Annotated in this window: 39 protein-coding genes and 1 rRNA gene (1 of these 40 running past the window's edge); 18 read left to right on the forward strand and 22 right to left on the reverse strand. The window is 72.9% G+C overall.

Annotation, left to right across the window (positions count from 1 at the left end; all coding sequences use genetic code 11):
* Positions 1-73: ribosomal RNA gene (gene rrf / locus E5082_RS33790) — 5S ribosomal RNA — on the forward strand; the annotation flags it as partial.
* 93 nt (positions 74-166) lie between these two features.
* Here the strand turns inward: rrf and E5082_RS25235 are convergent.
* The 5 genes from E5082_RS25235 to E5082_RS25255 are packed head-to-tail and all read right to left on the reverse strand — an operon-like array spanning position 167 to position 5,747.
* Positions 167-1,477, reverse strand: coding sequence for a DUF58 domain-containing protein (locus tag E5082_RS25235; RefSeq protein ID WP_135793565.1), 1,311 nt, complete (start codon positions 1,475-1,477; stop codon positions 167-169).
* On the reverse strand, positions 1,477-2,469 hold the full coding sequence (locus E5082_RS25240) for an AAA family ATPase (RefSeq protein ID WP_167514137.1): 993 nt from the start codon (positions 2,467-2,469) through the stop codon (positions 1,477-1,479). Before E5082_RS25240 ends, E5082_RS25235 begins: the two co-directional genes overlap by 1 nt.
* Positions 2,466-3,641: a DUF4350 domain-containing protein gene (locus tag E5082_RS25245; RefSeq protein WP_135793566.1), complete on the reverse strand. Its 1,176-nt coding sequence runs from the start codon at positions 3,639-3,641 to the stop codon at positions 2,466-2,468. Before E5082_RS25245 ends, E5082_RS25240 begins: the two co-directional genes overlap by 4 nt.
* Entirely contained in the window at positions 3,641-4,369 is a 729-nt protein-coding gene (locus E5082_RS25250; protein WP_373310106.1) for a DUF4129 domain-containing protein, read from the reverse strand. The genes E5082_RS25245 and E5082_RS25250 overlap by 1 nt, the downstream gene beginning before the upstream one ends.
* 4 nt (positions 4,370-4,373) lie before the next feature.
* A complete protein-coding gene (locus E5082_RS25255) occupies positions 4,374-5,747 on the reverse strand; it encodes a DUF7847 domain-containing protein (protein ID WP_135793567.1) in 1,374 nt (457 codons plus the stop codon).
* Positions 5,748-5,887: 140 nt separating this feature from the next.
* On the opposite strand from E5082_RS25255, the gene mtnA reads away from it, so the two are divergent.
* The 7 genes from mtnA to E5082_RS25290 all read left to right on the forward strand — a co-directional run bounded on the left by mtnA (position 5,888) and on the right by E5082_RS25290 (position 14,772).
* A complete protein-coding gene (gene mtnA, locus E5082_RS25260) occupies positions 5,888-7,030 on the forward strand; it encodes an S-methyl-5-thioribose-1-phosphate isomerase (protein WP_135793568.1) in 1,143 nt (380 codons plus the stop codon).
* A 150-nt stretch (positions 7,031-7,180) separates the two neighbouring features.
* Positions 7,181-7,870, forward strand: a complete 690-nt coding sequence (gene mtrA, locus E5082_RS25265; RefSeq protein ID WP_190045392.1) for a two-component system response regulator MtrA — start codon at positions 7,181-7,183, stop codon at positions 7,868-7,870.
* Position 7,871: 1 nt separating this feature from the next.
* Positions 7,872-9,950 carry an MtrAB system histidine kinase MtrB gene (mtrB, locus tag E5082_RS25270; protein WP_190045391.1) on the forward strand — a complete coding sequence of 693 codons (2,079 nt, stop codon included), beginning with the start codon at positions 7,872-7,874 and terminating at the stop codon, positions 9,948-9,950.
* Positions 9,940-11,817, forward strand: a complete 1,878-nt coding sequence (locus E5082_RS25275; RefSeq protein WP_135793569.1) for an LpqB family beta-propeller domain-containing protein — start codon at positions 9,940-9,942, stop codon at positions 11,815-11,817. Before mtrB ends, E5082_RS25275 begins: the two co-directional genes overlap by 11 nt.
* A 134-nt stretch (positions 11,818-11,951) precedes the next feature.
* A complete protein-coding gene (locus E5082_RS25280; protein ID WP_135793570.1) occupies positions 11,952-12,803 on the forward strand; it encodes a ComF family protein in 852 nt (283 codons plus the stop codon).
* Between the two features lie 325 nt (positions 12,804-13,128).
* Complete coding sequence (gene hpf / locus E5082_RS25285; RefSeq protein WP_373310110.1) at positions 13,129-13,821, forward strand: ribosome hibernation-promoting factor, HPF/YfiA family; 693 nt, start codon at positions 13,129-13,131, stop codon at positions 13,819-13,821.
* 204 nt (positions 13,822-14,025) lie between these two features.
* Complete coding sequence (locus E5082_RS25290; protein WP_135793572.1) at positions 14,026-14,772, forward strand: response regulator; 747 nt, start codon at positions 14,026-14,028, stop codon at positions 14,770-14,772.
* Here the strand turns inward: E5082_RS25290 and E5082_RS25295 are convergent.
* A complete protein-coding gene (locus tag E5082_RS25295) occupies positions 14,769-15,959 on the reverse strand; it encodes a winged helix-turn-helix domain-containing protein (protein ID WP_135793573.1) in 1,191 nt (396 codons plus the stop codon). The genes E5082_RS25290 and E5082_RS25295 overlap by 4 nt on opposite strands.
* Positions 15,956-16,594 (reverse strand): GNAT family N-acetyltransferase, encoded by a 639-nt coding sequence (locus tag E5082_RS25300; RefSeq protein ID WP_135793574.1) that lies wholly within the window; start codon positions 16,592-16,594, stop codon positions 15,956-15,958. Before E5082_RS25300 ends, E5082_RS25295 begins: the two co-directional genes overlap by 4 nt.
* A 253-nt stretch (positions 16,595-16,847) precedes the next feature.
* Between E5082_RS25300 and secA the strand changes: the two genes are divergently transcribed.
* Positions 16,848-19,691: a preprotein translocase subunit SecA gene (gene secA, locus E5082_RS25305; RefSeq protein WP_086691560.1), complete on the forward strand. Its 2,844-nt coding sequence runs from the start codon at positions 16,848-16,850 to the stop codon at positions 19,689-19,691.
* Between the two features lie 122 nt (positions 19,692-19,813).
* On the opposite strand, the gene E5082_RS25310 is transcribed toward secA, so the two are convergent.
* Positions 19,814-20,260, reverse strand: coding sequence for an Rv3235 family protein (locus E5082_RS25310; RefSeq protein WP_135793575.1), 447 nt, complete (start codon positions 20,258-20,260; stop codon positions 19,814-19,816).
* Between the two features lie 290 nt (positions 20,261-20,550).
* On the opposite strand from E5082_RS25310, the gene E5082_RS25315 reads away from it, so the two are divergent.
* The 4 genes from E5082_RS25315 (at position 20,551) to E5082_RS25330 (ending at position 28,809) form a co-directional block, all read left to right on the forward strand.
* On the forward strand, positions 20,551-21,045 hold the full coding sequence (locus E5082_RS25315; protein WP_135793576.1) for a DUF6912 family protein: 495 nt from the start codon (positions 20,551-20,553) through the stop codon (positions 21,043-21,045).
* A gap of 66 nt (positions 21,046-21,111) precedes the next feature.
* Complete coding sequence (locus E5082_RS25320; RefSeq protein WP_135793577.1) at positions 21,112-21,780, forward strand: HAD family hydrolase; 669 nt, start codon at positions 21,112-21,114, stop codon at positions 21,778-21,780.
* A 481-nt stretch (positions 21,781-22,261) separates the two neighbouring features.
* Complete coding sequence (locus E5082_RS25325) at positions 22,262-27,205, forward strand: NAD-glutamate dehydrogenase (RefSeq protein ID WP_135793578.1); 4,944 nt, start codon at positions 22,262-22,264, stop codon at positions 27,203-27,205.
* Between the two features lie 206 nt (positions 27,206-27,411).
* Positions 27,412-28,809, forward strand: coding sequence for a hypothetical protein (locus E5082_RS25330; RefSeq protein ID WP_135793775.1), 1,398 nt, complete (start codon positions 27,412-27,414; stop codon positions 28,807-28,809).
* 7 nt (positions 28,810-28,816) lie between these two features.
* On the opposite strand, the gene E5082_RS25335 is transcribed toward E5082_RS25330, so the two are convergent.
* From E5082_RS25335 to E5082_RS25350, 4 genes are all read right to left on the reverse strand, one after another.
* Complete coding sequence (locus tag E5082_RS25335; protein WP_135793579.1) at positions 28,817-30,475, reverse strand: glycosyltransferase family 2 protein; 1,659 nt, start codon at positions 30,473-30,475, stop codon at positions 28,817-28,819.
* On the reverse strand, positions 30,472-32,670 hold the full coding sequence (locus tag E5082_RS25340) for a CDP-glycerol glycerophosphotransferase family protein (protein WP_135793580.1): 2,199 nt from the start codon (positions 32,668-32,670) through the stop codon (positions 30,472-30,474). Before E5082_RS25340 ends, E5082_RS25335 begins: the two co-directional genes overlap by 4 nt.
* Positions 32,671-32,774: 104 nt before the next feature.
* Positions 32,775-33,605 (reverse strand): ABC transporter ATP-binding protein, encoded by an 831-nt coding sequence (locus tag E5082_RS25345; RefSeq protein ID WP_190045389.1) that lies wholly within the window; start codon positions 33,603-33,605, stop codon positions 32,775-32,777.
* Positions 33,598-34,506 carry an ABC transporter permease gene (locus E5082_RS25350; RefSeq protein WP_135793581.1) on the reverse strand — a complete coding sequence of 303 codons (909 nt, stop codon included), beginning with the start codon at positions 34,504-34,506 and terminating at the stop codon, positions 33,598-33,600. The genes E5082_RS25345 and E5082_RS25350 overlap by 8 nt, the downstream gene beginning before the upstream one ends.
* A 178-nt stretch (positions 34,507-34,684) precedes the next feature.
* Between E5082_RS25350 and E5082_RS25355 the strand changes: the two genes are divergently transcribed.
* A complete protein-coding gene (locus tag E5082_RS25355) occupies positions 34,685-35,308 on the forward strand; it encodes a TetR/AcrR family transcriptional regulator (protein ID WP_135793582.1) in 624 nt (207 codons plus the stop codon).
* Here the strand turns inward: E5082_RS25355 and E5082_RS25360 are convergent.
* Positions 35,305-36,906, reverse strand: a complete 1,602-nt coding sequence (locus tag E5082_RS25360) for a glycosyltransferase family 2 protein (RefSeq protein ID WP_373310105.1) — start codon at positions 36,904-36,906, stop codon at positions 35,305-35,307. The two genes, E5082_RS25355 and E5082_RS25360, sit on opposite strands and share 4 nt — an antisense overlap.
* Positions 36,907-36,922: 16 nt before the next feature.
* The gene (locus E5082_RS25365) at positions 36,923-38,188 is read right to left on the reverse strand and encodes a glycosyltransferase 87 family protein (protein ID WP_135793584.1); all 1,266 of its coding nucleotides are present in this window, start codon (positions 38,186-38,188) and stop codon (positions 36,923-36,925) included.
* Between the two features lie 220 nt (positions 38,189-38,408).
* Here E5082_RS25365 and E5082_RS25370 point away from each other — a divergent pair, with 220 nt between their 5' ends.
* Positions 38,409-39,911 (forward strand): glycosyltransferase family 39 protein, encoded by a 1,503-nt coding sequence (locus E5082_RS25370; RefSeq protein ID WP_135793585.1) that lies wholly within the window; start codon positions 38,409-38,411, stop codon positions 39,909-39,911.
* Here the strand turns inward: E5082_RS25370 and E5082_RS25375 are convergent.
* Complete coding sequence (locus tag E5082_RS25375; protein ID WP_135793586.1) at positions 39,853-40,365, reverse strand: MarR family winged helix-turn-helix transcriptional regulator; 513 nt, start codon at positions 40,363-40,365, stop codon at positions 39,853-39,855. The genes E5082_RS25370 and E5082_RS25375 overlap by 59 nt on opposite strands.
* Positions 40,366-40,494: 129 nt before the next feature.
* Between E5082_RS25375 and E5082_RS25380 the strand changes: the two genes are divergently transcribed.
* On the forward strand, positions 40,495-40,908 hold the full coding sequence (locus tag E5082_RS25380) for an organic hydroperoxide resistance protein (protein WP_135793587.1): 414 nt from the start codon (positions 40,495-40,497) through the stop codon (positions 40,906-40,908).
* A 9-nt stretch (positions 40,909-40,917) separates the two neighbouring features.
* On the opposite strand, the gene E5082_RS25385 is transcribed toward E5082_RS25380, so the two are convergent.
* The 7 genes from E5082_RS25385 to E5082_RS25415 all read right to left on the reverse strand — a co-directional run bounded on the left by E5082_RS25385 (position 40,918) and on the right by E5082_RS25415 (position 54,803).
* Positions 40,918-43,134, reverse strand: coding sequence for a bifunctional glycosyltransferase/CDP-glycerol:glycerophosphate glycerophosphotransferase (locus E5082_RS25385; protein WP_135793588.1), 2,217 nt, complete (start codon positions 43,132-43,134; stop codon positions 40,918-40,920).
* A 6-nt stretch (positions 43,135-43,140) separates the two neighbouring features.
* Entirely contained in the window at positions 43,141-45,342 is a 2,202-nt protein-coding gene (locus E5082_RS25390) for a bifunctional glycosyltransferase/CDP-glycerol:glycerophosphate glycerophosphotransferase (RefSeq protein WP_135793589.1), read from the reverse strand.
* A 125-nt stretch (positions 45,343-45,467) separates the two neighbouring features.
* On the reverse strand, positions 45,468-47,672 hold the full coding sequence (locus E5082_RS25395; RefSeq protein WP_135793590.1) for a bifunctional glycosyltransferase/CDP-glycerol:glycerophosphate glycerophosphotransferase: 2,205 nt from the start codon (positions 47,670-47,672) through the stop codon (positions 45,468-45,470).
* A 140-nt stretch (positions 47,673-47,812) separates the two neighbouring features.
* Positions 47,813-48,730 (reverse strand): carbohydrate ABC transporter permease, encoded by a 918-nt coding sequence (locus E5082_RS25400; RefSeq protein ID WP_086689957.1) that lies wholly within the window; start codon positions 48,728-48,730, stop codon positions 47,813-47,815.
* A complete protein-coding gene (locus E5082_RS25405; RefSeq protein ID WP_190045387.1) occupies positions 48,727-50,070 on the reverse strand; it encodes a carbohydrate ABC transporter permease in 1,344 nt (447 codons plus the stop codon). Before E5082_RS25405 ends, E5082_RS25400 begins: the two co-directional genes overlap by 4 nt.
* Before the next feature lie 7 nt (positions 50,071-50,077).
* On the reverse strand, positions 50,078-51,451 hold the full coding sequence (locus E5082_RS25410) for an ABC transporter substrate-binding protein (RefSeq protein ID WP_135793592.1): 1,374 nt from the start codon (positions 51,449-51,451) through the stop codon (positions 50,078-50,080).
* 175 nt (positions 51,452-51,626) lie between these two features.
* Positions 51,627-54,803, reverse strand: a complete 3,177-nt coding sequence (locus E5082_RS25415; protein ID WP_135793593.1) for an FtsK/SpoIIIE domain-containing protein — start codon at positions 54,801-54,803, stop codon at positions 51,627-51,629.
* Between the two features lie 364 nt (positions 54,804-55,167).
* Here E5082_RS25415 and E5082_RS25420 point away from each other — a divergent pair, with 364 nt between their 5' ends.
* Both E5082_RS25420 and E5082_RS25425 read left to right on the forward strand, forming a co-directional pair.
* The gene (locus tag E5082_RS25420) at positions 55,168-56,856 is read left to right on the forward strand and encodes a serine/threonine-protein kinase (RefSeq protein WP_135793594.1); all 1,689 of its coding nucleotides are present in this window, start codon (positions 55,168-55,170) and stop codon (positions 56,854-56,856) included.
* Between the two features lie 132 nt (positions 56,857-56,988).
* On the forward strand, positions 56,989-57,671 hold the 5' portion of the coding sequence (locus E5082_RS25425) for a serine/threonine-protein kinase (RefSeq protein WP_135793595.1). 538 nt of this gene lie beyond the right edge of the window; only the first 683 of its 1,221 coding nucleotides appear in the window; its start codon is at positions 56,989-56,991; the stop codon falls past the right edge of the window.

Consider the following 57,671-nt stretch of genomic DNA (forward strand, 5'->3'; position numbering starts at 1 on the left):
CCCGGAAGCTAAGCCTCACAGCGCCGATGGTACTGCAGGGGGGACCCTGTGGGAGAGTAGGACGCCGCCGAACTAATTTTATGGGAAACCCCCGCACCTTTGGTGCGGGGGTTTTCTGCGTTCAGGGCCCGTTTCCCTTCCGAAGAGGGAGGGGCGTGAATATGCCTTAAAGGCGGCCTGCCGCCTTCAGTGCCAAATACGCGTCAGCCAGCGTGGGAGCCAGTTCCTCCGGCGTCGCGTCCACCACTGTCACCCCATGGCGACGAAGCTGTTCGGCAGTGCGCTGCCGTTCGTGCTGAGCCTGTGTGGCGGCCGCAGCCTGATACACCGCGTCGATATCTCCTCTGCCTTGTGCCATGCGGGCGATGTGAGGGTCGGCCACAGAGGCCACGAGGACCGTATGGCGTTGGGTGAGCTGGGGGAGCACCGGTAGCAGACCCTCCTCTACGGGGGCCGCGTCGAGCGACGTCAGCAGGACGATCAGCGAGCGGCGCGGTGCCGTACGCAAGGCGGCTGCCGTGAGGCCGCGGGCGTCCGTCTCGACCAGCTCCGGCTCCAGGGTGGCCATCGCTGTGACGAGGGATGGCAGGAGCTGGCCGGCGGACTTGCCCTGGACCAGGGCGCGGACCTGGCGGTCGTAGGCGAGCAGGTCCACGCGGTCGCCGGCGCGGGAGGCGAGGGCAGCCAGGAGGAGGGCCGAGTCCATGGCGGCGTCCAAGCGGGGCACATCATCCACCCGGCCGGCCGAAGTGCGGCCGGTGTCGAGGACGAGGAGGATGCGCCGGTCGCGCTCCGGACGCCAGGTTCGTACGGCGACGGCGGACTGGCGGGCGGTGGCGCGCCAGTCGATGGAGCGGGTGTCGTCGCCGGGGACGTACTCCCGGAGGCTGTCGAACTCGGTGCCCTCACCGCGTGTCAGAACGCTTGTCCTACCGTCTAGTTCACGCAATCGAGCGAGTTTTGACGGGAGATGCTTTCGGCTGGCGAAAGGGGGCAAAACCCGTAGTGACCAGGGCACTCGGTGGGTGCCCTGACGGAAGAACAGGCCGAGGGGCCCATAGGAGCGGATCGTGATGCGGTCTGCTTGGCGGTCGCCACGGCGGGTGGGGCTCAACCGGCTTGTCACACGGCGTTGTTCGCCGGCCGGGATGTCCAGGCGGTGCCGGGAGCCTTCGACCTCGGTGCCCGGTTCCCAACTGCTGGGTGGCCAGGCGTCCCGTAGCCGTCCCCGCAGCGGGCGGCGGGACGGGTTGGTGACGGTCAGAGTGATGTCGGCGATTTCGCCGAGACGAGTGGAGGTGTCGCCGGAGCGGGTGAGGACAAGGCGTCGTACGGGCGCCGCGAGCGCGAAGTCACAGGCGCAGGTCAGGGCCAGGGAGCCGTTGACCGCGAGGATGCCCGTCCAGCTGGGCTCCAGCAGGGCGACGGGGAGGGAGCCGAGGGCCGCGACGAGGGCGGCGCGTCCGGTGAGCGGCATCAGCGGGGTACCGGGACCTGGGCGAGGACCGAGTTGATGACCGAGTCCGCGGTCACGCCCTCCATCTCAGCCTCCGGGCGCAGTTGGACCCGGTGCCGAAGTGCGGGCAGGGCCAGGGCCTTCACGTCGTCGGGGGTGACGTAGTCACGGCCCGTCAGCCAGGCCCAGGCGCGGGCGGCTGCGAGCAGTGCGGTGGCGCCTCGGGGGGAGACACCCAGGGTGAGTGAGGGGGACTGACGGGTGGCGCGGCAGATGTCCACGACGTAGGCCGTGATCTCGGCGGAGACCGTCGTCTCGGCCACGGCTGCGCGGGCGGCTTCGAGGTCGGCCGGGCCGGCGACGGGACGTACGCCTGCTGCGTACAGGTCGCGAGGGTCGAAGCCCGACGCGTGGCGGGTGAGGACGTCGATCTCGTCCTCGCGGGAGGGCAGCGGGATCGTCAGCTTCAGCAGGAAGCGGTCCAGTTGGGCTTCGGGGAGGGGATAGGTGCCCTCGTACTCGACCGGGTTCTGGGTGGCCGCGACCAGGAAGGGTTCGGGGAGGGGGCGCGGAGTGCCGTCGACGGTGACCTGTCGTTCCTCCATGGCCTCGAGGAGGGAGGACTGGGTCTTGGGCGGGGTGCGGTTGATTTCGTCCGCGAGGAGGAGGTTGGTGAAGACGGGGCCGGGCTGGAAGGAGAACTCCGCGGTGCGGGTGTCGTAGACGAGGGAGCCGGTGACATCGCTCGGCATCAGGTCGGGCGTGAACTGGACCCGTTTCGTGTCGAGTTCGAGTGCCGATGCCAGGGCGCGGACCAGGAGGGTCTTGGCGACACCGGGGACGCCTTCGAGGAGGACGTGGCCTCGGCACAGCAGGGCGACGACGAGTCCGGTGACGGCGGGGTCCTGGCCGACCACGGCTTTGGCGATCTCGGTGCGAAGGGTCTCCAGTGAGGCACGGGCGGCGGCCGCGTCCTCGGAGTTCCCGGCGCTGTCAGTGGTCGGGGCCATCATGAACGGCGTACCTCTCTTTCGAGGGCGTCGAGTCGGTCGGTGAGTGCGATGAGGGCCGCGTCGTCGCGGGGCGGCGCTCCGAAGAGGAGTGAGTGCAGGGCCTGTTCGGCGCTGTCGGGGAGACGCGCGGACATAGCGGGGAGCAGGGCTTCCGGGGTGTGGGCCTGGGCGGCGGGGACGCCGACGAGCGGGGCCAGGCGGGTGCGGGCCGTGGAGCGCAGGGCGGCGGAGGCACGGTCGCGGGCGTCCGCCTTGCGGTAGAGACGGGCGCGGCCCTCGGTCGTCTCGGAGGCGCGGATGACGACGGGCAGCCTCTCGGGGACGAGCGGGCCGAAGCGGCGGCCGCGGCAGAAGGCGGCGAGAAACGCTGCGACGAACAGTTGCAGGGTGCCCCAGAGCCAGCCCGAGGGGAGCAGGTCGAAGAGGCTTTTGCGGCCGGTGTCGGCGGCGGAGGAGTCGGCGAGCGAGGGGAGGTACCAGACCAGATGAGGGCGGGAGCCGAGGAGTTGCAGGGCGAGCGAGGCGTTGCCCTGCTTGTCGAGACGGTTGTTGAGGAGGATGTCGGGCGCGCCCAGGAGGACGGTGTCGCCGGTGCCCGAGGTCGCCGGGAGGCGGAGGAGGGTGGCGCGTCGCTCGCTGGGGTAGCAGGCGTCGGCGTCGTCGGCGGTGGTGCGGTAGCGGATGCCGCCGGTCTCGGCGCTGCCCGCCCGGCGGGCCTCGGGGAGGGTGCAGTCGGGGTCGAGTGTGGTCTCGAGCGTGGTGACAGGGCTCGCGGTGACGCCGGGGGCGAGGCGGCCGACGGACCAGTCGCCGGGGGCGACGAGCACGGTGCGGCCGCCGGAGGATGCCGTGGCCTTGGCCAGCCGGGTCTGTTGGTGGTGGGTCAGCAGGTCGGGTACGGCTACCAGGAGAGTGGTGTCCGGGCCGACGGCCTCGCGTGCCGCGTCGAGGGTGGTCACCACGCGGGTGGTGACCCCTCGGTCGGCGAGGAGTTCGGCTACGGCCCGGCTGCCGCTGGGGTCGGCCGAGCGGGGGTCGAGGTCGCCGTGCTGGGTCTGGGAGCGGATGACGGCGATGGCGACGGCACCGGCCAGCAGCAGGACGACGGCGAGGGCGATCCCCCGGTGGCGGGTCCAGATATGACGGGCGGTGAGGGCGGACGAGGTGGTCATCAGGTCTTCCCGTCGGGGGAGGCGCTGGTCACCAGTGTGGGGCGGGCGCGTTCGACGTCGCTGTCGAGTTGGGCGACACGTTGGTACGTCTGCTGGTCGGCGGTGCGGCCGCCGTATGTGACGTCGTCGAAGTGGCGGGCGGCGGCGTGGAGTGCGCCCGCGTGGGCAGGGAGGGTGCGGCCGGCCTCGGCGGCGGCTTCGTCGGCGGTGCGGCCGGGGCGGACGTCGAGCAGGGCGCGTTCCTCCAGGGCTCGGACGATGGCTCGCATGCGTTCCTGGACCGCCTGGTTCCAGTGGCCCTGGGCGGCGTGCGCGTCGGCGGCGGCTCGGTGTTCGGCGGCGGTGCGCGGGCGTTCGTCGAACAGCGGGGCGGCCGCGACGGAGCTGCGGCGCGGGGTGCCCAGCCGCCACCACAGGGCGGCCAGTACGGCGATGACGCACAGGACCACGACGAGGAGGCCGAGCGAGCCGCCCGGTGTCGCCGAGGCGGCCTTGGCGAGGAGCTTGCCGAGCCACGCCCAGAACGCGTTCAGGGCGCGCTGGAACAGGCTGGGGTCGTTCTCGTGGTACATCCGCTTGGCCAGCTCGCGGCGGGCCGCCTCACGGGCGGGGTCGCGCGGGACGGTCACGGGCGGTTCGTCGCCGGACATGCGCGACGCGAAGGTGGTGAGGCGGGCGGCGCCGGACATGGCCGACGCCGCCGTGAGAACTCCCCCCGTCATGCTCACCGCATCAGCTCCCCGGCACCGGGCCGGGCGTGGCGCCGGGGGTGTGGCCCTGGACGCCGGCGGCGCGGGCCAGTTCGAGGTCGAGGGCCTCGCGGCGGATGCGCTGGTCGATGTAGAGGAGCACGGTGACCCCGGCCTTGACCGGCATGGTGAGCGTGGCGCCGATGACCGAGCCGATGCCGGTGATGAGCAGGAACGACCAGCTGGCCGGCTGGGCGCCGGTGCCCATCAGGGCGGTCATCTTCTCCCCGTTGACGGCGAACGCGATGACGGTGAAGGGGATCACCGCGATCCACGAGACCATGTTGGCGATGAGCCCGGCGAGGAACTGCACGCCGAGGACGCGCCACCAGGAGCCCTGGACCAGCTTGGCCGACCGGCTCAGCGACTTCCACACGCCCTGTCGCTCCAGCATCAGAGCGGGCGAGGCGAGGGAGAAGCGGACGGTCAGCCAGATCACGACGACGACGGCCGCCAGGATGCCCAGGACGAGCAGGACGACGGCAGGTGCGTCGAAGCCCGCGACGAGCCCCACGACGAGGCCGGGCAGCGCGCCGGCGACCAGGATGCCGCCGGTGATGAGGGCCAGCAGCATGAGGAGGCCGAGCAGCTTGAGGAGCTGGCCGCGGGACTCGCGCCACGCCTCGCCGATGCTGATCGGCTTGCCGAGGACGGCGCGGCTGGTCACCGTCGTCAGCAGCGCGGTGGCCACGATGGTGCCAACTACGGAGACCACGCCGACGAGCAGCGCACCGGCCGTGATCGAGCCGAGGGAGCGCAGTGCCTCGGCGGGGGTGACGTCGGGGTCGCTGAGTGTGCTGGTCGTGTCCTTCAGAAGGACGCCCTGGAGCAGGAGCGCGCAGAGCTCGGTGAGGACCGCCACCGTCAGGGAGATGCCGAGGACGGTGCGCCAGTAGGCGCGCATGGTGGAGATGGCGCCGTCGAGTATCTCGCCGATGCTGAGCGGGCGCAGCGGGATGACACCGGGCTTCGCGGCGGGCGGGGGACCGCCCCATCCGTTGCCCCAGGCCGGGGGTCCGCCCCATCCGGCGGGCGGCTGGCCGCCCCAGCCCGCGCCCGGTGGCGGCGGGGGTGCCTGGCCGGGGGCGGGCGCGCCGGTGGGCGCCGACCACTGTCCGGGCGGCGGCTGACCCTCGGCCCACTTGGCCTCCGAGGCCTTGGCCTCCGGGGCTTCCGGACCCTTCGCGTCCGAGGTCTTCGCGTCCGGGCTCTGCGGAGCCTCGCCCGGCTGCGCCGCCGGTTCGACGGGCGCGGGCTTGTCGGTGGGCGTGGGCTCGGCGGCGCCGGGCGCGCCGGTCTGCCGTTCCTCGGACGACGGGTCGGGTCCGGGCGAAGCCCAGCCCGGCGTGTCACTCATCGAAGCTCCTTCACGATGCCCGTCCGCGGTCGCGGCGGCAGGTTGGCAGCCATCGTGCCATGGCCAGCTCACGGTGTGACCTGGTGCGGTGGGCCCCGTACTCCATCAATTCTCCGCCGGATACGGGGCAGACTCACCGCATGGCTGATCAGCAGGCGCGACCCGGTGAGGACAAGCGGCCGAGCGAGATACCGGTCATCCGATGGGAGGAACCACCCGAGGGACCCGTACTGATCCTTCTCGACCAGACGAGGCTTCCGTCCGAGGAGGTCGAGCTGGTGTGCACGGACGCGTCCGCGCTGATGGAGGCGATCCGCGCGCTCGCGGTGCGCGGTGCGCCGGTGCTGGGCATCGCGGGCGCGTACGGCGTCGCGCTGGCCGCCGCGCGCGGCTTCGACGTGGACGAGGCCGCGGAGGCGCTGGAAAGTGCCCGGCCGACGGCGGTGAACCTGTCCGTAGGCGTGCGCCGGGCTTTGGCCGCGTACCGGGACGCGCTGACCACGACCGGAGACCCGACGGCGGCGGCGACGGCGGCGCTCGCGGCGGCGCAGGCGCTGCACCGGGAGGACGCGGAGGCGAGCGCGCGGATGGCCGCGCACGGTCTGGCGCTGCTGGACGAGCTGATGCCGGGCGGCGGCCACCGGGTGCTGACCCACTGCAACACCGGTGCGCTGGTGTCGGGCGGGGAGGGCACGGCGTTCGCGGTGGCGCTGGCCGCGCACCGGGCGGGGCGGCTGCGGCGGCTCTGGGTGGACGAGACGCGCCCCCTGTTGCAGGGGGCGCGTCTGACGGCGTGGGAGGCGGCGCGCAGGGGGATGGCGTACACGCTGCTCACGGACAGCGCGGCCGGTTCGCTGTTCGCGGCCGGGGAGGTGGACGCCGTGCTGATCGGCGCGGACCGGATCGCGGCCGACGGCTCGGTGGCGAACAAGGTGGGCAGCTATCCGCTGGCGGTGCTGGCGCGCTACCACCACGTGCCGTTCATCGTGGTGGCGCCGGTGACCACCATCGACCCGGACACCCCGGACGGGGCGTCCATCGAGGTGGAGCAGCGGCCGGGCTTCGAGGTGACCGAGATCCTCACGCCCCAGGCGTCGGCGGTGGGCGGAGGCGGCGGGGTGCCGTTGGCGCCGCTGGGCACGCAGGCGTACAACCCGGCGTTCGACGTGACACCGCCCGAACTGGTGACGGCGATCGTCACCGAGGAGGGCGCCGTATCTCCGGTGACCCCTCAGGCGCTGGCGGCGCTGTCCGCGCGGGCCCGGGCCACGCCGGCCGCCTGAGAGCCGCACCGGCTGCCGGAGCCGTCCGCCCGTTCGGCCCCGGCAGCCGTCCCCTGCGCGCCAGGGGCAGACAGTGACCGCTCCATACGACTATCGTCACAGGCCAGTGACGTGCCTCACCTGCGGCTCTGTCGTCGTTATGAGAATGGGATGATGTCGTTTATGAAGGGACGAGTCCTTGTCGTCGACGACGACACCGCACTGGCCGAGATGCTCGGCATCGTGCTGCGTGGTGAAGGTTTTGAGCCGTCTTTCGTAGCCGACGGGGACAAGGCGCTGGCTGCTTTCCGGGAGTCCAAGCCCGATCTGGTGCTGCTGGACCTGATGCTGCCCGGCAGGGACGGCATCGAGGTGTGCCGCCTGATCCGGGCGGAGTCCGGGGTGCCGATCGTGATGCTCACCGCCAAGAGTGACACCGTCGATGTCGTCGTGGGCCTGGAGTCGGGCGCGGACGACTACATCGTGAAGCCGTTCAAGCCGAAGGAGCTGGTGGCCCGTATCCGGGCGCGGCTGCGGAGGTCGGAGGAGCCGGCGCCGGAGCAGCTCACCATCGGCGATCTGGTGATCGACGTGGCCGGGCACTCCGTGAAGCGGAACGGGCAGTCGATCGCGCTGACCCCGCTGGAGTTCGACCTGCTCGTCGCGCTCGCGCGCAAGCCGTGGCAGGTGTTCACCCGCGAGGTGCTGCTGGAGCAGGTCTGGGGCTACCGGCACGCCGCCGACACCCGCCTGGTCAATGTGCATGTGCAGCGGCTGCGTTCCAAGGTCGAGAAGGACCCGGAGCGGCCCGAGATCGTGGTGACCGTCCGAGGTGTCGGCTACAAGGCCGGACCGAGCTGACATGCCCAGGGACAGCGCCGCTTCGGCTCCCGGCCGGCCCGGCGCCGGTCCGGGACGCGCGTCCGGCCGCGGTGCGGGGAATCCGCGCCGGGGCCGCTTCTTCACCGCCGCCCTCCTGAGCGGCGGTGTCCAGGGCAGTCCGGTCGTCCGGCTGTTCATCCGCTGGGTGCGCCGCCCGCTGCTGCCCGTCATGCGGCTGTGGCGGCGCAACATCCAGCTCCGGGTCGTCGCCACCACCCTGCTGATGTCGCTCGGTGTCGTGCTGCTGCTCGGCTTCGTCGTCATCGGCCAGGTGCGCAACGGCCTGCTGGAGGCGAAGGTCAAGGCGTCGCAGAGCCAGGCCACCGGTGGTTTCGCCGTGGCCAGGCAGAGCGCGGACGAGACCGCGGCCGCCACCCACGGCAGCACGGGCGGCAACGGCACCGACGGCCAGCAGTCCCAGAACGTCATCCAGTGGATGAGCGACCTCGTGGAGTCGCTGTCCAGCGGCGGTTCGGGCGCCTTCGACGTGGTCACGCTGCCCGTCGGTGACGACAGCGGCGGCGGCCGCAGCCCGCGTGGTTCCGGGTACGTCAGCCCGGCCGAGAGCGTGCCCGCGAGCCTGCGCGACCGGGTCAACAGCAGCTCCAGCACCGCCGCCGCGCAGAGCTACACCCGGATCGTCTACAGCAACCGCAAGGACTCCCAGCCCGCGCTGGTCATCGGCAAGCAGGTCAACGACCCCAACGGTCACCCGTACGAGCTGTACTACCTCTTCCCGCTCACGCAGGAGGAGAAGTCGCTCAGCCTGGTCAAGGGCACTCTGGCGACCGCCGGTCTCTTCGTGGTCGTCCTGCTCGGGGCGATCGCCTGGCTGGTGGTGCGGCAGGTCGTCACGCCGGTGCGGATGGCGGCCGGGATCGCCGAGCGGCTGTCCGCCGGGCGGCTGCAGGAGCGGATGAAGGTCACCGGCGAGGACGACATCGCGCGCCTCGGCGAGGCCTTCAACAAGATGGCGCAGAACCTCCAGCTCAAGATCCAGCAGCTCGAGGACCTCTCGCGGATGCAGCGGCGGTTCGTCTCCGACGTCTCGCACGAGCTGCGCACCCCGCTGACCACCGTCCGCATGGCCGCCGACGTCATCCATGAGGCCCGCGAGGACTTCGACCCGATGACCGCGCGGTCCGCGGAGCTTCTCGCGGACCAGCTCGACCGGTTCGAGTCGCTGCTCGCGGACCTGCTGGAGATCAGCCGGTTCGACGCGGGCGCGGCCGCACTGGAGGCCGAGCCGATCGACCTCAGGGAGGTCGTCCGGCGGGTCGTCGGGGGTGCCGAGCCGCTCGCCGAGCGCAAGGGCAGCCGTATCCGGGTGGTGGGCGATCTGCAGCCCGTCGTCGCGGAGGCGGACGCCCGGCGGGTGGAGCGGGTGCTGCGGAACCTCGTCGTCAACGCGGTCGAGCACGGTGACGGCAAGGACGTGGTGGTCAAGCTGGCCAGCGCGGGCGGCGCCGTCGCGGTCGCGGTGCGGGACTACGGCGTCGGGCTCAAGCCCGGCGAGGCCACTCGCGTCTTCAGCCGTTTCTGGCGGGCCGACCCGGCACGCGCGCGTACCACCGGCGGCACCGGGCTCGGGCTGTCGATCGCGCTGGAGGACGCCCGGCTGCACGGCGGCTGGCTCCAGGCGTGGGGCGAGCCGGGCGGCGGCTCGCAGTTCCGGCTGACCCTGCCACGTACCGCCGACGAGCCGCTGCGGGGCTCGCCGATACCGCTGGAGCCCAAGGACTCGCGCCGTAACCGGGGCCTGGACGACGGCGGCACTCCGCGTGGGGGAGCGGAGAAGCTGGCGACGGTCCCGGTGCAGCAGACCGGCGGCAACGCGTCCGCGCTCCCGCCGCGTCAGGGCGCCGCCACGCCGGTGGCCGACCCGACGGCGCTGCCCGGCAACGGCAACGGCAACCGGGTCGTGCCCCGGCCCGCGAACCGCGGACGGCGGCCCGACGACAGGACCGGCGCGCAGGTGCCCGACCCACGTGCGGGCGGCGGCCCGGAACCCGCAGGGCAGGACTCGACCGAGGCAGGGGAGGCGTTCCGTGGTCGCTGACCGCGAGGGGGGCGCCCGGCGTACGCCGGGGCGCGCGGTGACATACGCGGTCTGCGGGGCCGTACTGCTGGGCGGCTGCGCCTCGATGCCCGACAGCGGGGATCTGCGCAACGTGGAGTCCACGCCCCGCCAGGACACGGGGGTACGGGTTTTCGCCGTGCCGCCCGCGGAGGGCGCTTCGCCCAGCGAGATCATGCAGGGCTTTCTGGAGGCGCTGACCAGCGACGATCCGCACTACGACACCGCGCGCAAATACCTCACCGCGCAGGCGGCGCGCGCCTGGCAGCCGGAGAGGTCGGCCACCGTGCTCGCGGACGGGCCCGGCATCATGGCCGAGACCCCGCCGGCCGGCCGGGAGCCCAACACCGGGCGCATGTACGCCCTGGCGGGTGACCGGGTGGCCACGGTGGACGATCAGCAGGCGTACGCCCCGGCGCACGGCGACTACCGCGCCCGGGTGCATCTGATCCAGGACCCCAAGAGCGGGCAGTGGCGCATCGACGCGCTGCCCGACGGTGTGGTGATGGGGAAGTCGGATTTCCAGCGCAACTACACGTCCGTCGACAAGTACTACTTCGCCAACCACACCAGGGCCGGGACGACGGGGGACCCCGTGGCGGTGGCCGACCCGGTGTTCATGCGCAGCAAGGTCGACCCGATGACCCAGTTGGTGAGCTCCCTGCTGCGCGGGCCCACCACCTGGCTCGGACCGGTGGTGAGGTCCAGCTTCCCGACCGGTACGGCGCTGAAGGACGGCACCACCGGGCTGACCCCGGACGACGAGAACAGCCTGACCGTGCCGCTGAACGCCAAGGCGGCCCACGTCGGCCCGGCCCGCTGCACGGAGATGGCGACCCAACTGCTGTTCACGCTGCGGAACCTGGCGCCGACGCTCGAGTCGGTCGACCTGCGCGGGCCCGGCGGAGACCAGTTGTGCGACCTGACGGAGAGCCGCGCGGACTCCGTCGCCTGGCATGCCTCCGCGCAGAGCCCGGACTACCTCTACTACCTGGACGGCAAGCACCGGCTGACCCGGCTGCCCGCCTCCGGCACGGGCACCGGTGGGACCCCGGTGCCGGGCGCGTTCGGCGAGGGCACCAAGCAGCTCGGGGCGGTCGCCGTCTCGCGGGACGAGCGCACGGCGGCCGGGGTCAGCGCGGACGGCAGGTCCCTGTACGTGACCCCGCTGGCCGCCTCCGTCCCGCTGGAGCCGCCGGTGCTGACCAGCCAGGGGCCCGGCGCGGACACCCGGCTGAGCAGGCCCGGCTGGGACGCGCGCGGCGACCTGTGGGTGGCCGACCTGAACCCGGCCCGGCCGCAGCTCTACGTCGTCCCGCAGGGCACCGGCAAGCCGGTCGCGGTGACGCTGCCGGAGCTGCCCGGCCCGATCCGGGACGTGCGGGTCGCGGCGGACGGGGCGCGGGTCGCGCTGGTCGTGGCGGTCAAGGGCGACAAGCAGTCGCTGCTCATCGGCCGGATCGAGGGCGGCGACAGTGTGAGCGCCGAAAGCGACGCGCAAAGCGGGAACGGGGACACCCCGGCCGAGCCGCCGGCCGTCGTCGACCCGCGTCCGGCCGCGCCCGACATGGAGCAGGTCACCGCGCTGTCCTGGGCCGGTGACAGCCGCCTCGTCGTGGTCGGCCGCGAGCAGGGCGGGGTGCACCAGATGCGCTATGTGCAGGTGGACGGCTCCGCGCTGGAGGGTCCGGCGCCGGCCGCGCTGTCGCGGGTGAAGGCCATCGCCGCCGCCGAGGACGACCGGGTGCCGCTGGTGGCCTACTCGGAGGACGGGATCGTCCGGCTGCCGTCCGGGGCGCAGTGGCAGAAGGTGGACAAGGACGGGACGGCGCCGGTCTATCCGGGATAGCAGCGCGCTGACCTGCGGGTTCGTGGGCTCATCGCTCGTTCGGGTGAGGGGTGGCGGGCTCCGGTCGGGGTTGTCCACAGGGGTGTTTTCCACAGGGGTGGCCGGGTCGGCCGGGCCTCGGCACAGTGGTGGGCATGCGGGGATGGATGCGGGACCTCAGCGACCTGGCGCTGCCGACCGAGTGCGGCGGCTGCGGGTCGCCACCGGCTGTGCTGTGCGCACGGTGCCGGGCGCTGCTGGAGCGCGCGGAGCCGCGCCGGGTGCGGCCGGTGCCCGAGCCGCCGGGGCTGCCGGTGGTGCACGCCGCCGCTCCTTACGCACGGGAGGTGCGGGCACTCCTCCTCGCGCACAAGGAACGGGGCGCGCTGGCGCTCACCGGGGCGCTGGGCGCGGCCCTGGCGGGAGCCGTGCGCGCCGGGCTGGGGCCGGAACCAGGCCGAAGTACGGCGGAGTCCCGCGCGGGACCGGTGATCCTCGTGCCCGTGCCGTCCGCCCGCTGGGCCGTGCGGCGGCGGGGGCACGATCCGGCGCGGCGGATGGCGCTGGTGGCGGCCGGGCGGCTGCGGCGGGCCGGTGTCCCGGCGCGGGTGGCCGCCGTGCTGCGGCAGCGGCGGCCGGTGGTCGACCAGGCGGGGCTGGACGCCCGGCGGCGCCGGGAGAACCTCGCGGGAGCGCTGGAGGTGCGCGCGGGTGGGGCACACCTGCTCGCCGGCGGACGGGTCGTGCTCGTCGACGACCTGATCACCACCGGCGCGAGCCTGGCGGAGGCGGCGCGCGCCCTGCGCGCGACGGCTGGAACACGGTGGGAGCGGGACATGCCTGTGTATCGCGGCGCAACTCGGGAAGGTAGGGAGGAACGACAGACCGGGCCGCGATCACAGAGAGGAAAGTCAGTGCATGGGGCACCGGAAAAGGAGCCGATGAACATCATCGGAAGTGCCGTCCGGGCAGCGGTGATCGCCGCGCCTCGTGATTCTTTCGAATAAGCGGGGAACCGACCGAGAACCTGCGTCGTTGCAGGTAGCGAGGGGAGTAATTCACCTGATCGGAGGTACGCCCCAGTAGAGGGTGACGACATCCGTCCGGGCGAGATATGTTCGGTTGTGAGGAAAGGCCCAGGCCACACCTCGCATATCCGATTGCCGCGCCGTGGGTTTTTCGTAAACTCGCGCGCGACGGGGATGGAGATCTCGCCCATGGGGGAGGAGGAGGTGGAAGTCACCGAGTCCGAGGTTCCGGGACTCACCGGGACCTGGTGCGAAAGGGAGACGCTCCGCCTAGAGCGTGAGCGATCCGGGAACGGAGTTCTGCGTGGACATCGTCGTCAAGGGCCGCAAGACCGAAGTACCTGAGCGGTTCCGCAAGCACGTGGCCGAGAAGCTGAAGCTGGAGAAGATCCAGAGGCTCGACGGCAAGGTGATCAGCCTCGACGTCGAGGTGTCCAAGGAGCCCAACCCCCGTCAGGCCGACCGCTGTGACCGGGTGGAGATCACGCTCCACTCCCGCGGTCCGGTGATCCGGGCGGAGGCATCGGCCAGCGACCCGTACGCGGCCCTCGACATGGCCGCGGAGAAGCTGGACGCACGGCTGCGCAAGCAGCACGACAAGCGAGTCGTGCGCCGGGGCGCACGACGCACCCCGGCCGCCGACGTACCCGACGTCGTCCCCGGCGTGGCGACGCTCTCTCCCGAGGGGGAGCCCGTCGCGACCGCCGAGTCCGACGGGGTGCCCACCAAGAAGATCGGCTCGCTGGAGGTCAAGGGCGACGGCCCGCTGATCGTCCGGGAGAAGACCCACGTCGCCTCCCCGATGAGCCTTGACCAGGCCCTCTACGAGATGGAACTGGTCGGCCACGACTTCTACTTGTTCGTCGACTCCGAGACCAAGGAGCCGAGTGTCGTCTACCGGCGGCACGCCTACGACTACGGCGTCATCCACCTCAACACGGACCCGATGGTGGCGGAGGCGCAGCCGCCCGCGGCGGGTGACACGCTGGGCGGCTGACCTGCCCGGCGGGAGCGGAGACGGTGCCCCTGGGACGCGTGTGCGCCCCCAGGGGCACCGGTGTGCGACCAGTTCGCCCCCCTGTGCGTCACCGTTGGGGCGCCGGAGCATGAAATCATGACCGCACCGGCCCAACCGGTGGGCCGCTGCCTTGGGTTGGCGATGGCACGGAATCACGGGCCACGGCCTTCAGGGGGAGGAACGATGGCGGACACCTTCGGACCGAGGCGCGACGCGGGCGCCGACGACGGCGTCATCGGCGTGGAGCCGGACCTGGACCTCGAACGCGAGGAGCCGATCCGGGTGCTGGTGGTCGATGATCACGCGCTGTTCCGCCGCGGTCTGGAGATCGTGCTCGCGGCCGAGGAGGACATCCAGGTCGTCGGCGAGGCCGGGGACGGCGCCGAGGCCGTGGACAAGGCGGCCGACCTGCTGCCCGACATCGTGCTGATGGACGTGCGGATGCCGAGGCGGGGCGGGATCGAGGCGTGCACCTCCATCAAGGAGGTCGCCCCCAGCGCGAAGATCATCATGCTGACGATCAGCGACGAGGAGGCCGACCTCTACGACGCCATCAAGGCGGGCGCGACCGGCTACCTGCTCAAGGAGATCTCCACCGACGAGGTGGCCACCGCCATTCGCGCGGTGGCGGACGGGCAGTCGCAGATCAGCCCCTCCATGGCGTCGAAGCTGCTCACCGAGTTCAAGTCGATGATCCAGCGCACCGACGAGCGGCGGCTGGTGCCCGCGCCCCGGCTGACCGACCGGGAGCTGGAGGTGCTCAAGCTCGTCGCCACCGGGATGAACAACCGGGACATCGCGAAGGAGTTGTTCATCTCGGAGAACACCGTGAAGAACCACGTCCGCAACATCCTGGAGAAGCTGCAGCTGCACTCCCGGATGGAGGCGGTCGTCTACGCGATGCGCGAGAAGATCCTGGAGATCCGCTAGGAGAGCGCGCGGGCCAGCTCAAGTGTGAGCGGGGCCCGGAGTTCGGGGGCGTCGACCCGCTCCACCCGTATGTCCGTGCAGCCCACCCAGGACGCGGCCTCCACCAGGGCCTGCGCCACGCCCGGTGCCGCTTTCGGGCCGTCCAGCGTGACCTGCCGCGCCACCAGCGTGCGGCCCTCGCGCGCCGGGTCCACCCGGCCGATCAGCCGCCCGCCGGAGAGCACCGGCATCGCGAAGTAGCCGTACACCCGCTTCGGCTTGGGGACGTACGCCTCCAGGCGGTGGGTGAAGCCGAAGATCCGCTCCGTGCGCGCCCGTTCCCAGATCAGGGAGTCGAACGGGGAGAGCAGCGTGGTGCGGTGGCGGCCTCGCGGGGGCGTCGCCAGCGCGGCCGGGTCGGCCCAGGCGGGCTTTCCCCAGCCCTCGACCTCGACCGGCACCAGCCCGGATTCGGCGATCACCGCGTCGACCTGCTCGCCCTTGAGGCGGTGGTAGTCCGCGATGTCGGCGCGGGTGCCCACGCCCAGCGCCTCGCCGGCCAGCCGGACCAGGCGGCGCAGGCACTCGGCGTCGTCCAGGTCGTCGTGGAGCAGTTCCGTCGGGACCGCGCGCTCGGCCAGGTCGTACACCCGCTTCCAGCTCCGGCGTTCCACGCAGACCACCTCGCCGTACATCAGCGCGCGCTCCACGGCGACCTTGGTCCCGGACCAGTCCCACCAGTCGCTGGTGCGCTTCGCGCCGCCCAGTTCGGTCGCGGTGAGCGGACCCTCGGTGCGGAGCTGCTTGATGACCTGGTCGTAAACGCCGTCGGGCAACTGGTGGTTCCAGTGCGGGCGGTCGCGGTAGGCGCGGCGGCGGAACGCGAAGTGCGGCCACTCCTCGATGGGGAGGATGCACGCGGCGTGCGACCAGTACTCGAAGGCGTGGGGCGCGCCGGAGGCCGGGGTGTGCCAGTAGGCGGACTCCACGGCCGTGCGGCCGACCGCGCCCAGACGCGCGTACGGGATCAGCTCGTGGGAGCGGGCCAGCACCGAGATGGTGTCGAGCTGGACCGCGCCCAGCGCCCGGAGCACCCCGCGCGCGCCCGAGCGGCGGTCGGGCGCGCCGAGGAAGCCCTGGGCCCGCAGGGCGAATCGGCGGGCGTCGTCCGCGGTGAGGGTGACAGCGGGGCGCGGCAGGGTCGTCATGACGGGGACGATAGAGGGTGCCACTGACAGCCCCCGCCGACCTGCGCTTCCGCCTCCGACGGCCGGGTAGGGGCGGGCAGATACGGCACCGAGGAGCGCAGCCCGAGGTCCGAGGGGAGCAGCGAGCCCACCCACGAGTCCCGCCGGATGCCCCTGCTGCCCACGCCGGCGCGCAGGACGCCCTCGACGGTGAAGCCGAGCCGTTCGGCCACCGCGCGGGAGGCGCTGTTGCCGACCTCGGCGCGCCACTCCAGCCTGTCCACCGAGAGCGCGGTGAAGGCCCAGCGGGCGACGGCGGACGCGGCCTCGGTGACGTACCCCCGGCCGCGGTGCTCGCGCGCGGCCCAGTAGCCCAGCTCGCCGTGGCCGGGGCCGCGCATGACGACGCTGAGCATGCCGGTCAGGTCCCCGGCGGGCAGGAAGGCGCCGAAGGTGTACATCGAGTCGTCCGCCCAGCTCTCCGGCGCGGTGCCGCCGACGAACGCCTCGGCGTGTTCCAGCAGGTAGGGCGAGGGGAAGGAGGAGATCCAGCGCTGGATCGCCGGGTCCTGGGCCGCCGCGAACACGGCCTCGGTGTCGTCCGGGCGGACGGCGCGCAGCAGCAGGCGTTCGGTGGTCAGTACGACGGGGTCCATCCGGCGAGTGTGCGCGGACCGGACATTCCGCGCCAACACATTTCGCCCAGCGTGAGCGACGTATCACCATTCGCGTAAATCATCGGCGTGGCGCGGCACCATCCGTGGTCCCCGGACGTTGTTCGGAGTGGAAGGACCACTGCGCCGCCGGGCCTCCCGGCGTGGCGGGGTCCTCGCATACGATGGCCGTTGCTCAATCAAGTCTTATGGAAACCGACCGTCCCAGGCCCGACCGGCAAGGAGACCACCCCCCGTGTCCGTCCTCTCGAAGATCATGCGTGCAGGCGAAGGCAAGATCCTGCGCAAGCTGCACCGCATCGCGGACCAGGTCAACTCCATCGAAGAGGACTTCGTCGACCTCTCCGACGCCGAGCTGCGGGCTCTCACCGAGGAGTACAAGCAGCGGTACGCGGACGGCGAGAGCCTGGACGACCTGCTCCCCGAGGCGTTCGCCACCGTCCGCGAGGCCGCCAAGCGCGTCCTCGGCCAGCGTCACTACGACGTGCAGATCATGGGCGGTGCCGCGCTCCACCTCGGTTACGTGGCCGAGATGAAGACCGGTGAGGGCAAGACCCTCGTCGGCACCCTGCCCGCGTACCTGAACGCCCTTTCCGGCAAGGGCGTCCACCTGATCACGGTCAACGACTACCTGGCCGAGCGCGACTCCGAGATGATGGGCCGCGTCCACAAGTTCCTCGGCCTCGAAGTCGGCTGCATCCTGGCCAACATGACGCCGGCCGAGCGGCGTGAGCAGTACGCGTGCGACATCACCTACGGCACGAACAACGAGTTCGGCTTCGACTACCTCCGCGACAACATGGCGTGGGCGTCGGACGAGCTGGTGCAGCGCGGCCACAACTTCGCCATCGTCGACGAGGTGGACTCCATCCTCGTCGACGAGGCCCGTACCCCGCTGATCATCTCCGGCCCCGCCGACCAGGCCACCAAGTGGTACGGCGACTTCGCCAAGCTGGTCACCCGCCTGAAGAAGGGCGAGGCCGGCAACCCCCTCAAGGGCATCGAGGAGACCGGCGACTACGAGGTCGACGAGAAGAAGCGCACCGTCGCCATCCACGAGTCGGGTGTCTCCAAGGTCGAGGACTGGCTGGGCATCGAGAACCTCTACGAGTCGGTCAACACCCCGCTCGTCGGCTACCTGAACAACGCCATCAAGGCCAAGGAACTGTTCAAGAAGGACAAGGACTACGTCGTCATCGACGGCGAGGTCATGATCGTCGACGAGCACACCGGCCGCATCCTCGCGGGCCGCCGTTACAACGAGGGCATGCACCAGGCGATCGAGGCGAAGGAAGGGGTGGACATCAAGGACGAGAACCAGACGCTCGCCACGATCACCCTCCAGAACTTCTTCCGCCTCTACAAGCGCCACGACCAGCAGGGCAAGGAAATGCCGGGTCTCTCCGGCATGACCGGTACGGCGATGACCGAGGCCGCCGAGTTCCACCAGATCTACAAGCTCGGCGTGGTGCCGATCCCGACCAACCGGCCGATGGTCCGAAAGGACCAGTCGGACCTGATCTACCGCACCGAGGTCGCCAAGTTCGAGGCGGTCGTCGACGACATCGCCGAGAAGCACGAGAAGGGCCAGCCGATCCTGGTCGGCACCACCTCGGTGGAGAAGTCGGAGTACCTCTCCCAGCAGCTCAGCAAGCGCGGCATCCAGCACGAGGTGCTGAACGCCAAGCACCACGAGCGTGAGGCGTCGATCGTCGCGCAGGCGGGCCGCAAGGGCGCCGTGACGGTGGCCACCAACATGGCCGGCCGCGGTACCGACATCAAGCTCGGCGGCAACCCCGAGGACCTCGCCGAGGCGGAGCTGCGCCAGCACGGGCTCGACCCCGAGGAGCACATCGAGGAGTGGGCGGCCGCGCTGCCCGCCGCGCTGGCCCGGGCCCAGCAGGCGGTGAAGGCCGAGAAGGAAGAGGTCGAGCGGAGCGGCGGCCTCTACGTCCTCGGCACCGAGCGGCACGAGTCGCGCCGTATCGACAACCAGCTCCGCGGCCGTTCCGGCCGCCAGGGCGACCCCGGCGAGTCGCGGTTCTACCTCTCGCTCGGTGACGACCTGATGCGGCTGTTCAAGGCGCAGATGGTCGAGCGTGTGATGGCCATGGCCAACGTGCCGGACGACGTGCCGATCGAGAACAAGATGGTCACCCGCGCGATCGCCTCCGCGCAGTCGCAGGTCGAGCAGCAGAACTTTGAGACGCGCAAGAACGTCCTGAAGTACGACGAGGTGCTCAACCGGCAGCGTGAGGTCATCTACGGCGAGCGGCGCCGCGTCCTGGAGGGCGAGGACCTGCAGGAGCAGGTGCAGCACTTCATGAACGACACGATCGACGCGTACATCGCGGCCGAGACCGCCGACGGTTTCCCCGAGGACTGGGACCTCGACCGGCTGTGGGGTGCCTTCCGGCAGCTCTACCCGGTGAAGGTCACCATCGAGGAGCTTGAGGAGGCCGCGGGCGACCGGGCCGGTCTCACCGCGGAGTTCATCTCCGAGTCCATCAAGGACGACATCCACGCCCAGTACGAGGCGCGTGAGGAGCAGCTCGGCTCCGAGATCATGCGTGAGCTGGAGCGGCGGGTCGTGCTGTCGGTGCTGGACCGCAAGTGGCGCGAGCACCTCTACGAGATGGACTACCTCCAGGAGGGCATCGGCCTCCGCGCGATGGCGCAGAAGGACCCGCTGGTGGAGTACCAGCGCGAGGGCTTCGACATGTTCACCGCCATGATGGAGGGCATCAAGGAGGAGTCCGTCGGCTACCTGTTCAACCTGGAGGTCCAGGTCGAGCAGCAGGTCGAGGAGGTCCCGGTGGAGGCCCAGCCGGTCGGCGAGGGCGTCCAGGACACCGTGCCCGCGCAGGTTCCGGCCGGGGCGCGTCCGGAGATCCGCGCCAAGGGCCTCGACGTGCCGCAGCGCCGCGAGCTGCACTTCTCCGCGCCCACCGTGGACGGCGAGGGCGGCGTCATCGAGCGCGACCTCGAGGACGACGAGCCCATCCGCTCCGAGTCCGACGGCCTGACCCGCGCGGAGCGCCGCCGCCAGGCGAAGGGCGGGCGGCGCCGCAAGAAGTAGCGGGCGCAGCTTCAGCAGAGACTCGGGGCCGGACCCCCCTGGCGGGGGCCCGGCCCCGATTCGTGTGCCAGAGGGCCGGTGCGGCCCGGCTCGGACGGTCCCCGACGCCCTCCAGACGCCCGTCAGGACACCGCGGAGCGGCGGGGCGATGGAGTGGCCAGTTCCACCGCTGTGCAGCGCCAGCGGAGGTCCTCGGATTGTTCGAGGCGGAAGGCGAGGGCTCGGAGGTGGGTGCCGGCTGCGATGCGGGCGAAGACTTCCAGGGCGCCGGAGCGCGGGACGAACCAGCCGAGGTCGTGGACGGTGGGGCGGGGGCCGTGGGTGCGGAGGGGGGTGCGCTCCGCCAGGCGGACCAGGTCGTCGTAGGCGGAGCCGGCGGTGTGGCGGAGCATCCAGTGGACGGGGCGCTGGCCGCTCAGGACGGCCAGCAGGCGGTCCGCGAAGAGGTCGGTGGGGCGCGCGGTGGCGGTGCGGCCGCGGGTGGGGGTGCCGGGGCGGCGGGTGTCGTGTCGGGTCGGCGGGCGGTGGCGCGGCCGGGTCTGCGGTTTGCGGCTCATGACCTTGTTCATGGAAGTCCCCGTTCGGCGGCCCGGCGCATACCGGGCGGTAACTCAAGTAGGTGGGGATCTTGTACGGGGGTGGGGACCGGCCAGGCAAGGACGTCCGGCCGGTGTCGCGGGCGCTGCGGGTTTCACTTATCCGGGTGACGGAGGGCTCCGTGAGCCCCATGGCGGTGCGGTGCGGGAGAGTGATGTACGGGGTGATGGGTTGACGCCGTACGGGGGTCGGGCGGGAACTCGAAAGGGGACGGCCGCACGTATTCTGGAGGCCCTCCTTCGACCAGGAAAGAGCGGCCCGCATGCGCGTCTACGTACCCCTGACCCTCCCCGGCCTCGCCGAGGCCCACGAGACGGGTGTGCTGGCGGCGGACCCGTTCGCCGCCTACGCCGTGACGCCCGCCCTGCGCGAGTGGTGCGGCACGGACGACCTGGAGGAGCTGGAGTACGCAGCGCTCGGTGAGGCCGCGGGCGCCTCGCTGCGGCTGCTGGCCGCCGACCCCGAGGCTGCCCCGCGCCGGGTCGTCGTCGCGGTCGACGTCGCGGACGGCGCCGTCACCCCGGACCCGGACGGCCTCGGCGAGGTGACGGTCGCGGCGGCGGCCCGGCTGGCCAAGGCCGCGGCCGTGCACGCGGACGCCGACGACGCGGAGGCCGACGTCACCGCCGCGGCGCGGGCCGTCGAGGCGGCCGACGCCGGAGACGACACGGCCCGCAAGGCCGTGGACGCCGCCGACGACCACGAGCTGCTGTGGTTCGCCACGCAGGAGATCCCCGCCCTGCTCGCAACCCCCTGACCTCCCCGGACTTGCGCGGACCACTCGCCCTTACCCACTGTCAGTGGTGCCCGGTACCGTTTTCGCATGGGGATGCAGCAGAGCGCACACATCGTCTGGGACTGGAACGGGACCCTGTTCCACGACAACGACGCGATCATCGGGGCGACCAACGCGGCCTTCGCCGAGCTGGGCCTGGAGCCGATCACGCTCGAGCGGTACCGCGCGCTGTACTGCGTCCCCGTACCCAAGTTCTACGAGCGGCTGATGGGCCGGCTGCCCAGTGACCTCGAGTGGGAGGTCATGGACGGCGCCTTCCAGCGGCACTACGCCGAGCACCGGGTGCGCTGCGGGCTCACCGAGGGCGCGGCCGAGCTGCTGGCCGGCTGGGGAGCGGACGGCCACAGCCAGTCCCTGCTGAGCATGTACGGGCACGAGGAGCTGGTCCCGCTGGTGCGCGGCCTCGGCATCGAGTCGCACTTCCTGCGTGTCGACGGCCGTACCGGCCCCTCCGGCGGCGGCAAGGCCGAGCACATGGTCCGCCACCTGGAGGCGATGAGCACCCTGGTCGACCCCGAGCGGACCGTGGTCATCGGTGACGCGGCCGACGACGCGCTGGCCGCCCAGCACGTCGGCGCGCGCGCCGTGCTCTACACGGGCGGCTCGCACGGCCCGGAGAGTCTGCGCGGCACCGGCGTCCCGGTGGTGGACAGCCTGGCCGAGGCCGTCGCGGAGGCCCGCCGAATAGCGTCGTAACGACGTCGCGGCACTCCGCCCTGGCGCGAATACGCCACCGACCCCCTCGCCGCCGCTGTGCAGAACGTCAAACTTCACCCCCCGGTTTTGTACACATACGGCTCATGACGGGGCCCCCGTCCGGGGCGATAGCCTTGTGGCGTGATCAGCGCGATATCTCGCGGGGACGCCACAGTCCCTGCCCTGCGCCCGGACCGCACGGACGAACTCCGTGACCGGGCGGCGGTCGCTGGTCCTCTCGGGCGGGACAGGGGCGCCGTGGCGTCCCGGACACCGGGGACGGCCTCCGGCACGACGGTGCGGAGAGCAGCGTCGCTTCCGACAAGTCTGTCGACAATGGCCGAAATCCCCCCGCCCATCTCACCTCGCGGCATAGCGTCGGAACGGACCGGACACCTCGGGCCGTGGCGTCATACCGGAGGGGAAGAGACCGTACTTCCTTCTACGTCACGCAACGGCGCGCGACAGGAGCCAGAGGACAATGCAGACCAAGCTGGACGAAGCCAAGGCCGAGCTGCTCGATCGGGCCGCTCGGGTAGCTGAGAACAGCCCGGTCGGGGGGCACCTACCGACCGGGACCACGAGCGAGGGCACCTCCGGCACCCCGGACAGCGAAGCGGTGCTCGCGTTCCTCCAGCGCTACTACCTGCACACCGCCCCGGAAGACCTCGCCGACCGCGACCCGGTCGACGTCTTCGGTGCCGCGGTCTCCCACTACCGTCTCGCCGAGAACCGCCCGCAGGGCACGGCCAACGTGCGGGTGCACACCCCGACCGTGGAAGAGAACGGGTGGACGTGCAGCCACACCGTGGTGGAGGTCGTCACCGACGACATGCCCTTCCTGGTCGACTCGGTCACCAACGAGCTGACCCGTCAGGGCCGCGGCATCCACGTCGTGATCCACCCGCAGGTCGTCGTCCGCCGTGACGTCACCGGCAAGCTGATCGAGGTCCTGCCCGCCGGCCCGCACGGCGAGCTGCCGCACGACGCGCACGTCGAGTCCTGGATCCACGTCGAGATCGACCGCGAGACCGACCGCGCCGACCTCAAGCAGATCTCCGCCGACCTGCTGCGCGTCCTGTCCGACGTGCGTGAGTCCGTCGAGGACTGGGAGAAGATGCGCGAGGCGGCCGTCCGCATCGCCGACGGCCTGCCTGACGAGCCCCGCCCGGCCGACCTCCCCGCCGCCGAGGTGGACGAGGCCCGCGAGCTGCTGCGCTGGCTCTCCGCCGACCACTTCACCTTCCTCGGCTACCGCGAGTACGAGCTGCGCGGTGACGACTCGCTGAGCGCCAAGGCCGGCACCGGCCTCGGCATCCTGCGCTCCGACCCGCACCACTCCGAGGACGACGAGCACCCGGTCAGCCCCTCCTTCGAGCGGCTCCCGGCGGACGCCCGCGCCAAGGCCCGCGAGCACCGCCTGCTGGTGCTGACCAAGGCAAACAGCCGGGCCACCGTGCACCGCCCGTCGTACCTGGACTACATCGGCGTCAAGAAGTTCGACGCGGACGGCAACGTCGTCGGCGAGCGCCGCTTCCTCGGGCTGTTCTCCTCCGCCGCGTACACCGAGTCGGTGCGCCGGGTGCCGGTGATCCGGCGCAAGGTCGCCGAGGTGCTGGAGCGCGCCGGGTTCTCGCCCAACAGCCACGACGGCCGCGACCTGCTCCAGATCCTGGAGACCTACCCGCGCGACGAGCTGTTCCAGACCCCGCCCGCCGAGCTGCAGTCCATCGCCACCAGCGTGCTGTACCTCCAGGAGCGCCGCCGGCTGCGGCTCTACCTGCGCCAGGACGAATACGGCCGCTACTACTCGGCCCTGGTCTACCTGCCGCGCGACCGGTACACCACCGGGGTCCGGCTCAGGATCATCGACATCCTCAAGGAGGAGCTGGGCGGCATCAGCGTCGACTTCACCGCCTGGAACACCGAGTCGATCCTGTCCCGGCTCCACTTCGTCGTCCGCGTCCCGCCCGGCACCGAGCTTCCCCAGCTGTCCGACGCCGACAAGGAGCGCATCGAGGCCCGCCTGGTCGAGGCCACCCGCTCCTGGTCCGACGGCTTCGCCGAGGCGCTCAACGCCGAGTGCGGCGAGGAGCGCGCCGCCGAGCTGCTGCGCCGCTACAGCAACGCCTTCACCGAGGGCTACAAGGCCGACCACTCCCCGCGCGCCGCGGTCGCCGACCTGGTCCACCTGGAGCGGCTGAGCAACGAGAAGGGCAACGACTTCTCGCTGAGCCTGTACGAGCCGGTGGGCGCCGCCCCCGGCGAGCGCCGGTTCAAGATCTACCGCAAGGGCGACGCGGTCTCCCTCTCCGCCGTGCTGCCGGTCCTCAACCGGCTCGGCGTCGAGGTCGTCGACGAGCGCCCCTACGAGCTGCGCCGCACCGACCGCAGCACCGCGTGGATCTACGACTTCGGCCTGCGTCTGCCGCGGACCGCCGGCGGCGCCGACCACCTCGGCGAGGACGGCCGCGAGCGGTTCCAGGACGCCTTCGCCGCGACCTGGACCGGCCAGGCGGAGAACGACGGCTTCAACGCCCTCGTGCTGAGCGCCGGGCTGACCTGGCGGCAGGCGATGGTGCTGCGCGCCTACGCCAAGTACCTGCGCCAGGCGGGCTCCACCTTCAGCCAGGACTACATGGAGGACACCCTCCGAAACAACGTCCACACCACCCGGCTGCTGGTCTCCCTGTTCGAGGCCCGGATGTCCCCGGACCGGCAGAAGGCCGGCCTGGAGATCACCGACGCCCTGCTGGAGGAGCTGGACGCGGCGCTGGACCAGGTGGCGAGCCTGGACGAGGACCGCATCCTGCGCTCCTTCCTGACCGTCATCAAGGCCACCCTGCGCACCAACTTCTTCCAGGAAGCCCGCGACGGCGGCCCGCACGCGTACGTGTCGATGAAGTTCGACCCGCAGGCCATCCCCGACCTGCCCGCCCCCCGCCCGGCGTACGAGATCTGGGTGTACTCGCCGCGGGTCGAGGGCGTGCACCTGCGCTTCGGCAAGGTCGCGCGCGGCGGCCTGCGCTGGTCGGACCGGCGCGAGGACTTCCGTACCGAGATCCTCGGCCTGGTCAAGGCGCAGATGGTGAAGAACACCGTCATCGTGCCGGTCGGCGCCAAGGGCGGGTTCGTCGCCAAGCAGCTCCCCGACCCGAGCGTGGACCGGGACGCCTGGCTGGCCGAGGGCATCGCCAGCTACAAGACGTTCATCTCCGCCCTGCTCGACATCACCGACAACATGGTGGCCGGCGAGGTTGTCCCGCCCCAGGACGTGGTGCGCCACGACGGCGAGGACACCTACCTGGTGGTCGCGGCCGACAAGGGCACGGCGACGTTCTCCGACATCGCCAACGAGGTCGCGGAGGCCTACGACTTCTGGCTCGGGGACGCCTTCGCCTCCGGCGGCAGCGCGGGCTACGACCACAAGGGCATGGGCATCACCGCGCGCGGTGCCTGGGAGTCGGTGAAGCGGCACTTCCGTGAGCTGGACCTGGACACCCAGTCCGAGGACTTCACGGTCGTCGGCATCGGTGACATGTCCGGTGACGTGTTCGGCAACGGCATGCTGCTCTCCGAGCACATCCGCCTGGTCGCCGCCTTCGACCACCGGCACATCTTCATCGACCCGGTCCCCGACGCGGCCACCGGCTACGCCGAGCGGCGCCGCCTGTTCGAGCTGCCCCGCTCCAGCTGGGCCGACTACGACACCTCGCTGCTGTCGGCGGGCGGCGGGATCTTCCCGCGCAGCGCCAAGTCGATCCCGCTGAACCACCACATCCGGGAGGCGCTGGGCATCGAGGAGAAGATCTCCAAGATGACCCCGGCCGACCTGATGAAGACGATCCTGAAGGCGCCGGTCGACCTGCTGTGGAACGGCGGCATCGGCACCTACGTCAAGTCCTCGGCGGAGACCGACGCCGACGTCGGTGACAAGGCCAACGACGCCATCCGCGTCGACGGCGCCGACCTGCGCGTCAAGGTCGTCGGCGAGGGCGGCAACCTGGGTCTGACCCAGCTCGGCCGGATCGAGTTCGCGCTCCAGGGCGGCCGGATCAACACCGACGCCATCGACAACAGCGCCGGTGTGGACACCTCCGACCACGAGGTGAACATCAAGATCCTGCTCAACAGCCTGGTCACCGACGGGGACATGACCGTCAAGCAGCGCAACAAGCTGCTCGCGGAGATGACCGACGAGGTCGGCGCGCTGGTCCTGCGCAACAACTACGCGCAGAACACCGCGCTGGCCAACGCGCTCGCCCAGTCCAAGGACATGCTGCACGCGCAGGCCCGGTTCATCCGGCACCTGGTGCGCGAGGGCCACCTCAACCGGGCGCTGGAGTTCCTGCCCACCGACCGCCAGATCCGTGAGCGGCTGAACCAGGGACAGGGCCTCACCAGCCCCGAGACCGCGGTGCTGCTGGCGTACACGAAGATCACGGTCGCCGAGGAGCTGCTGCACACCTCGCTGCCGGACGACGCGTATCTGCGCGGGCTGCTGCACGCGTACTTCCCGACCGCGCTGCGCGAGCGGTTCGCCGAGGTCATCGACAGCCACCCGCTGCGCCGGGAGATCACCACCACCGTGCTGGTCAACGACACGGTGAACACGGGTGGCACCACGTATCTGCACCGGCTGCGCGAGGAGACCGGGGCCTCGCTGGAGGAGATCGTCCGCGCCCAGACCGCGGCCCGCGCGATCTTCAGCTCGTCCCCGGTGTGGGACGCGGTGGAGGCGCTGGACAACCAGGTCGACGCGGCCGTGCAGACCCGTATCCGCCTGCACTCGCGCCGGCTGGTCGAGCGTGGCACCCGCTGGCTGCTGAACAACCGGCCGCAGCCGCTCCAGCTCGCCGAGACGGTGGAGTTCTTCGCGGACCGGGTCGAGCAGGTCTGGCAGCAGATGCCGAAGCTGCTGCGCGGCGCCGACCTCGAGTGGTACCAGCACGTGTACGACGAGCTGTCCGCCGCCGGTGTCCCGGCCGAACTGGCCACCCGCGTGGCCGGGTTCTCCTCCGCCTTCCCGGCGCTGGACATCGTCTCGGTGGCGGACCGCATGGGCAAGGAGCCGCTGGACGTGGCCGAGGTGTACTACGACCTCGCCGACCGGCTGCACATCACCCAGCTCATGGACCGCATCATCGAGCTGCCCCGCGAGGACCGCTGGCAGTCGATGGCCCGCGCCTCCATCCGCGAGGACCTGTACGCGGCGCACGCGGCGCTCACCGCGGACGTGCTCGCGGCGGGCAACGGCACATCCACGCCGGAGCAGCGGTTCAAGGCGTGGGAGGAGAAGAACGCGCCCATCCTGAGCCGGGCGCGCGCCACGCTGGAGGAGATCCGGAGCTCGGACGCGTTCGACCTCGCCAACCTCTCGGTGGCGATGCGCACGATGCGGACGCTGCTGCGCACGCACGCGTGACCGGCGCCGCCTGAGCGGAGGGCGCCCCCGCACCGGAGAACCCAGTGCGGGGGCGCCCCTGTCGCTTTCCGGGTGGTCTGTCCGTTTCGGATAGGGTCTGGCCCGTGACAGCGAACCTCCCCGGGTCCCGCGCGCGGCGCGGCCGTCCGCCGGCGGTGGCCCCGTCACTGGTGGCCGTCGCGCTGGCCGCCCTGGTCCCGCTGCTGATGCTGCTGGCCGTGGTGCGGCTGCCCTGGGCCGGTGACCTCGGCATACACGCGGCGACCGTGCAGCGGCTCCGGCACAGCCTGCTCGACCCCGGCAACCCGCTGGTCGACGCGGACACCCCGAGCCCGTACTACTCGCCCTGGATACTGGTGCTGGGCCTGCTCGCCCGGCTGACCGGGCTGCCGGTGTTCGTGGTGCTGCGGATCGGCGCGCTGGTGGGGCTCGGGCTGCTGTTCACCGGGGTGTGGCGGTACGTGCGCACGCTCAGCGCGCACCGGGCGGCACCCGCGCTCGCCCTGCTGTGCCTGGTCCTCCTGTGGGGCCCGGACCTGCTCAACTGGAGCGGCTTCCTCGGCCTGAACTCCCTCGCGCTGACGGTCGCGTACCCCAGCGTGTTCGCGCTCGGGCTGTCCTTCCACTTCTGGGCCTGGCTCACCACCACCCTCCGCACGCCCACGGGCTGGGCCCGCTGGGCCGGCCTCGGCGCGCTGTGGGCGCTGATCCTGCTCTGCCACCAGTTCACGGGTGTGGTCGCCACCCTCGGCGCGCTCGCCACGGTCCTCGCCGCCCGCCCGGATCGCCAGGTCCTCCCGAGGCTCGCCGCCGCGCTCGCCGTGGGTATCGTCCTGCTGTGGCTGTGGCCGTACTACGACTTCTTCGCGCTGTTCTCCGCCGGCACCGGGCTTGAGGCGATCCACCGTTCGCTCTACTCCGACCTGCCCGGCCGGTTCGGGCTGGCGCTGCTCGGGGTCGTCGCGCTCGTCCTGCGCCGGCGGCGCGATCACCGGGACCCGCTGGTGCTGTTCTTCGCGCTGGGCGCCCTGCTGTTCGCGGCGGGGGGGCTCACCGGGCACTACTCGTGGGGCCGCGCCGCGCCCGCCGCGCTGATCCCGGCCCAGCTCGCGGCCGCGCTGGAGACCGTGTCGGCCGGGCGGCGGGCGTTCCGGCTGGGCTGGGCCTGCCTGCTCGGGGCCGCCCTCGCCGTGGGCGCCTGGGGCCAGGCGGGGATGCTCGGCTATGTCGTCCCGCGTGACGCGCTGCCCGCCTCGATCGCCGCCAAGTACCGCCCGCCGTGGGCCGGGTACCACTGGATCACGCCCTGGGTCGGCTACGGGCAGGTGGTGATGGCCCGTACGGTGCCGTCCCGGCAGATCCCCGCGTACGGGCCGTACACCGTGGCGCCCGGCTACCCGGACGTGTTCCTGCCGGACCAGGGCGGCCGGGACGCGGCGGTGCAGCGGTACTTCGACGCCGGCACCTCCTCCGAGGTCCGGCGGGCCATAGCGCGCCGGTACGGCGTGCGCTGGGTGATCGGGCCGGCCGCCGACGCCGAACCGTGGCTGCGCCCGGTGACGACCGGCCCGGCCGGACAGGTGCTCTACGCGGTGCGCGACTGAGCGGAGTTCACTTCAGCGCGCTCGTCACCAGCCGGAACGCGTTGCGCACGCGCGGCCGGTCGATCCGGCGCACCACCGGCCGCAGCACGCGGGCCGTGACCCCCACCGGCTGCCAGCGGATCTGCAGCCGGCCGGGGTTGCGGCCCTCGGGCTCGACGGTGATCCGGTGCGCCGCGCCGCCCGACTCCACCCGCGCGGTCAGCGCCGGGAAGGCGAGCGGTGCCAGCAGCAGCCCCGAGTGCGCGAGGCCCTGCTGCTGGAGCCTGACCTGCGGATGCCGGACCCCCTCGAAGCCCTGGAGGGGGAGCCGGGTCCGGGTCAGGTCCAGCTGGACCCGGCCCTCGAACACGCCCGGCCGCACCGGGTCCAGCCGGAACGGCACCGTGAGCCGCCGCCGGCCGGGGGAGAGCAGCAGCCCGGCCCGCTGCGGGCCCACCGGCAGCCGCAGTCCGGGGTCGTAGGTGCGCACCGTCAGGGTCAGCGCGGCGCCGGGGCCGGGCCGCAGGCCGGTGATCTCGTGCCGGAAGAAGGCGGTGGAGAAGGGGCGGGTCTCCAGCTCCAGGTCGGTCAGGTCCAGCTCCCGCCGCCCCCGTTCGGTCGCGGGCACCGAGCCGCCCCAGTAGGGCGTGCCGTCGGCGTCGGCGGTGACCTCGCGCGGTGCCACCGGGTGCCCGAGACCCCGCGCGGCGAGCCGGACCCCGTTGAGGTCGCCCTCGCGCAGCAGCTCCAGCACCACCCGCTCCGGGCGGGGCAGCCGGGCGTAGGCGCCCTCGGCCAGGGTGTCCAGGTACGGGTTCATGATCTCGGCGAACTCCGCCAGCCAGGCGTCGTCCCGGTAGGGCAGGTCGCCCGCGTACATCCGGAAGTCGTGCTTGAGGAACTTGAAGTCCTTGTCCTCGCGCAGCCCCGCCTGCCCGCTCTCCACCAGGAAGGCGTCGATCAGGCGCTGCACGTGCACCCGGTCGGCGACGTTGGAGATCTTGTGCCGCTGATTGGAGATGGAGGCGCTGGACTCGGCCGCGTACGGCTCGATGTACCAGGTGTAGACCGGGTCCGGGATGATCGTGAACGCCCGCGCGAGACCGTACGCCTGGGCCGAGAAGAGCTGGTCCTCGTAGTGGATGCCCTCGGGGAAGCGCAGGTGGTGGCGGTCGAGGAAGGCGCGGGCGTACATCTTGCTGGTCGAGAGGTGCTCGAAGAGCAGCCGGGGGTCGGCCGCGATGCCGTCCAGGGTGCGGCGCTCGCGGACCAGGTGGGGCATCCAGGTGGTGCGGCGGCCGTTGTCCACCCGGACCCGGCGCACCGCGCCCATGGTGAAGTCGACCTCGCGCTCCCGGTGCGCGGCGAGCAGCAACTCGACGGCGCGCGGAGGGAGTTCGTCGTCGCTGTCGAGGAACATCAGGTACGGGGCGCGGGCGATGTCGATGGCCCGGTTGCGCGGGGCGCTGCACCCGCCGCTGTTCTCCGGCAGGCGCAGGTAGCGCACCCGGCTGTCCTCGGCGGCCAGCCGCCGGGCCACCTCGGGGGTGTCGTCGGTGGAGTGGTCGTCGCTGATGACGATCTCGATGTTCTCGTGGGTCTGCGCGCGCAGGGAGGCGACCGCGCGGGGCAGCCGGGCCGCGTCGTTGTAGACGATGACGGTGACCGTGACGTCGGGGGTCGTCATCCTTGGAGCTCCTCGGGCGTCGGGGCGGGGGAACGTTCCTCCAGCGGAAGCACGGGCGGCAGCGCCTCCTCGGGCTCACCGAGGAACACCCGCCGCACGACCCGTTCGGCGGCCCGGCCGTCGTCGAACTCGCAGAACCGGCGCCGGAACGCCGTGCGGGCCTTCGCCGCCGTCTCGTCGCGCCAGGCGCCCGAGGTGAGGATCTCGGTCAGCTCCTCCTGGGTGCGGGCGACCCGGCCCGGAGCCTCGGCCATCAGGTCGAAGTAGACCCCCCGCGTGGTGCGGTAGGTCTCCCAGTCGTCGGCGTGCACGACGATCGGGCGGTCCAGGTTGGCGTAGTCGAACATGATCGACGAGTAGTCCGTCACCAGCACGTCGGCGGCCAGGCAGAGTTCCTCGACCGGGTCGTAGGTGGAGACGTCGATGATGCGGCCGGTGCGGCGCAGCCCGGCCAGCGGGGAGGCCGCGCCGCCACCGTAGAAGTAGTGGGCGCGCACCAGCAGCACGGTGTCCTCGCCCAGCCGGTCGGCGAGGGTGGCGAGGTCCAGGCGCGGGGTGAACCCGGCCTCGTAGTCGCGGTGGGTGGGCGCGTAGAGGACGGCGGTGCGGCCGGGCGGGATGCCGAGGCGCTCGCGGGCGGCGCGCACGTCGGCGGCGGTGGCGGTGTAGAAGACGTCGTTGCGCGGATAGCCGTGGTCCAGCGAGGTGTAGCGGGCCGGGTAGGCGCGCTCCCACATCCGGGTGGAGTGGGTGTTGGCGCTGACGCTGTAGTCCCACTTGTCGATCCGGGACAGCAGCGCCGCGAAGTCCAGTCCCTGGGCCGCCGCCGGGTGCTCCCGCTGGTCCAGGCCCATGCGCTTGAGCGGGGTGCCGTGGTGGGTCTGGAGGTGGACGGCGCCGGGGCGCTTGACCACCGCATTGGGGAAGTTGACGTTGTTGACCAGGTACTTGGCGGTCGCCAGCGTCTCCCAGTAGCGCCGGGTGCCGGGGACGACGTGGTCGGTGCCGTGGGGGAGGAGGGCCGCGTTCTCCCGGGTCACCACCCACACCGGGTGGATGTGCGGGGCGAGTTCGGCCAGCTTGGCGGCGATGGCGGCCGGGTTGCAGGACACCCCCCGGTCCCAGTAGGCCGCGAACACGGCCAGGTCCGGGTCGAGCGGGCGGGTGAGCGCCCGGTGGTACTGCTGTTCGCGCAGCCGCACCACCAGCCGCCGCTTGCGGGCGCGGACCGCCTTGCGGGCCGAGCGCCGGGTGCGGTTGGCGGTCTGCAGCGCCCGGTACCTGGTGTACGCACCCTCCTCCAGCAGCGCGTGCCGTACGCCCTCCAGGCCCGCCGGGCGCTGGTGGCCCTCGGGGCGCCAGCGGACGGCGGCGGCCGAGGCGCGGCGGAAGAACTCGCGGGCCACCGGCTCCGGCATGCCCTCGCGGGCGAAGACCCGCACCAGATCGCGGACCATCAGCCCGTACAGCACCGCCCGCACCGGGCGGCGGCCCTCGCTGAGGGCGAGCAGGCGCTCGTGGCGGTCGATCAGGGCGTAGCGGTCCTCGGGGGTGCGCGGGGGCAGGCTCTCCCGGCGCAGCCTGCGGTCGTCGTACGCCGTCTGGTCGAGGCAGGCCACGTGGCCGGCGCGGAGCAGGGCGGCCTGGGCGGTGAAGTTCTCGTCGCCGCCGGAGAACTCCTCCTCGTGCTCCCGCCAGAACGCGGTGCGCACCGCGCGGGTGCCGAGCAGCGGGGTGAGGCGGAGCAGGTCGGGCGAGTCGTCCAGGGTGACGGCGGCGCGGCCGGCCGCGGCGAGCAGGCGGCCGTCGCGGGAGGGGACGGCGGTGGTGCTCCAGGTGGTGGTGGTGTGGTCCAGCAGGACGACGTCGGTGCGCTCGTCCAGTTCCGCCGTGCGCTCGGCCAGCAGCCGGGGGGCTCCGGCGGGCACCCCGTCCTTGGCGTGCACGAAGTGCAGCCAGCGGCCGGAGGCCCGCGCGGCCCCTGCCGACCGGGCCTCGGCGTCCGGCGTGCCCTCGGGCAGCGGCACGGTGACCGTCTCCGGTGCGTGGCCCTCGGCCGTCTCCCGCGCCCAGTCGCCGACCGCCGCGACGATCACCTCGGTGTCCGGGAGCGGATGGGCGTCGAGGGAGGCGAGGAGTCCGGCCAGATGCCCCTGCGTGTTGGGCCCGTAGACGATGACGCTGAGTTGGGGCATCTGGAGGGGCTCCTTCGGCTCTTCGTCCCGGCGGTCACCTTTCATAACATACTGTCATTACATGACTGAAAGGGATATCCACGCGTGAAGCGGAAGCCCCTTGGCTACTTCTTCTTGCGGTCACCCGTGAACGCCTCGTACTCCTTGAGCACGTCCTCGGTGGGGCCGTCCATGCGCAGCTCGCCGCGCTCCAGCCAGAGCGCCCGCTCGCAGGTGTCGCGGATGGAGTTGTTGTTGTGGCTGACCAGGAAGACCGTGCCGGCGTGCTTGCGCAGCTCGCGGATGCGGGCCTCGGAGCGCTTCTGGAAGGAGCGGTCGCCGGTGGCCAGCGCCTCGTCGATCAGCAGCACGTCGTGGTCCTTGGCGGCGGCGATGGAGAAGCGGAGCCGGGCCGCCATGCCCGAGGAGTAGGTGCGCATCGGCAGGGTGATGAAGTCGCCCTTCTCGTTGATCCCGGAGAAGTCGACGATGTCCTGGTAGCGCTCCTTGATCTGCTCGCGGGACATCCCCATGGCGAGGCCGCCGAGGTGCACGTTGCGCTCGCCGGTCAGGTCGCTCATCAGGGCCGCGTTGACGCCCAGCAGGGAGGGCTGGCCGTCGGTGTAGATGTGGCCGTTCTCCACGGGGAGCAGACCGGCCACCGCCTTGAGCAGGGTGGACTTGCCGGAGCCGTTGGAGCCGATCAGGCCGATCGCCTCGCCCCGGTGGGCGACGAAGGACACCTTCTTCACGGCGTGCACCCGGCGCACCCCGGCCGCCTTCTCGGCCTTGCCCCGGCGCAGGATGCGGTTGAGGGCGGCGGTGGCCGAGCCCCGGCCCGCGCCGGTGCCGTTGACCCGGTAGACGATGTCGACGCGGTCGGCGACGACGGTGGGGACCCGCTCGGCACTCGCGTCCTGCGGGGCCGGGACGGGGGAGATGGTCTGCTCAGCCACGGCCGTAGGTCTCCTCAGCCTTCCAGAAGTAGATGAAGCCGCCGATCCCGGCGGCGACCGCCCAGCCGGCCGCCGCGAGCCACACGTGCGGGGGCAGCTTGTCGGCGCCGAAGCTGTCGATCAGCGCGAACCGCATGAGGTCGATGTAGAGCGCTGCCGGGTTGTACTCCAGCAGCAGCGACAGCGCCCGCGGCTGGTCCTTGGTGTGCTGGTCGATGCTCCACATCACGCCGGACACGTACATCCAGGTGCGCAGCAGGAACGGCATGAGCTGGGCGATGTCCGGGGTCTTGGCGCCCATCCGGGCCAGCACCATCGACACGCCCGCGTTGAACACGAACTGCAGGACCAGCGCGGGCAGCGCCAGCAGCCAGGACGCGGAGACCGGCACGCCCACGCAGAGGATGATCGCGATCAGCGCCAGCATCGAGAACAGCAGCTGCTGGAGCTGCTGGAGGCAGAACGAGATCGGCAGTGCGGCGCGCGGGAAGTGCAGCGCCCGCACCAGGCCGAGGTTGCCGGAGATGGCGCGGGTGCCGGCCATGATCGAGCTCTGCGTGAACGTCCACACGAACACGCCCGTCACCAGGAACGGGATGAAGTCGGCGACCCCGCGCTTGGTGCCCAGCAGCACGCCGAAGATGAAGTAGTAGACCGCCGCGTTCAGCAGCGGGGTCATCACCTGCCAGAGCTGGCCGAGCTTCGCCTGGCTGTACTGCGCGGTCAGCTTGGCGGTGGCGAAGGCGGTGATGAAGTGCCGCCGGTCCCAGAGCTGCCGGACGTACGCCGGTACGGAGGGGCGGGCGCCACTGACGGTCAGGCCGTGCCGGGCGGCCAGTGCCGCCAGGTCGCCGTCGGCCGGAACCTGCATCGGGGGCGGTGCGTCGAGGACCTGGCTCACATCCGCTGCTTTCGGATCGGGTGGTGGGGGAAGCGCGGTCCGGCCGTTGCCCGCCGTTTCCGCGTGCTTTCCCGTCCGTTTACTTACGTCGGGACGGGCCCGTATCGTCGTAACGGGAGAGTAGGCCCATCCGGCGACGGAACGCAACCGTTGCGTCGTCCCGCCTATGCTGGTGGGCATGACGACCAACGCCGACGAACCCCCGGCGCGCCCGCGCCGGGCCCCGGCCGGGGCCGCCGTGCTCCGGGAGGACGTGACGGAGGCGATCCGCGCGGCCGTCTTCGAGGAACTGGCCGCCGTGGGGTACGCGCGGATGTCCATCGAGGGCATCGCGCGCCGGGCCGGCGTCGGCAAGACGGCGGTGTACCGGCGCTGGCGCTCCAAGCTCAACCTGGTGCTGGACGTGGTCTCCGCGATGGCGGTCCTCGGCCTCCCCGCCCCGGACACCGGCTCCCTGGAGGGCGACCTCCGGCTGCTGTACGAGGTGATGTCGCGCGCCCTGCGCCACCCGGTGGCCTCGCAGATCATCCCCGACCTCCAGGCGGAGGCCGCCCGCAACCCGGAGATGGCCGAGACCCTCCAGAAGGCCGTGCGGGACGGGCAGGACGGGGTCGCGTCGAAGATCGTGGAAGCGGCGCGGGAGCGGGGCGAGCTGAGCGCGGACCTCGACCTGGACCTCGCCCTCGACCTGATCTCCGGCCCGCTCTACTGGCGCGCGGTGATCATCCGCAGCCCGAAGCTGCCCAAGGGCTACCTGGCGAACCTGGCGAAGGCGACGGCGGGCGCACTGAAGGCGCTCTAGCCCCCGATCAGCCTCCGCAGCCGCCCGCGTGCCACCCGCGCCGCCCCCGCCGGACCCGTGGCCACGCGCAGGGACAGGGCCCCGGAGTGGGTGGCGTACGGGTGGGCCAGCAGCACCAGGTGGCGCGGGCTGGGCAGCGCGCGTCTGCGCAGGTGGGGGCTGTCCGTGCGGGCGTGGGCGGTGATGTCCCGGTGGGCGCCGTCCTTGAAGTGGACGGTGAGGCACAGGTCCCAGACGCCCGCGCCCAGCGCGTGCAGGTCGACGGCCGCCTCGGCGGTCCAGGTGCCGTTCGGCGCGGGGACCAGGGGCAGCGTGATGTGCCGGGCCGGGCGGCCGGTCGTACGGGCGTGCCAGCGGGCCGTCACCGCCAGCGGGCCCGCCTCGGCGAGGCGGTCGTACAGCTCGTGCAGGCGCAGCCGGAGCCGGGCGCCGCGGGCGTGCGGGAGCAGTTCGGCGTCCATCGCGCAGGGCAGCGCCTCGGTGGGGCAGGTCAGCAGCGGGGTCAGGTCGACGCCCGGATGCGCGTCCGACCAGACGGGGGTGCCCTCGGGGGTGCGGGCGTACGGGGGGAGCAGGCGGGCCGGGCGGGCGGCCAGTTCGCGCAGCCGGGGCAGGTCGCGCGGCTCGGCGGAGTCCAGCACGAACCGGCCCAGCAGGGTGCCGGGCGCGGCGGGGTCGCGCGCCCAGTCCTCGGCGTCGTACCCGGCGAGGTACGCGCGGGTGTGCGCCCACCAGGCGCGCCGGTACTCCGGGTCCCGCAGGCTCAGTTCGCGCAGGTACATGCGCAGTTCGTGGTCGAGGAACTTCGCCCGCGCCGCCCGCGCCAGTTCCGTCTCGCCGGCGCCCCGCAGGATCTCGTACGCCTCGGCGCAGGCGCGGGTGCGGGCGTGCCAGTTGCCGATGTGCTCCCGGTTCAGCGAGAGCGAGAGCTGTTCGGCGGCCCGGCGGACGTGCCAGACGTAGACGAGGTCCGGGACGAGGGCGATGCGGGGGGCGGCGGCGAGGACGCGGGCGGTGAAGACGAAGTCCTCGTAGAGGTACCGGCCCTCGGGGAAGCGGATGCCGTTCACCCGGAGGAAGTCGGTGCGGTACAGCTTGTTGACGCACAGGGTGTCGTGGACGAGGTGCGGGCGCTCGGCGGGGTGCCCGATCAGCGCCGCCTCCGCGAACAGTCCGGACTGCCAGGGATGTTCGCGGCCCGTGGGCAGTTCCCGGCGCACGCACAGCCCGGCCGCCACCTCGGCCCCTGTCTCCGTCGCCGCCCGCAGCAGCGCGTCCACCGCGCCGGGCGGCAGCAAATCGTCGCTGTCCAGGAACATCACGTACGGCAGGGTCACCGCGTCGGTGCCGGTGTTGCGCGGAGTGCCGCAGCCGCCGCTGTTGACGGCGTGCCGGATCACCCGCAGCCGGGGCTCGCCGGCCGCGAGCCGGTCCAGGATCTCGGCGCTGCCGTCGGTGGAGCGGTCGTCCACCGCGATGACCTCGCCCACCGCCGGACCCTGGTCCAGCGCGGAGCGCACGGCGACGGTGACATGGGCGGCGTCGTCGTAGCCGATGACCACGACGGCGACCCGGGGGGTGTCGGGCATGGGGTCCATGGTCGCTGCCGGGCCGTCAGGAGCCGGTCAGGGCATGGTCCGGGACCCGGCCGGGTTCCGGCAGGGCACGGCTCGCGGGCACGTTGGCCGGGGGCCGGGTGGACTGCCGCAACCGGACGAAGGACAGCACGGCGGCGGCCAGCAGAGTCACGTTGCGGGCCAGGATGAGCAGGCAGCCCGGCCAGGTGCCGTCGATGACCGCGCCGTAGGTCATCGGGAAGACCAGGGTGCTCACCCCGGTGGCGATGAGGATCAGTACGGCCACCGGGCGCTGGCGGGTGTGCCGCGAGGTCAGGCAGACGGCGGCCAGGCCCAGCAGCCAGATCAGGTACTGCGGGCTGATGACCCGGCTGGTGACGGTGAACAGCAGCACGGCGGTGAGCGCCGCGTCGTACGGGGTTGCCGGGGAGAAGTGGCGGGCCCGCAGCCGCCACACCACCAGCAGTGCGAAGGCGGCGGCCGTCAGCCCCAGGGAGACGGTGGCGACCGTGTGCACGTGGGGGCCGACCAGCTCCATCGAGCCGTACTGGTAGCGCACCGTGCCGGACCAGCCGGCGTGCCGGGCGAGGTTGAGCGCGGTGCCGCCGAGCGACTCCAGCTGGACGCCCCGGTCACCCTGTTCGCGCAGGAAGGCGAAGGGGTTGGCGAACAGCAGCGCCAGCACCGCGAGGGAGGTGCAGCCGGCCGCCGTCGCCCACGACCACGCCGAGCGGGTCGCCCGTCCGCGTGACACGCCCAGCAGCACCAGCGCGGGCCAGACCTTCACCACCGCGCCGAGCGCGCCGAACACCCCGGCCGCGCGCGGCGACCGGCCGAGCGCCAGGAGGGCGGCCACACCGAGCGCGGTGACCTGGACGTCGTAGCGTGCCAGCGGCATGTGCAGCAGCAGTGGGAGCCCGCCCACCCAGAGCGCGGCGCCGCGCAGACTGCGTCCGGTGCGCCGCCCGGCGACGGCCAGCGCCACCGTGACGGCCGCGTCCGCCACCAGCGTCAGCAGCACGAACGCCTCGAAGTACGACAGCCCCGGCAGCAGCCCCGGCGCCAGCAGCACCAGCCCCGCGCCGGGCGGGTACTGCCAGAGCGTGTCGTGCGTGGGGAACGTGCCGTGCGACAGGACGCCGTACCAGTGGAAGTACAGCCGCCACACCTCGCGCGACACCGAGCCGCCGCCCAGCACGTGCGCCGAGCCGAGGACGAGGAGCCCCAGCATCAGCGCGCGGGTGGCGAGCCAGCCGGCGACGAGGGCGAGGACCGGACCGGAGGTGACACGGAGACGGTTCATCGCGTGGGAGCCTAATCCGCGCGGATGGTGTATCTCTGCCGATACGCCGTCAATGATCGGAAAAGACTGTCTCATCGCAAAAGATCGGGCCGTGGTGGACGTCGGGCCTCTGGTGGAAACGCAGCCGTCCCGAGCGGCTGGAAGAACGGCGGTCGTGCCGGGCGGCGCGGGCGTGGAGCGGGCCGGCCCTGTGCCGTGGCGCGTCCGGTGGGGTGCGCCCGTGTGCCTGCCCGCGCTGGTGATGCTCGGGCTGGGGCTGTGGGGGGTGGACCGGGGCGGGATATGGCGCGACGAGGCCGTCACCTTCCAGGTCGCCCGCCGCTCGGTGCCGCAGATCTGGCAGTTGCTGCACGGCGTCGACGCGGTGCACGGCCTGTACTACCTGCTGATGCACGCCGTCCTCGCGCTTCACCCGGACGAGGTAACGCTCCGGCTGCCCTCGGTGTGCGCCGCGGCCGTCACCGCCGCCCTCGTCGGCGAACTGGGCGTCCGGCTCGCCGGGCCGCGCGTCGGCCTGTGGGCCGGACTGCTGTACGCCGCCTCGCCGATGGCCGGCCACTACGCCCAGGAGGGCCGCTCGTACGCACTCGTCGCCGCGGCCGCCACCGGCGCGACCCTGCTGTTCGTCCGCGGGGTCCGGACCGGCGCCTGGCGGGCCTACGGCACGGTCCTCGCGGTCACCTGCTGGCTGCACGAGTTCGCCGTGCTGCTGCTCCTCGCCCATGTGACGTCCCTCGCGCTGGCCCGCGTCGGCGCGCGGGCGTGGCGGGGCTGGGGGAGTGCGGCCGGGCTCGTGGTGCTCACCCTGCTGCCGATGATCCTGGTCTCGCACGCCCAGTCCGCCCAACTGGCCTGGGTACGCCCGCCGACCTGGGCCACCGCCGAGAGCCTGCTGCGCTGGTTCCTCGGACCGGGCGAGGGCGTGTACTGGACGTGCCTGGTGCTCGCCCTGCTGGGCCTGGCCGGACTCGCCGGGCCACCGGGGCGGCTGACCTGCGCACGGGTCGGCCTGCCGCTCGCCGTGGTGCCGCCCGCCGCCCTGATGCTGGCCTCGCAGCTCTCTCCGCTCTACGTGGACCGGTACGTCCTCTACGCCCTCTCCGGCGCGCCCCTGCTGGTCGCCGCCGGTGCCGACCGGCTGGCCCGGCTCGCCGCCCGGCTGCGGCTGCGGGTGCCCCGGCCCCAGGTGCTGGCCCTGACCGGGGCCGCGCCCGCCGTCCTGGCGCTGTGCCTCCAGCTCCCGCTGATGGGCGACGACCGCGACCCGGCCCACCGCCCGGACGACTTGGCCGCCGTGGCGCGGGTCGCCGCGCGGGAGGTGGAACCCGGTCAGCCGGTGCTGTTCCTGCCCACCCAGGCCCGCAACGCCGCCCTCGCCTACCCGAGCGCCTTCGCGGATGTCCGCGACGTCGCCCTCGACGAGCCGGGCCCCGAGTCCGGGACGCTGTACGGCAGGGAGGCCGACGCGGCCGAACTGCGGCGGCGGCTGTCCGGAGTCGACCGGGTGTGGGTGGTGGCGGACCGGGACCTGCTGGCCGGCCGCTGGAGCCCGAGCGGCCCCGCCGAGCGGGCCAAGATGGCCGTACTCGCCCAGGAGTTCATGCCCGCCGAGGAGTCGGCCGACGGCGACGCGAGCGTACGGCTCTACGTCCGCCGGGTCGCCCTCAGCGCGCTGCCGGGCCTTGCTCCAGTTCCCGCACCGCGGCGTCCAGCGCGCCCGTGAGCCGGTCGAGGCGGTCCCGCAGCTCGCCGATCTCGGCCGGGTCCGCCCCGGTCGCGGCGGCGATACGGCGGGGCACCTCCAGCGCCCGCTCACGCAGGGCCGTGCCCTCGCCGGTGAGCGTCACCCGTACCGAGCGCTCGTCGCTCGCGCTGCGCTCCCGGCGCACCAGGCCGGCGCCCTCCAGCCGCTTGAGCAGCGGGGACAGGGTGCCGGAGTCGAGCCGCAGATGCTCGCCGAGCTGCTTGACGGGCAGCGCGCCGCGCTCCCACAGCACCAGCATCACCAGGTACTGCGGATAGGTGAGCCCGAGGTCCTTGAGCAGCACCCGGTAGACGCCGTTGAAGGCGCGGGAGGCGGCGTTCAGGGAGAAGCAGATCTGCCGGTCCAGGCGGAGCCAGTCCGGGTCGGCGGCGTCGGTGGCGGGGCCGGCCGACGGGGTGGGCGAGACGCTCATGGCACCCAGGATAGCGGGACGGCGAGCTTTTGGTTGTGCACAATTTAATTGTGTGCTCTACTCGATGCCGAGGGCGGCGGTCCACCCCGGCCCGCCGCCACCGACTTCACCGAGAGGACCGGTCTCCCCATGGACGCGCTCTACACCGCCGTCGCCACCGCCACCCACGGCCGCGAGGGCCGCGCCGTCTCCTCCGACGGCCGCATCGACCTGCCGCTCGCCATGCCGGTCGAGCTGGGCGGCGACGGCCAGGGCAGCAACCCCGAGCAGCTCTTCGCCGCCGGCTACGCCGCCTGCTTCGGCAGCGCCCTCGGCCTGGTCGGCCGCCAGGCCAAGGTGGACGTCTCCGACGCCGCCGTCACCGCCGAGGTCGGCATCGGCAAGGAGGGCGAGGGCTTCGGCCTCAAGGTGACGCTCCGCGTCGAGCTGCCCGACACCGTGGACGAGGAGACCGGCCGCAAGCTGGTCGAGACCGCCCACCAGGTCTGCCCGTACTCCAACGCCACGCGCGGCAACGTCGAGGTCACCCTCGTCGTCGAGTGACCTCGGGTTTCACGAGGACCGGGTGAGCTGATCGGCTCCCACGGCCGGGCCGGGGATGCGTGCCGCACCGGCGGCGGGCATCGCCTCGCCGAGCAGTAGGGTGCGCACCACCCGCTCGGCGGCCCGGCCGTCCTCGAACTCGCAGAACCGCGCCCGGAAGTCGGCCCGCAGCGCCGCCGACTCCCCGTCCCGCCAGGCCCCGGACTCGAACAGCCGGGCCAACTCCCGCTGGGAGTAGGTGACATGGCCCGGCGGGTGAGCGGTGATGTCCAGATAGGCGCCCCGGCTCGCCCGGAACGTGTCCCAGTCGTCGGCGTGGACCACGATCGGGCGGTCCAGGACGGCGTAGTCGAACATGATCGACGAGTAGTCCGTGACCAGCGCGTCCGAGGCCAGCATCACCTCGGCCGCGTCCGGCTCGTCCGTCGCGTCGACCACCACCCCGCGCCGGGCCAGCTCCGCCAGGCCCGCCCCGCGCGCCGGGCCGTTCGCCAGCGACGGATGCAGCCGCACCACCAGCGTGTGCCCCTCGCCCAGGCCGGCCGCGAACGCCGCCAGGTCGAGCCGGTCCGCGTGGCCGCCCCGGACGTAGTCGCGCCGGGTCGGGGCGTACAGCACCACCGTGTGGTCCTCCGGGATGCCGTGCCTGCGGCGGAACTCCCCGCCCCGCGAGGCGCCCGCGCCCACCAGGACGTCGTTGCGCGGGCTGCCGGTGCGGACCGAGGTGAAGTGGCAGGGGAAGGCCCGCTCCCACACCAGCTCCGCGTGCCGGTTGGCGACCAGGCCGTAGTCCCAGCGGTCCGCCCGGCGCAGCATCCGGGGCACGTCGAAACCGAGCCGGGCGCCGGGCCGGTCCAGCAGATCGACGCCCAGGTACTTCAGCGGGGTGCCCTGGTGGGTCTGGATGTGCGTGGCACCGGGCCGCTTGACCAGCGCGCCGGGCCAGTTGACGTCGTTGACGAAGAACGCCGCCCGCGCGGTGACCTCCAGATAGCGCCGCGAGCCCAGCAGCACGTACTCGGTGTCCGGGGGCAGGGTCGCCGCGGTCTCCTCGTCCCGCACCACCCACACCCCGCGCAGCCGGGGAGCGATCACCCCGGCTGCCCGGTACACCGCCGCCGGGTCGCCGAGCATGCCCCGGTGCGAGGACGCCGAGTACACCACCAGATCCGGGTCGAGCGGGCGGCGCGACTGCACCGCCGACCAGCCGCGCCGGGCCCGTGTCCCGGCCGCCGTCCGCAGCCGCGCCGCGCGCCGTCCGGCCTCCCGGCCCGCCTGCGCGGCCCGGCGCCGCAGGAGGTACGCGCCGTAGCCGCCCTCCAGGAGGCGGGTCTCGCCCTCGGCGCGGGTGCCCTCCGGCCGGTGCGTGCGGAACATCTCCGCCGTGCGCCGGAAGAACTCGGCCCTGTCACCCGGCGGCAGCCGGTCCGGCTTGGCCAGGATGTCCAGGCAGTGCTCGCCCATCTTGCGGTGGAGGTACGGCCGCCACCGCCACAGCTCCGGGCGCGACTCGACGAACGCGAAGACCCGCTCGTACTGGTCGTGCACGTCGAAGTGCTTGCGGCTGGTGGTGGAGAGGATGTTGCCCTGCCTGCGCTGGCGGTAGTGCAGACAGATCTGGTCGAGTGTGGCGACGCGTTCGGCGCTCAGCATGACCGGGAACGTCCACGGGGTGTCCTCGTAGTAGCCCGGCGGGAACGCGAAGCCGCCCGCCGTCACGAAGTCGCGGCGGTAGACCTTGTTCCACACCACCATCAACAGATCGAGGATCTCCGGCCGCTCGGCCGCCGTGAAGGTACCGTCCTCGGCCGCGAGCAGGTGCGCGAGGACGTTGCGGCGGGTGCCGCCCCACCAGTAGGTGCGGGCGTAGTCGAAGACCAGCACGTCCGGGTCCCCGGTCTCCGCGAGGCGGCCGGCGACGGCGGCGAGGGCGCCGGGGGTCAGGGTGTCGTCGCTGTCGAGGAAGAGCAGGTAGTCGCCGGTGGCGTGCGGCATCCCGGCGTTGCGGGCCCGTCCGAGGCCGACGTTCTCCGGCAGGTGCAGCACCTTCACGCGGGGATCGCGCCCGGCGTACTCGTCGAGGATCGCGCCGCAGCCGTCCGGTGAGCGGTCGTCCACGGCGATCACCTCCAGATCGCCGAAGGACTGCCCGAGCACCGAGTCCAGGCACTCGCGCAGGAAGCCCTGCACCTTGAAGCAGGGGACGATGACACTGAAGCGGGGCACGGCGGATCAGCTCCTCACGAGGGACGCGGCGGCGGGGGCGGGCACACGCTCGGCGAGCGGCACCACCGGCGGCAGCGCCTCCGGCGGCTCACCGAGCAGCACCCGGCGCACGACCCGCTCGGCCGCGCGCCCGTCGTCGAACTCGCAGAACCGCTCCCGGAACACGGCCCGGCGCGCGGCGGACTCCGCGCCCCGGTACTCGCCCTCGCGGAAGATCCGCGCCAGCTCCTCGGGCGTACGGGCCACCGGGCCCGGCGCCTCGGTCATCAGGTCGAAGTACACGCCCCGCGTCTCGCGGTAGACCTCCCAGTCGTCCGCGAACACCACGATCGGGCGGTCCAGGTTGGCGTAGTCGAACATGATCGAGGAGTAGTCCGTGATCAGCGCGTCCGCCGCCAGGCACACGTCCTCGGCCGAGCGGTGCGCGGTGACGTCGATGATCCGGTCCGAACTCCGGGCCGTGCCCCGGTCGTAGAAGTAGTGGGCGCGCAGCAGCACCACCACGTCGTCCCCGGCCGCCTCGCAGAACGCGGCCAGATCCAGGCCGGGCTCGAAGCCGGTGGCGTGATCGCGGTGGGTGGGGGCGTACAGCACCGCCGTGGCGCCCGCGGGGATGCCCAGTTCGCGGCGGACGCGGGCCACGTCGTCGGCGGTCGCCGTCACGTACACGTCGTTGCGTGGATAGCCGTACTCCAACTGCTCGTAGGAGCCGGGGAAGGCGCGCTCCCACATCTGCGTGGAGTGCCGGTTGGACGACAGGTTGTAGTCCCAGCGGTCCACCCGGCCCAGCAGCTTGGTGAAGCTGCCCGACCGCGCGGCCACCACCGGGTACGTCGACTGGTCCACGCCCATCTTCTTCAGCGGGGTGCCGTGCTGGGTCTGCAGATGCGTGCTGCCGGGGCGCTTGACGACACCCTCGGCGAAGTTGGCGTTGTTGATCAGGTACGTGGCGCGGGCCAGTACCTCCCAGTACCGGCGCGAACCGATCACCGCGTACTCCACGCCCTCCGGGACCGTGTGCGCCTGGTCGGCCTCCACCAGGAACACCGAGCGGATGTGCGGGGCGAGTTCGCGGGCCCTGGCGTGGATCGCGGCCGGGTTGCAGGCGTACCCGCGGCCCCAATAGGCGCAGTACACCGCCAGGTTGGGATCGAGCGGGCGGCGCAGGGCGCGGGCGTAGCGCAGCCGGGTGCGCAGCATGCGCGGCTTCGGCAGCCGGCGCGATACCCCGGCGGCCACCCGGTTGGCCCCGCGCAGCGCGCGGAACGGGGTGTACGCGCCCGCCGCCAGCAGCCGGTGCTGCACCCCGAGGCTCCCGCCCGGCACCCGGTACCCGGCCGGGCGGTGCCTGCGGTACAGCCGTCCGGCACGGCGGAAGAACGCCCGGTGGCCCTCCGTGAGCCGCTCGGGGCGGGACGCGGTCTTCAGGACCTGCAGGAAGAGCTGCCCGAACAGGGCCCTGGCCCGCTCGGCCGGGAGCGCGGACTCGGCGGCCCGGCGCAGCACCCGGTCCACCTGGTCCAGGAGGTCGTGCTGGTGCGGTCCGGGCGCGTTCAGCCTGCTGCCCTGGCGCCGGGCCCGGTGCCGGACGACCGGCCGGCGCAGCACCGCGATCCGGCCGGCGGCGACGGTGACCAGACCGCCCCAGCCGAGGTCGGTGAAGTGTCCCTCGGGAAAGGTGAGTCGGTGCTCGACGAGAAAGGAGCGCCGGTAGCAGGCGCTCCACGCGGGGAACTGGACGCCGGTGAGCCAGGGGGCCGCGCCGGGGGCGAAGGCTCCCGTCGGGGCCTTCGCCAGCAGGGGGGCGGCCGGGTTGGCGGGCTCGCCCTCCCACCAGGGCACGCGCTCGTACTCGGCGTGCAGCACGTCGACGCCCGCGGTCTCGGTCAGCCGCTGGTCCAGCGCGGCCAGCGCGCCGGGCAGCAGCAGGTCGTCGCCGTCCAGGAACAGCACGTACCCGCCGCGCGCGGCCCGCAGCCCGGCGTTGCGCGCCCCGCTCAGTCCGGCCGACGGCGGCGAGTTCACCGGGAGCACCCGCCGGTCGCGCTCGGCGTGTCCGGCGGCCACCGCGGCGGCCGGGGCGTCGGGGGAGTCGCAGACCGGGATCAGTTCCAGGTCGCCGAAGGACTGGGCGAGGACCGAGTCGAGGGCCTGCGACAGCCGGCCCGGGACCCCGTGGGAGGGGACGATGATGCTGAAGCGGGGCATGCTGTTCTTTCTGTCGTCTTGCGGACGCGGCCCGGCCGCCCGGCGGGACGCCAGGTGGACGGCCGGGTCGGCGTGGGCCGCGTCGTGCCGAGGGGCATGGAGACTCCCGGAAGGTCCAACGGTGTTCAGCGGCCCTCGGTGACGGGGAGCGGGCCGGAAGGTTGCGGCACGGACGGCAGCGGCGCCCTGACCTGGGCCTCGGCCGCCGACCGCACCGGCCTGCACGCACCGGGCGGCACCGTCTCGGGCAGCCCCGCCGGCCGCCCCAGCACCACATGGCGGACGACGCGCTCGCCCGCGCCGCCGTCGTCGTACGGGCAGAAGCGCTCGCGGAACGCGGCCCGCAGCCGGGCGGAGCGCACCCCGCGCCAGTGGCCGGAGGCGAACACGTCCGCGACCTCCTCCTCGGTGCGGGCCAGTGGGCCGGGAGGGCAGGCGAGCAGGTCGAGGTAGGCGCCCCGGACCGTGCGGAAGGTGTCCCAGTCCCCGGTGTGCAGCACCACCGGGCGGTCGAGCCCGGCGTAGTCGAACATCAGCGGCGAGAAGTCGGTGAGGAGCGCGTCCGAGGCCAGGCACAGGGACGGCAGGTCGGGATGGGCGGAGACGTCGACCAGCCGGGCCCCCGGCGCCGGGGGCTCACCGAGCGGGGCGCGGGTCAGCAGGGTGAAACGGGGTCCGAGCAGGCCGAGCAGCCGGGCGGGGTCCAGCGGCGGGGTCTGGGTGCGCCGGTGGTCGCGGCGCGCGGGCACGTACAGCACGGCGACCGCCCCCTCCGGCACGCCGAGGGACGCGCGCAGCTGGGCCACGTCGGCCGAAGTGGCGTGCTGGAAGGCGTCGTTGCGCGGGCTGCCGTACTCCAGCGTGGTGTAGCCGCCGGGGTGGGCCCGCTCCCAGGTGAGGGTGGAGTGCCGGTTACCGGAGAGGACGTAGTCCCACTGGTCGACCTCGCGCAACTGCCCGGCGAAGTCCGTGCCGTGGGCGGCCGCCGGGCGTTCCTGGAGGTCGAGGCCGGTGTGGCCGAGCGGGGTGCCCTGCCGGGTCTGCACGTAGACCTGGCCGGGGCGCTTGACCAGGCCCGGCCCGAAACCGGCGTTGTGCACCAGGTACTTGGAGCGGGCGAGCGCGGTGAAGTGGGCGGCGGTGCCGGGGCGGCCGAGCCAGGCGGTGCGGATGTGCGGGGCGTGCGCGCGGAACGCGGCCTCCAGGGCGCTCGGGTCGCAGCCCTGGTCGGGGGCGGGGTCGGCGGCGAAGAGGGCGCGGTCGGCGCGCAGGGGGAGAAGCCGCTGCACCCGGTAGTGCAGGCGCAGCAGGACCGCCCGCAGCCAGTGTTTTCCGCGCCCGGCCGAGGCGCGTGCGTGGCGGCGGAGGGCGGCGGCCAGGCGCAGGGTGCGGAAGGTGCGGTGCATGCCGTGCCGGACCAGGGCGCGGCGGAAGCCGGGGGGTACCGGGGTGCCGGGGGCGCGGTGGCGGCGGCAGTGGGCGCGGGCCCGGCGCAGGAACGCCGGGTGGCTGCCGCGCGGGAGGCGGTCCGGGCGGGTGGCGATCGTGGTGAGGTGGTCGAGCATGCGGGCGTACAACTCGGACCGCCAGCGCTCCAGTTCCGGCCGCTCGGTGAGGTGGGCGAAGACCCGGTCGTACTGGTCGAACACGTCGAAGTGGCGGGGGCTGGTGGTGCGTAGGATGCTGCCCCGGCGGCGCTGGCGGTAGTGCACGCAGACCCGGTCGAGCGTGGCGATCGACCCGGCCGCCATCAGCACCGGGAAGGTCCAGGGGGTGTCCTCGTAGTAGCCCGGCGGGAACCGGAAGCCCTCACGGGTGACGAACTCCCTGCGGTACGCCTTGTTCCACGCCACCATCAGCACCCGCAGCAGCCCCGGCCGGCCGGCCAGGGTGAAGGGGGCCGGGCCGTCCTCGGTGAGCCGGTCCGCGAGCCGGTTGCGCAGGGTGGTGCCGTCCCAGTGGGTGCGGGCGTAGTCGAAGACCAGCACGTCCGGCTCGCCGGTCGCCGCGAGGCGGGCCGCGAGGGCGCGCAGGGTGTGCGGGGTGAGGGTGTCGTCACCGTCGAGGAAGAGCAGGTAGTCGCCGCCCGCCTCGTCGACACCGGCGTTGCGGGCGGGACCCAGCCCGGCGTTCTCCGCGAGGTGCAGGGCCTTCACCCGGGGGTCGCGGGCCGCGTACTCGTCGATGATCGCGCCGCAGCCGTCCGGCGAGCGGTCGTCCACCGCGATCAGCTCGAAGTCGGCGTAGGACTGCGAGAGCACCGACTCCAGGCACTCGGCGAGGTACGCCTGGACCTGGTACGCGGGGACGATGACGCTGAACCTGGGCAAGGCACATCCATGGGTCGGTCGGCGCGGGCCTTCTGCCCGGCAACGGCCGCCCAGGTGACTTGGTTACGGCTCCTACGGCATACGGGGGACGCCCGGGGGAGCCGTACGGATTCCCCCGGGCAACACCTGTGCGGACGCGGTTACTTGACCGCTCCCGCCATCACCCCGGACACGAACTGCCGCTGGAAGGCGAAGAACACGGCCAGCGGGATCACCATCGACAGGAACGCGCCGGGCGCGAGCACGTCGATGTTGTTGCCGAACTGCCGTACCTGCGTCTGGAGCGCCACCGTGACCGGCTGGGAGCCGGACTTGGTGAACACCAGCGCCACCAGCATGTCGTTCCACACCCACAGGAACTGGAAGATGCCGAGGCTCGCGATGGCAGGCGCGCCGAGCGGCATCACCACCCGTGCGAACAGCCGGAGTTCGCCCGCGCCGTCCAGCCGGGCCGCCTCCAGCAGCTCGCGCGGGATCTCCGCGAAGAAGTTCCGCAGCAGGAACACCGCGAACGGCAGCCCGAACCCGATGTGGAACAGCACCACGCCCAGGATGGAGCCGAACAGCCCGACCTTGCCGAAGAGTTCGGCGATCGGGATCAGCGCCACCTGCACCGGCACGACCAGCAGCGCGACCACGCCGAGGAACCACCAGTCGCGGCCGGGGAACTCCATCCACGCGAACGCGTAGGCGGCCAGCGAGCCGATCACCACCACGCCGAGCGTCGCCGGGACCGTGATGAGCACGGTGTTGACCAGCGAGTGGGTGATGTCGCCGTTCTCCAGCAGCTTGCCGTAGCTCTCGAAGGTGAGCTTGGACGGCTCTGTGAACACCGTCCACCAGCCGCTCGCGTTCATGTCCTCCGGCGAGCGCAGCGAGGAGATCAGCAGCCCGATGGTCGGCACCAGCCAGAACAGCGCCACCAGGACCAGAAAGAACTGGACCAGCCCGCCGCCCAGCCCCTGAACCAGCCGGGCGCCCAGCGAACGCCGGCCCCGCACGGTGTCCTTCGCGGGCAGCTCGCGCACCCGTCCCGCGCTCTCGGTGTGCGTGCTCATGGCCTGCCCTCCCGCCGCAGCCTGCGGATGTTGAACAGCATCACCGGGATCACCAGCAGCAGCAGGAACACCGCGATGGCGCTGGCCACGCCGGGCCGCCCCTCGGAGAAGCCCTTGCGGTACAGCTCCAGCGCCAGCACGTTCGCGTCGTCCTGGGACGAGCCCGGCGCGATGATGTAGACTAGGTCGAACACCTTCAGCACGTTGATCATCAGCGTGACGGTGACGACCGCGAGCACCGGCGCCAGCAGTGGCACGGTCACCTTGCGGAACACCTGCCACTCACTGGCGCCGTCCACCCGCGCCTGCTCCAGCAGCTCCCTCGGCACCCCCGCGAGCCCCGCCGCGATCAGCACCATGGCGAAGCCCGCCCACATCCAGACGTACGAGCCGATGATCGCCGGGGTGACCAGGGCCGGGCCGAGCCAGTCGACGCCGTTGTACGCCTCCTTGAAGTTGGCCGCCGGAAGCCTGAGCCGAGCCCCGTCCGCCGAGGCGGGCAGGGTGAAGGTGCCGTCCCCGGCCGCCTTCGCCGAGGCCACCACCTTGCCGTCCTTCACGGCCTCGATCCGCATCCCGGCGTACCCGCGCTCGGCCGGGTCCGGGGCGCCGAGCCTGCCGACGCCCTTGCCGCGGGTGAAGTCCTGCCAGACCGTGCCGGTGACCTTCCCCGGCTCCGGCCGGGCGGCGACGGCCCGCCCGGCGTCGTCCGGGAACTGGTCCGGGGCCACGCCCACCATGGGCAGCGCGACCGGGGTGCCCGCCTTCACCGGGTCCTTGGTGACGAAGGCGCCGCCCTGTCCCACCAGCGGCGACTCGCGGCCGGGGTGCGCCTTCGGGAACGCCGACGCCTGGGCGAAGGAGTCGTGCACCCCGACCCACACCGCGTTGGCGACCCCCTTGTCCGGGTCCTGGTCGTACACCAGCCGGAAGATGATCCCGGCGGCCAGCATCGAGATCGCCATCGGCATGAAGACGATCAGCTTGAACGCCGTCCCCCAGCGCACCCGTTCGGTCAGCACGGCGAAGACCAGGCCGAGCGCGGTGGAGACGGTGGGCGCGAACACCACCCAGATCACGTTGTTCTTCAGCGCGGTGCGGATGCCGTCGTCGGTGAACAGCGCCTGGTAGTTGTCGAACCCGGCGAACCGGTCGCCCGAGGAGTCGTAGAGACTGCGGACGACCGAGTACCCGATCGGGTAGAGCACGAGCGCGCCGAGCAGCACCAGGGCCGGCAGCAGGAAGAGCGCCGCCACCACCTTGCGCGTCCCGGTCACGCTCCTGCGGCTCTTCGGCGCGGCCGGGCCCGCAGGGGCGCCGGCCGCCGCTGCCGATGCCATGACCGGATCAGCCCCCGTTCCCGTACGCGGCCGCCGCGTCCTTCTCCAGCCTCGCCTGGGTGCCCGCGACGTCCTTCGGGTTCTTCAGGAAGTCCTGGAGGTCCTTCCACTCGCCCTTGCCGGGCGTGCCGCCGAACGCCTGCGGCGCCTGGTCGGACATGTCGAAGCGGAAGTCGTCGCCGGACTTGATGAGCGCCTTGGCGATGGTGCGCTGGGTCTCGTTCGGGTAGGCCGAGTCCGGCACGTTCTTGTTCGGCGAGAGGTAGCCGCCGAGCTTGGCCTGAACCGTCGCCGCGTCCGGGGACGCCAGGAAGGTCGCCAGCGCCTGGGCGCCCTTGGAGTCCTTCAGGATCACCGCCGCGTCACCGCCGGAGACCACCGGCGCGGTCGAGCCGACCGACGGGAAGGGGAAGACCTTGGCGTCCGCGCCCACCTTCGCCTTGGTCTCACCGATGTTGACCTGCGCGAAGTCGCCCTCGTAGACCATCGCGGCCTTGGGCTGGTCGCCGCCGGTGAAGGTCTGGGTCACCGAGGCCGGGAACTCGGTCTGCAGCGCGCCGTCCGCGCCGCCCGCCACATAGTCCTTCTTGCCCCAGATCTGGGCGAGCGTGGTGAGCGCCTGCTTCACCGAGGGGTCGGTCCACTTGATCTCGTGCTTGGCGAGCTGGTCGTACTTCTCCGGGCCGGCCTGGGAGAGATAGACGTTCTCGAACCAGTCGGTCAGCGTCCAGCCGTCCGCGCCGCCCACCGAGAAGGGGGTCACACCGGAGTCGTACACCGCCTGGGCGGCGGTCAGCAGCTCGGCCCAGGTCTTCGGCTCCTTGGCGCCCGCGTTCTCGAAGACGGGCGCGTTGTACCAGATCAGCGACTTGTTGGCGGCCTTGTAGTAGACGCCGTACGGCTTGCCGTCGACCTTGCCGATGTCCTGCCAGCCCTGCGAGTAGTTCTTCGACAGCTCCTTCACGGCGTCCGGGCCGAGCGGCTTGGCCCACTTCTTGTCGACCGCCTGCTTGATTGCGCCAGGCTGCGGCAGCAGCGCCACGTCCGGCGGCTGCCCGCCCGCGATCTTGGAACCGAGGAAGTTGATGATCGGGTCCTGCGCGGGCACGAACGTCACCTTCGCACCCGTGCGCTTCTCGAACTCCGCCAGCACCTTCTTGAAGTTCGCCTGCTCGGTTCCGGTCCAGACGGCGGCGACCTCGAGTTCCGTGCCGTTCAGCTTCGGCAGGGTCACCGTGGAGCCGGTGGCGCCGCCGCCCTCGTCGGCTTCCTTCTTACCGTCACCGCCGGAGCAGGCGGTGAGCGTCAGTGCCCCCGCCAGCAGCGCGGCGAGGGCGGCTCCGGCCCGCGGTCCTCGAATGGTGTCGCTCGGCTTGCGCATCACTTCCCCGTTCGTCGTTCTCCGTTGAACGCCTGAACTCTGCCTGTGGGCTCCGGTGTACGCCGGGCCGCCCCGGTGCGGCAAGAGCACCCGCAGGGTCCGGCCACGCATCGTGACCGGCTCGTGATCATCGGGGTATGCGTGCCGGCGCCGGTTCGTTGCCGTGCCCCGGTGCTCAGAGCAGCGACGGCACCTGACCCGCCGACACCTGGCGGGCCGCCCGCTCCACCGCGCTCGCCAGCAGGGCCAGGTCGGTGGGGCCGTTGCCCAGCTCGCGCACCGGGCGCCGGGTGGGTGGATCGCCCATCCGCTGCCAGTCCAGCGGCAGTACGGTCGGCCGCTGGGTGGCGGTGCGCGGTATGCGGCCCGTCACCCGGCCGCCCTGCACCCCGGTGACCCGGCCGTCCGGGTACGCCAGCACCCCGCGTCCCGGCGCCGGTTCGCCTTCCGCGCTCCGCTCGGCGGGTCCCGTACCGCGTCCGCCGGAGGGCGCGTCCAGCGTCACCCGCAGAGTGGCCCGCCGCGCCGGTTCCGTCTCCGCCGTACGGCCGCCCGTGCCGGTCGCGGTCACCAGGTGCACGCCGAGCCGCTCGCCCTCACGGGCCACCGCCTCCAGCGCCCGGACCACCGAACCGGCGGCGGGCCGGCCCGGCGAACCCAGCGCCGGGGAGACCAGGGCGTCCAGGTCGTCGACGACCACCACCAGCCGGGGCAGCGGGGGCGCCGCCTCGGTGTGCTGCCGGGCGGCGCCGGGCCGCAGCCGCAGCGTGGAGCTGGGCGGCCCCTCCAGGTCGCCGCTGCCCGGGCCGGGTCCGCCGGGGCGGCGCTGGGCCACCATCCGGCCGGACACCTCGTGCGCGGTGTGCCAGTGCGTGAAGTCGGTCAGCCCGACCAGCTCCGCCCGGCGCTTGAGCTCCGCGCTCAGCGACTGCGCGAACTCCCGCATGCGCACCGGGTCGTTGGCGATCAGATGGGTCGTCACATGCGGTATGTCGGTGCATGAGCGCAGTCCCTCTCCGGCCCCGGCCGCCGTGCCGACGCCGTCGCGGCCGTCGATCAGCACCATGCCGAGCCGGTCCGGGCGCTCGGCGGCGGCCAGCGACGCCACCACCGCCCGCAGCAGCTCCGTACGCCCGCTGCCGGGCGGGCCCTCGACCAGCAGGTGCGGGCCGTCGGCCACCAGGTCGGCGGTGACCGGGCCGCGCGGACCGGCGCCCAGTACCGCGCGGGCCCGGCCGCCCAGCGACTCGGTGTCGTCGGCCGCGTCCGCCCAGCGCGCCATCAGCGAGGCCGGGGTGGCACGGGCCAGCCCCAGTTCGTCCAGCAGCCGGGCCGACAACGGCAGCGGCACCGCCACACGCGTGTGCCGGTCCTCGTCCGGGGCGTCCGGGCGCAGCGGGGCCAGCGCCCGCGCGAACCGCTCCGCCCAGGCGTGCGACACCGCGTCCACGGCGGCGAGGGTGCCCGGTCCCACCGGACCGGTCGGCGCCACCCGCATCAGCCGCAGCGCGGTCGCCACGTCCCCGCTGAGCAGCGCCACCGCGCCGCACTCGCGGAAGGTGGGCGTCGCCGCGCAGGCCGCCTCGTAGGTCTCCGCCAGCGGCGAGGCGGGGGAGGCGGGCACGGTCTCGGCCAGGCATACCACGTGCACCCCGGCGCGCGGCCCGCTCACCGCCAGCCGCGCCACGTCCTCCCGCAGCGCCGAGCCGCCGGGGTCGCCGTCCACCACGACCACCGTGTACGGCCCCGGATGCCCGTCCGGGCCCGGCCGGAAGGAGGCGGGGTCGTTGGACTCGACGCGGCGCAGCAGCTCGCCGGTGCGGGCGGCCGCCTGCTCGCGGTCGTAGGCCAGCAGCAGCCGGCAGTCCTGGCCGTGGCCCGGCCGGACGTGCGGCAGCCAGCCCAGCCAGGACCACTCGGCGGTGCGTTCCTCCACCGGGCGGGCACGGTCCGCGCTGATCAGCACGATCTCCAGCAGGTCCGGCGAGTGCAGCGCGGCCAGCTGCGCCAGCACCGCGCGGGCCAGCCCCGCGAGCCGGGGGCGCGGACCGGCCAGACCCAGGGCGCCCGCCTCGCGCAGCGCGGCCGTCACCGGCACCGCGGGCAGCGCGGAGCCGTCCGGCGCGGTCCGGTCGGCGGTGCCGAGCCGCACGGCCAGGGCCTCGCGGTGCCCCGGACCCCGCTCCCAGAGCCGGGGGCCCGGCCCGAGCGCCGTCAGCAGCAGCGCGGCCGGGTCGGGCCAGGTCTCCGGGCGCCGGAACGCCTCCGGCAGCGCGACGGGGGCCGCCTCGGCGTACGGCGCCTCCTCTGCGGGGAGGTGCTCGCCCCGGCCGCCGGTCAGCTTGCGGGCCCAGGCGCCTATGCCCCGGCGGCGGGCGGGCAGGTCGGTGCCCCGGACGGGGGTGCCCTTACGGGTGGGGGAGTCCAGCTCGTCGGGGTGGGCGTCGTCGGGCCGGTGGCCGGCGTGGGTGTCGTGCTCCCGGTATCCGCCGGTGAGGTGGTCCGGGGCCCGGCTCTCGGTCCGGGGCGCCCGGTCCTGCCCGGGCACGGCGGCCCGCTCCGCGCGCTCGGCGCCGATCCGGCCGGCGGTGCCGTACGCGTGCCCGGTCGGGCCGTCCGGCGCGGCCGGTGCCGGGGCGGCGTCCGGGGCTTTTCGGGAGCGGACTTCCGGGTCCTCCCCGAGGGGCACCCGCACACAGCCCTCGCCGTCCGGCACGGTGCGCACCCGCGCTCCGGGTCCCCCCGAGGGGGTCACCCTGAGCGCGGATTCACCCAGGCGCAGCAGACCGCCCGACGGGAAGCGCAGCGGGCGGCCGGTGACGCGGGCACCGTCCAGCGTGGTGCCGTTGGTGGAGTCGAGGTCGGCGACCGAGACCCGGCCCTCGGCGGTGACCGTGACCGCGCAGTGCAGCCGGGACACGTCCGGGTCGTCCAGGGGCACGTCGGCGTCGGCGGAGCGGCCCACCGTTATCCGGCCGCCGTGCAGCAGATGGACCCCGCCCGCGTCCGGGCCCGCGACCACATGGAGCTGGGTCGGGGCGTCGTCCAGCTCGGGATGCGGCTCCGGGGCCACCGGGGCGCCCAGCGACAGCACCGCGCCGTCGACCAGCGGGGGCTCGCCGAGGGTGTGACGGCGCGGGTCCAGGCGGTCGGTGCCCGCGTACAGCACCACGGAAGCCCCGCCGCCGTCCCGGCCGGCCCCGCTCTCGCCGGTGACCGCCGAGGCCAGCGCGGGTGCCACCGCCGCCAGCTCGGTGCCGGTGGGCGCGGTGACCAGCACGTCGCGCGTCGCGGCGCCGCCCCGCCCCGGGGACGCGCCCTGCGGATCTACGACGGTCAGCCGGATCTGCATCGCCGTCAGCGGTCCCTTCCGCCCGGCCGCGGAGGTCCCCCACTCCGCACGGGCACGTAGGCCAGTACTGCACGCATCCTCGCACCTGTCGCGGCCCTCCCGCCCGCGTCCCGGTACGAAGTGATCTTGATTGCTCAGCTCTGCCCCCAAAAGTGCCTGACCAGTACCGCGGCGGCGATCACTTGAGATCGGTCACGTACCGGAAGGGGCAACCGGCGGACCGAGGTGAGCGTCTTTCCACCGAACATGTGCCGGAAGCCGCACGTAGTACTCAGGGGGCGGCTTCCGGAGCGGCCACTACAGTGGTCGGAACGCCGGAACACCCCGGCGGCAATCGGCGAACAAGCAGCAGGGAGCGCGTGACGTGCGGCCAGTCGGCAGCAAGTACCTGCTCGAGGAGCCGCTCGGGCGCGGCGCCACGGGCACCGTCTGGCGCGCCCGCCAGCGGGAGACGGCGGGCGCCGAGGCGGCCGTGGCGGGCCAGCCCGGCGAGACGGTCGCCATCAAGGTCCTCAAGGAGGAGCTGGCGAGCGACCCGGACATCGTGATGCGCTTCCTGCGCGAGCGCTCCGTACTCCTCCGGCTCACCCACCCCAACATCGTCCGGGTCCGCGACCTGGTCGTCGAGGGCGACCTGCTGGCGCTCGTCATGGACCTCGTCGAGGGCCCCGACCTGCACCGCTACCTGCGCGAGAACGGCACCTTCTCGCCCGTCGCCGCCTCCCTGCTCACCGCCCAGGTCGCCGACGCGCTCGCCGCCAGCCACGCCGACGGCGTCGTCCACCGCGACCTGAAGCCCGCCAACGTGCTGCTGCGCCAGTACGACGGCCGGATGCACCCGATGCTGACCGACTTCGGCATCGCCCGGCTGGCCGACTCACCCGGTCTGACCCGCACCCACGAGTTCGTCGGCACCCCCGCCTACGTCGCCCCGGAGTCCGCCGAGGGTCGCCCGCAGACCTCCGCCGTCGACGTCTACGGCGCCGGCATCCTGCTGTACGAGCTGGTCACCGGGCGTCCGCCGTTCTCCGGCGCCACCGCCCTGGAGGTGCTGCACCAGCACCTCAGCGCCGAGCCGCGCCGCCCCTCCACCGTCCCCGACCCGCTGTGGACGGTGATAGAGCGCTGCCTGCGCAAGAACCCCGGGGAACGGCCCAGCGCCGAGAACCTCGCCCGCGCCCTGCGCGTGGTCGCCGAGGGCGTCGGGGTGCACGCCAACCCCGCGCAGATCGCCGCGGCCGAGGGCGTCGCCGCCCTCCTCGCGCCCGACCCCGCCCCGGCCCCCGTACCGGACGTGCCCGGCGCCTCCGACGCCACCCAGGTGCTGCCCCCGAACACCGCCCGGGCGGCCTACGACCCCAACGCGGCCACCAGCTTCCTGCCGCACACCGCGGGCCCGCAGGGCGCCGCCGACCCGACCACCGTCCTCCCGAGCACCGGCGCCGCCGACCCCACCACGGTCATGCCGCCGGTGCCGCAGGGCCAGCCGGGCCAGTACGACCCGCAGGACCCCTACGGGCAGAACCAGCAGAACGCGCAGAATCCGGACCAGCCGCACCCCTGGCAGACCCAGCTCCGCGCGGCCCGCGACCGCAACGAGCAGACCCAGGTCCAGTACCTCGACCCGGACGAGGACCCGCTGCGCCGCCGCCCCCAGCGGCAGGCCGCCCGCCCGCAGCACCAGCCGCAGCAGCCCCGCCGGCAGCAGCCGCAGCAGCGTCCGGCGCCCCGGCGCTCGACCCCGCAGCCGCAGCAGTACTCCCCGCCGCCGCAGCCACAGCGCTACGCCCCCGAGCCGCAGCGGCCCGCGCGCGAGCCCCGCCCGCCCCGGCAGCGCGGCGCCAACCCGATGAAGATCCCCGGCCTGGGCTGCCTCAAGGGATGCCTCTTCACGATCGTCATCCTGGTCGTGGCGAGCTGGCTGATCTGGGAGCTGACCCCGCTGCACACCTGGGTCGGCCAGGGCAAGGGCTACTGGGACCAGCTCAGCGAGTGGGCCGGCTCCGTAACCGACTGGTTCAAGAGCCTGGACAGTTCCTCCGGCGGCAACTGAACGGCTGCTCGCGGAGCCGGTTCTGGGGACTTGTCGACACCCAGCGGGTGATTTCCGGCTCCGCGGTGAAGGTGACCCCCGTGGGCGCGTAGTTTTGTCGACCCGGGGCAACACGCGTCTGTGGGAGCAGTCTTGGCACGGAAGATCGGCAGCCGGTACACCGCCAACCAGATCCTGGGGCGGGGCAGCGCCGGGACAGTGTGGCTGGGCGAGGGACCGGACGGGCCCGTCGCCATCAAGATGCTGCGCGAGGACCTCGCCTCCGACCAGGAGCTGGTCGGACGCTTCGTGCAGGAGCGGACCGCGCTGCTGGGACTCGAGCACCCGCACATCGTGACCGTGCGGGACCTCGTGGTCGACGGCAACGACCTCGCCCTGGTCATGGACATCGTGCGCGGCACCGACCTGCGCACCCGCCTGGAGCGCGAGCGCCGGCTCGCGCCCGAGGCCGCGGTGGCGATCGTCGCCGACGTCGCGGACGGGCTCGCCGCCGCGCACGCGGCCGGGGTCGTCCACCGGGACGTCAAGCCGGAGAACATCCTGCTCGACATGCGCGGCCCGCTCGGCCCCGGCGGCGCCCACCCGGCGCTGCTCACCGACTTCGGCGTGGCCAAGCTCATCGACTCGCCCCGGCGCACGCGTGCCACGAAGATCATCGGCACCCCGGACTACCTCGCCCCCGAGATCGTCGAGGGCCTGCCCCCGCGCGCGGCCGTCGACATCTACGCCCTCGCCACGGTCCTGTACGAGCTGCTCGCCGGCTTCACCCCCTTCGGCGGCGGCCACCCCGGCGCGGTGCTGCGCCGGCACGTCAC

It is taken from the genome of Streptomyces griseoluteus, assembly GCF_004784465.1.
Taxonomy (GTDB): domain Bacteria; phylum Actinomycetota; class Actinomycetes; order Streptomycetales; family Streptomycetaceae; genus Streptomyces; species Streptomyces griseoluteus.

Bases quoted from the DNA above. Each gene is read 5' to 3' on its own strand.
- E5082_RS25235 (WP_135793565.1), bottom strand. From the start codon at position 1,477: ATGCCGCTCACCGGACGCGCCGCCCTCGTCGCGGCCCTCGGCTCCCTC.
- E5082_RS25240 (WP_167514137.1), bottom strand. From the start codon at position 2,469: ATGATGGCCCCGACCACTGACAGCGCCGGGAACTCCGAGGACGCGGCC.
- E5082_RS25245 (WP_135793566.1), bottom strand. From the start codon at position 3,641: ATGACCACCTCGTCCGCCCTCACCGCCCGTCATATCTGGACCCGCCAC.
- E5082_RS25255 (WP_135793567.1), bottom strand. From the start codon at position 5,747: ATGAGTGACACGCCGGGCTGGGCTTCGCCCGGACCCGACCCGTCGTCC.
- mtnA (WP_135793568.1), top strand. From the start codon at position 5,888: ATGGCTGATCAGCAGGCGCGACCCGGTGAGGACAAGCGGCCGAGCGAG.
- mtrA (WP_190045392.1), top strand. From the start codon at position 7,181: ATGATGTCGTTTATGAAGGGACGAGTCCTTGTCGTCGACGACGACACC.
- mtrB (WP_190045391.1), top strand. From the start codon at position 7,872: ATGCCCAGGGACAGCGCCGCTTCGGCTCCCGGCCGGCCCGGCGCCGGT.
- E5082_RS25280 (WP_135793570.1), top strand. From the start codon at position 11,952: ATGCGGGGATGGATGCGGGACCTCAGCGACCTGGCGCTGCCGACCGAG.
- E5082_RS25290 (WP_135793572.1), top strand. From the start codon at position 14,026: ATGGCGGACACCTTCGGACCGAGGCGCGACGCGGGCGCCGACGACGGC.
- E5082_RS25295 (WP_135793573.1), bottom strand. From the start codon at position 15,959: ATGACGACCCTGCCGCGCCCCGCTGTCACCCTCACCGCGGACGACGCC.
- E5082_RS25300 (WP_135793574.1), bottom strand. From the start codon at position 16,594: ATGGACCCCGTCGTACTGACCACCGAACGCCTGCTGCTGCGCGCCGTC.
- E5082_RS25310 (WP_135793575.1), bottom strand. From the start codon at position 20,260: ATGAACAAGGTCATGAGCCGCAAACCGCAGACCCGGCCGCGCCACCGC.
- E5082_RS25315 (WP_135793576.1), top strand. From the start codon at position 20,551: ATGCGCGTCTACGTACCCCTGACCCTCCCCGGCCTCGCCGAGGCCCAC.
- E5082_RS25320 (WP_135793577.1), top strand. From the start codon at position 21,112: ATGGGGATGCAGCAGAGCGCACACATCGTCTGGGACTGGAACGGGACC.
- E5082_RS25325 (WP_135793578.1), top strand. From the start codon at position 22,262: ATGCAGACCAAGCTGGACGAAGCCAAGGCCGAGCTGCTCGATCGGGCC.
- E5082_RS25330 (WP_135793775.1), top strand. From the start codon at position 27,412: ATGCTGCTGGCCGTGGTGCGGCTGCCCTGGGCCGGTGACCTCGGCATA.
- E5082_RS25335 (WP_135793579.1), bottom strand. From the start codon at position 30,475: ATGACGACCCCCGACGTCACGGTCACCGTCATCGTCTACAACGACGCG.
- E5082_RS25340 (WP_135793580.1), bottom strand. From the start codon at position 32,670: ATGCCCCAACTCAGCGTCATCGTCTACGGGCCCAACACGCAGGGGCAT.
- E5082_RS25355 (WP_135793582.1), top strand. From the start codon at position 34,685: ATGACGACCAACGCCGACGAACCCCCGGCGCGCCCGCGCCGGGCCCCG.
- E5082_RS25360 (WP_373310105.1), bottom strand. From the start codon at position 36,906: ATGGACCCCATGCCCGACACCCCCCGGGTCGCCGTCGTGGTCATCGGC.
- E5082_RS25365 (WP_135793584.1), bottom strand. From the start codon at position 38,188: ATGAACCGTCTCCGTGTCACCTCCGGTCCGGTCCTCGCCCTCGTCGCC.
- E5082_RS25375 (WP_135793586.1), bottom strand. From the start codon at position 40,365: ATGAGCGTCTCGCCCACCCCGTCGGCCGGCCCCGCCACCGACGCCGCC.
- E5082_RS25380 (WP_135793587.1), top strand. From the start codon at position 40,495: ATGGACGCGCTCTACACCGCCGTCGCCACCGCCACCCACGGCCGCGAG.
- E5082_RS25390 (WP_135793589.1), bottom strand. From the start codon at position 45,342: ATGCCCCGCTTCAGCATCATCGTCCCCTCCCACGGGGTCCCGGGCCGG.
- E5082_RS25400 (WP_086689957.1), bottom strand. From the start codon at position 48,730: ATGAGCACGCACACCGAGAGCGCGGGACGGGTGCGCGAGCTGCCCGCG.
- E5082_RS25405 (WP_190045387.1), bottom strand. From the start codon at position 50,070: ATGGCATCGGCAGCGGCGGCCGGCGCCCCTGCGGGCCCGGCCGCGCCG.
- E5082_RS25410 (WP_135793592.1), bottom strand. From the start codon at position 51,451: ATGCGCAAGCCGAGCGACACCATTCGAGGACCGCGGGCCGGAGCCGCC.
- E5082_RS25415 (WP_135793593.1), bottom strand. From the start codon at position 54,803: ATGCAGATCCGGCTGACCGTCGTAGATCCGCAGGGCGCGTCCCCGGGG.